Source organism: Halorubrum sp. SS7 (assembly GCF_005435055.1).
GTDB classification, from domain to species: domain Archaea; phylum Halobacteriota; class Halobacteria; order Halobacteriales; family Haloferacaceae; genus Halorubrum; species Halorubrum salinarum.
Genome location: NZ_SGXV01000002.1, coordinates 108245 through 164019, shown reverse-complemented (window position 1 = coordinate 164019; position 55775 = coordinate 108245). Strand labels below are relative to the sequence as shown.

The 55775-nt window shown below is 66.3% G+C and carries 55 protein-coding genes and 1 tRNA gene (2 of these 56 running past the window's edge); 26 read left to right on the top strand and 30 right to left on the bottom strand.

The window, feature by feature from the left end:
- Positions 1-862, top strand: the 3' portion of a protein-coding gene (locus EXE44_RS03260) for a DUF6293 family protein (RefSeq protein ID WP_137706843.1). The gene continues 23 nt to the left of window position 1, outside the view; only the last 862 of its 885 coding nucleotides appear in the window; its start codon lies off the left edge, out of view; the stop codon is at positions 860-862.
- A 26-nt stretch (positions 863-888) separates the two neighbouring features.
- Here EXE44_RS03260 and EXE44_RS03255 read toward each other — a convergent pair whose 3' ends face one another.
- From EXE44_RS03255 to EXE44_RS03235, 5 genes are all read right to left on the bottom strand, one after another.
- Positions 889-1884 carry a hypothetical protein gene (locus EXE44_RS03255; RefSeq protein WP_137715940.1) on the bottom strand — a complete coding sequence of 332 codons (996 nt, stop codon included), beginning with the start codon at positions 1882-1884 and terminating at the stop codon, positions 889-891.
- 89 nt (positions 1885-1973) lie between these two features.
- Positions 1974-5807, bottom strand: a complete 3834-nt coding sequence (locus EXE44_RS03250) for a hypothetical protein (protein WP_137715939.1) — start codon at positions 5805-5807, stop codon at positions 1974-1976.
- The gene (locus tag EXE44_RS03245) at positions 5804-6424 is read right to left on the bottom strand and encodes a BREX protein BrxB domain-containing protein (RefSeq protein WP_137694979.1); all 621 of its coding nucleotides are present in this window, start codon (positions 6422-6424) and stop codon (positions 5804-5806) included. The genes EXE44_RS03250 and EXE44_RS03245 overlap by 4 nt, the downstream gene beginning before the upstream one ends.
- Complete coding sequence (locus EXE44_RS03240; RefSeq protein ID WP_137716102.1) at positions 6421-10167, bottom strand: hypothetical protein; 3747 nt, start codon at positions 10165-10167, stop codon at positions 6421-6423. Before EXE44_RS03240 ends, EXE44_RS03245 begins: the two co-directional genes overlap by 4 nt.
- Positions 10167-11006, bottom strand: a complete 840-nt coding sequence (locus tag EXE44_RS03235) for a BrxA family protein (protein ID WP_137715938.1) — start codon at positions 11004-11006, stop codon at positions 10167-10169. The genes EXE44_RS03240 and EXE44_RS03235 overlap by 1 nt, the downstream gene beginning before the upstream one ends.
- A gap of 33 nt (positions 11007-11039) precedes the next feature.
- Here EXE44_RS03235 and EXE44_RS03230 point away from each other — a divergent pair, with 33 nt between their 5' ends.
- Positions 11040-11258 (top strand): hypothetical protein, encoded by a 219-nt coding sequence (locus EXE44_RS03230; protein ID WP_199233664.1) that lies wholly within the window; start codon positions 11040-11042, stop codon positions 11256-11258.
- A gap of 149 nt (positions 11259-11407) precedes the next feature.
- Here EXE44_RS03230 and EXE44_RS03225 read toward each other — a convergent pair whose 3' ends face one another.
- From EXE44_RS03225 to EXE44_RS03210, 4 genes are all read right to left on the bottom strand, one after another.
- Complete coding sequence (locus tag EXE44_RS03225) at positions 11408-11929, bottom strand: tyrosine-type recombinase/integrase (RefSeq protein WP_137715937.1); 522 nt, start codon at positions 11927-11929, stop codon at positions 11408-11410.
- The gene (locus EXE44_RS03220; RefSeq protein WP_137715936.1) at positions 11922-12266 is read right to left on the bottom strand and encodes a hypothetical protein; all 345 of its coding nucleotides are present in this window, start codon (positions 12264-12266) and stop codon (positions 11922-11924) included. The genes EXE44_RS03225 and EXE44_RS03220 overlap by 8 nt, the downstream gene beginning before the upstream one ends.
- 847 nt (positions 12267-13113) lie before the next feature.
- Positions 13114-14739: a deoxyguanosinetriphosphate triphosphohydrolase family protein gene (locus EXE44_RS03215; protein WP_199241176.1), complete on the bottom strand. Its 1626-nt coding sequence runs from the start codon at positions 14737-14739 to the stop codon at positions 13114-13116.
- Positions 14740-14750: 11 nt separating this feature from the next.
- The gene (locus tag EXE44_RS03210) at positions 14751-14981 is read right to left on the bottom strand and encodes a hypothetical protein (protein WP_121563894.1); all 231 of its coding nucleotides are present in this window, start codon (positions 14979-14981) and stop codon (positions 14751-14753) included.
- A 407-nt stretch (positions 14982-15388) separates the two neighbouring features.
- Here EXE44_RS03210 and EXE44_RS03205 point away from each other — a divergent pair, with 407 nt between their 5' ends.
- Entirely contained in the window at positions 15389-16702 is a 1314-nt protein-coding gene (locus tag EXE44_RS03205) for a hypothetical protein (protein ID WP_241991785.1), read from the top strand.
- 157 nt (positions 16703-16859) lie between these two features.
- Here EXE44_RS03205 and EXE44_RS03200 read toward each other — a convergent pair whose 3' ends face one another.
- Entirely contained in the window at positions 16860-17855 is a 996-nt protein-coding gene (locus EXE44_RS03200; RefSeq protein WP_137715935.1) for a site-specific integrase, read from the bottom strand.
- 247 nt (positions 17856-18102) lie between these two features.
- Here EXE44_RS03200 and EXE44_RS03195 point away from each other — a divergent pair, with 247 nt between their 5' ends.
- A complete protein-coding gene (locus EXE44_RS03195; RefSeq protein ID WP_137715934.1) occupies positions 18103-18666 on the top strand; it encodes a hypothetical protein in 564 nt (187 codons plus the stop codon).
- A gap of 238 nt (positions 18667-18904) precedes the next feature.
- The gene (locus EXE44_RS03190) at positions 18905-19624 is read left to right on the top strand and encodes an SDR family NAD(P)-dependent oxidoreductase (RefSeq protein WP_137715933.1); all 720 of its coding nucleotides are present in this window, start codon (positions 18905-18907) and stop codon (positions 19622-19624) included.
- A gap of 355 nt (positions 19625-19979) precedes the next feature.
- Here the strand turns inward: EXE44_RS03190 and EXE44_RS03185 are convergent, their stop codons facing one another.
- The 4 genes from EXE44_RS03185 to EXE44_RS03170 form a co-directional block, all read right to left on the bottom strand.
- Positions 19980-20474 (bottom strand): cupin domain-containing protein, encoded by a 495-nt coding sequence (locus tag EXE44_RS03185; protein WP_137715932.1) that lies wholly within the window; start codon positions 20472-20474, stop codon positions 19980-19982.
- Between the two features lie 86 nt (positions 20475-20560).
- Positions 20561-20989 (bottom strand): desampylase, encoded by a 429-nt coding sequence (locus tag EXE44_RS03180; RefSeq protein ID WP_137715931.1) that lies wholly within the window; start codon positions 20987-20989, stop codon positions 20561-20563.
- 133 nt (positions 20990-21122) lie between these two features.
- A complete protein-coding gene (locus EXE44_RS03175) occupies positions 21123-21479 on the bottom strand; it encodes a DsrE family protein (RefSeq protein WP_137715930.1) in 357 nt (118 codons plus the stop codon).
- Positions 21480-21584: 105 nt separating this feature from the next.
- Positions 21585-22325, bottom strand: a complete 741-nt coding sequence (locus EXE44_RS03170) for a molybdopterin-binding protein (protein WP_137715929.1) — start codon at positions 22323-22325, stop codon at positions 21585-21587.
- Between the two features lie 89 nt (positions 22326-22414).
- On the opposite strand from EXE44_RS03170, the gene EXE44_RS03165 reads away from it, so the two are divergent.
- Together EXE44_RS03165 and EXE44_RS03160 are read left to right on the top strand one after the other, a co-directional pair.
- Entirely contained in the window at positions 22415-24877 is a 2463-nt protein-coding gene (locus EXE44_RS03165; RefSeq protein WP_137715928.1) for a penicillin acylase family protein, read from the top strand.
- Positions 24874-25212 carry a hypothetical protein gene (locus tag EXE44_RS03160; RefSeq protein WP_137715927.1) on the top strand — a complete coding sequence of 113 codons (339 nt, stop codon included), beginning with the start codon at positions 24874-24876 and terminating at the stop codon, positions 25210-25212. Before EXE44_RS03165 ends, EXE44_RS03160 begins: the two co-directional genes overlap by 4 nt.
- A 20-nt stretch (positions 25213-25232) precedes the next feature.
- Here EXE44_RS03160 and EXE44_RS03155 read toward each other — a convergent pair whose 3' ends face one another.
- Positions 25233-25598: a cupin domain-containing protein gene (locus tag EXE44_RS03155; protein ID WP_137715926.1), complete on the bottom strand. Its 366-nt coding sequence runs from the start codon at positions 25596-25598 to the stop codon at positions 25233-25235.
- A 174-nt stretch (positions 25599-25772) separates the two neighbouring features.
- On the opposite strand from EXE44_RS03155, the gene EXE44_RS03150 reads away from it, so the two are divergent.
- The 6 genes from EXE44_RS03150 to EXE44_RS03125 all read left to right on the top strand — a co-directional run bounded on the left by EXE44_RS03150 (position 25773) and on the right by EXE44_RS03125 (position 31118).
- Positions 25773-26633 carry a hypothetical protein gene (locus EXE44_RS03150; RefSeq protein ID WP_137715925.1) on the top strand — a complete coding sequence of 287 codons (861 nt, stop codon included), beginning with the start codon at positions 25773-25775 and terminating at the stop codon, positions 26631-26633.
- Between the two features lie 80 nt (positions 26634-26713).
- Positions 26714-27733 (top strand): ring-cleaving dioxygenase, encoded by a 1020-nt coding sequence (locus EXE44_RS03145; RefSeq protein ID WP_137715924.1) that lies wholly within the window; start codon positions 26714-26716, stop codon positions 27731-27733.
- A 90-nt stretch (positions 27734-27823) separates the two neighbouring features.
- Positions 27824-28684: a TatD family hydrolase gene (locus tag EXE44_RS03140; RefSeq protein WP_137715923.1), complete on the top strand. Its 861-nt coding sequence runs from the start codon at positions 27824-27826 to the stop codon at positions 28682-28684.
- Positions 28681-29802, top strand: a complete 1122-nt coding sequence (locus EXE44_RS03135) for an SDR family oxidoreductase (RefSeq protein WP_137715922.1) — start codon at positions 28681-28683, stop codon at positions 29800-29802. Before EXE44_RS03140 ends, EXE44_RS03135 begins: the two co-directional genes overlap by 4 nt.
- Before the next feature lie 178 nt (positions 29803-29980).
- Positions 29981-30562 carry a DUF2150 family protein gene (locus tag EXE44_RS03130; protein ID WP_121563866.1) on the top strand — a complete coding sequence of 194 codons (582 nt, stop codon included), beginning with the start codon at positions 29981-29983 and terminating at the stop codon, positions 30560-30562.
- Positions 30563-30635: 73 nt separating this feature from the next.
- Positions 30636-31118 (top strand): DUF456 domain-containing protein, encoded by a 483-nt coding sequence (locus EXE44_RS03125; RefSeq protein ID WP_137715921.1) that lies wholly within the window; start codon positions 30636-30638, stop codon positions 31116-31118.
- A gap of 13 nt (positions 31119-31131) precedes the next feature.
- Here EXE44_RS03125 and EXE44_RS03120 read toward each other — a convergent pair whose 3' ends face one another.
- The 4 genes from EXE44_RS03120 to EXE44_RS03105 form a co-directional block, all read right to left on the bottom strand.
- Positions 31132-31941 carry a DUF63 family protein gene (locus EXE44_RS03120; RefSeq protein ID WP_137715920.1) on the bottom strand — a complete coding sequence of 270 codons (810 nt, stop codon included), beginning with the start codon at positions 31939-31941 and terminating at the stop codon, positions 31132-31134.
- On the bottom strand, positions 31941-32390 hold the full coding sequence (locus EXE44_RS03115; RefSeq protein WP_137715919.1) for a universal stress protein: 450 nt from the start codon (positions 32388-32390) through the stop codon (positions 31941-31943). Before EXE44_RS03115 ends, EXE44_RS03120 begins: the two co-directional genes overlap by 1 nt.
- A gap of 116 nt (positions 32391-32506) precedes the next feature.
- Positions 32507-33427 carry a DNA adenine methylase gene (locus EXE44_RS03110; protein WP_137715918.1) on the bottom strand — a complete coding sequence of 307 codons (921 nt, stop codon included), beginning with the start codon at positions 33425-33427 and terminating at the stop codon, positions 32507-32509.
- A gap of 91 nt (positions 33428-33518) precedes the next feature.
- Positions 33519-33818, bottom strand: a complete 300-nt coding sequence (locus EXE44_RS03105) for a hypothetical protein (RefSeq protein ID WP_121563856.1) — start codon at positions 33816-33818, stop codon at positions 33519-33521.
- Between the two features lie 338 nt (positions 33819-34156).
- Between EXE44_RS03105 and EXE44_RS03100 the strand changes: the two genes are divergently transcribed.
- Positions 34157-34444 (top strand): hypothetical protein, encoded by a 288-nt coding sequence (locus EXE44_RS03100; RefSeq protein ID WP_121563854.1) that lies wholly within the window; start codon positions 34157-34159, stop codon positions 34442-34444.
- Between the two features lie 132 nt (positions 34445-34576).
- Here the strand turns inward: EXE44_RS03100 and EXE44_RS03095 are convergent, their stop codons facing one another.
- Together EXE44_RS03095 and EXE44_RS03090 are read right to left on the bottom strand one after the other, a co-directional pair.
- Positions 34577-35632, bottom strand: coding sequence for an NAD(P)/FAD-dependent oxidoreductase (locus EXE44_RS03095; RefSeq protein ID WP_137715917.1), 1056 nt, complete (start codon positions 35630-35632; stop codon positions 34577-34579).
- 44 nt (positions 35633-35676) lie between these two features.
- The gene (locus tag EXE44_RS03090; RefSeq protein ID WP_137715916.1) at positions 35677-36186 is read right to left on the bottom strand and encodes a universal stress protein; all 510 of its coding nucleotides are present in this window, start codon (positions 36184-36186) and stop codon (positions 35677-35679) included.
- Between the two features lie 366 nt (positions 36187-36552).
- On the opposite strand from EXE44_RS03090, the gene EXE44_RS03085 reads away from it, so the two are divergent.
- Positions 36553-37911, top strand: coding sequence for an OFA family MFS transporter (locus EXE44_RS03085; RefSeq protein ID WP_137715915.1), 1359 nt, complete (start codon positions 36553-36555; stop codon positions 37909-37911).
- Positions 37912-37983: 72 nt separating this feature from the next.
- Here the strand turns inward: EXE44_RS03085 and EXE44_RS03080 are convergent, their stop codons facing one another.
- A complete protein-coding gene (locus EXE44_RS03080; protein ID WP_137715914.1) occupies positions 37984-38388 on the bottom strand; it encodes a hypothetical protein in 405 nt (134 codons plus the stop codon).
- Positions 38385-38993, bottom strand: coding sequence for a class I SAM-dependent methyltransferase (locus EXE44_RS03075; protein WP_137715913.1), 609 nt, complete (start codon positions 38991-38993; stop codon positions 38385-38387). Before EXE44_RS03075 ends, EXE44_RS03080 begins: the two co-directional genes overlap by 4 nt.
- 84 nt (positions 38994-39077) lie before the next feature.
- Here EXE44_RS03075 and EXE44_RS03070 point away from each other — a divergent pair, with 84 nt between their 5' ends.
- Both EXE44_RS03070 and EXE44_RS03065 read left to right on the top strand, forming a co-directional pair.
- Complete coding sequence (locus EXE44_RS03070; RefSeq protein WP_137715912.1) at positions 39078-39845, top strand: pirin family protein; 768 nt, start codon at positions 39078-39080, stop codon at positions 39843-39845.
- Between the two features lie 49 nt (positions 39846-39894).
- Positions 39895-40407, top strand: a complete 513-nt coding sequence (locus tag EXE44_RS03065) for a hypothetical protein (RefSeq protein ID WP_137715911.1) — start codon at positions 39895-39897, stop codon at positions 40405-40407.
- Positions 40408-40493: 86 nt separating this feature from the next.
- Here the strand turns inward: EXE44_RS03065 and EXE44_RS03060 are convergent, their stop codons facing one another.
- Entirely contained in the window at positions 40494-41531 is a 1038-nt protein-coding gene (locus EXE44_RS03060) for a succinylglutamate desuccinylase/aspartoacylase family protein (RefSeq protein WP_137715910.1), read from the bottom strand.
- A 112-nt stretch (positions 41532-41643) separates the two neighbouring features.
- Between EXE44_RS03060 and EXE44_RS03055 the strand changes: the two genes are divergently transcribed.
- Positions 41644-42999 (top strand): RimK/LysX family protein, encoded by a 1356-nt coding sequence (locus tag EXE44_RS03055; protein WP_137715909.1) that lies wholly within the window; start codon positions 41644-41646, stop codon positions 42997-42999.
- 78 nt (positions 43000-43077) lie between these two features.
- Positions 43078-43533, top strand: coding sequence for a hypothetical protein (locus EXE44_RS03050; RefSeq protein WP_241991784.1), 456 nt, complete (start codon positions 43078-43080; stop codon positions 43531-43533).
- A 66-nt stretch (positions 43534-43599) separates the two neighbouring features.
- Here the strand turns inward: EXE44_RS03050 and EXE44_RS03045 are convergent, their stop codons facing one another.
- On the bottom strand, positions 43600-44196 hold the full coding sequence (locus tag EXE44_RS03045; protein WP_137715908.1) for a DNA-3-methyladenine glycosylase: 597 nt from the start codon (positions 44194-44196) through the stop codon (positions 43600-43602).
- 140 nt (positions 44197-44336) lie between these two features.
- On the opposite strand from EXE44_RS03045, the gene EXE44_RS03040 reads away from it, so the two are divergent.
- Positions 44337-46319: a 3-hydroxyacyl-CoA dehydrogenase/enoyl-CoA hydratase family protein gene (locus EXE44_RS03040; RefSeq protein ID WP_137715907.1), complete on the top strand. Its 1983-nt coding sequence runs from the start codon at positions 44337-44339 to the stop codon at positions 46317-46319.
- Positions 46320-46347: 28 nt separating this feature from the next.
- Here the strand turns inward: EXE44_RS03040 and EXE44_RS03035 are convergent, their stop codons facing one another.
- The 3 genes from EXE44_RS03035 to EXE44_RS03025 all read right to left on the bottom strand — a co-directional run bounded on the left by EXE44_RS03035 (position 46348) and on the right by EXE44_RS03025 (position 49275).
- Positions 46348-46554 (bottom strand): hypothetical protein, encoded by a 207-nt coding sequence (locus EXE44_RS03035; RefSeq protein ID WP_137715906.1) that lies wholly within the window; start codon positions 46552-46554, stop codon positions 46348-46350.
- Between the two features lie 52 nt (positions 46555-46606).
- On the bottom strand, positions 46607-47653 hold the full coding sequence (asd, locus tag EXE44_RS03030; protein ID WP_137715905.1) for an aspartate-semialdehyde dehydrogenase: 1047 nt from the start codon (positions 47651-47653) through the stop codon (positions 46607-46609).
- 524 nt (positions 47654-48177) lie between these two features.
- Positions 48178-49275, bottom strand: a complete 1098-nt coding sequence (locus EXE44_RS03025) for a hypothetical protein (RefSeq protein ID WP_137715904.1) — start codon at positions 49273-49275, stop codon at positions 48178-48180.
- Positions 49276-49466: 191 nt separating this feature from the next.
- Between EXE44_RS03025 and EXE44_RS03020 the strand changes: the two genes are divergently transcribed.
- Both EXE44_RS03020 and EXE44_RS03015 read left to right on the top strand, forming a co-directional pair.
- Positions 49467-50201, top strand: a complete 735-nt coding sequence (locus EXE44_RS03020) for an MBL fold metallo-hydrolase (protein ID WP_137715903.1) — start codon at positions 49467-49469, stop codon at positions 50199-50201.
- A gap of 49 nt (positions 50202-50250) precedes the next feature.
- Positions 50251-50811 (top strand): hypothetical protein, encoded by a 561-nt coding sequence (locus tag EXE44_RS03015; protein WP_137715902.1) that lies wholly within the window; start codon positions 50251-50253, stop codon positions 50809-50811.
- Positions 50812-50859: 48 nt separating this feature from the next.
- Here the strand turns inward: EXE44_RS03015 and EXE44_RS03010 are convergent.
- Positions 50860-50932 (bottom strand) — tRNA-His (locus tag EXE44_RS03010).
- A 158-nt stretch (positions 50933-51090) separates the two neighbouring features.
- Between EXE44_RS03010 and EXE44_RS03005 the strand changes: the two genes are divergently transcribed.
- Positions 51091-51546, top strand: coding sequence for a DUF5814 domain-containing protein (locus tag EXE44_RS03005; protein ID WP_053772773.1), 456 nt, complete (start codon positions 51091-51093; stop codon positions 51544-51546).
- Positions 51547-51611: 65 nt separating this feature from the next.
- On the opposite strand, the gene EXE44_RS03000 is transcribed toward EXE44_RS03005, so the two are convergent.
- The gene (locus tag EXE44_RS03000) at positions 51612-53114 is read right to left on the bottom strand and encodes an MATE family efflux transporter (RefSeq protein WP_137715901.1); all 1503 of its coding nucleotides are present in this window, start codon (positions 53112-53114) and stop codon (positions 51612-51614) included.
- Between the two features lie 217 nt (positions 53115-53331).
- Between EXE44_RS03000 and EXE44_RS02995 the strand changes: the two genes are divergently transcribed.
- The 3 genes from EXE44_RS02995 to EXE44_RS02985 form a co-directional block, all read left to right on the top strand.
- The gene (locus EXE44_RS02995; protein ID WP_137715900.1) at positions 53332-54228 is read left to right on the top strand and encodes a COX15/CtaA family protein; all 897 of its coding nucleotides are present in this window, start codon (positions 53332-53334) and stop codon (positions 54226-54228) included.
- A gap of 120 nt (positions 54229-54348) precedes the next feature.
- Positions 54349-55152 (top strand): basic amino acid ABC transporter substrate-binding protein, encoded by an 804-nt coding sequence (locus EXE44_RS02990; protein WP_137715899.1) that lies wholly within the window; start codon positions 54349-54351, stop codon positions 55150-55152.
- Position 55153: 1 nt separating this feature from the next.
- Positions 55154-55775, top strand: the 5' portion of a protein-coding gene (locus EXE44_RS02985; protein WP_137715898.1) for an amino acid ABC transporter permease. Its footprint extends 194 nt past the window's final position; the window shows 622 of its 816 coding nt (coding positions 1-622); the start codon lies at positions 55154-55156; its stop codon lies beyond the right edge, outside the window.

Genomic DNA, 55775 nt, shown 5'->3' with positions numbered 1-55775 from the left:
TCCAGTTGGTTTCGACTTCCAGCGACTTGTTCAACCGATCAGCCAGGGAACGCTCGAAGCAGACGAGGTTTATTTGTTATACTCGTCTCGAAAGTCAAGCGATGAGGAAGCCCAGAAGCTCGCTGAGCGGATGGTTGAACGGCTGGAAGAGACGTTCGGAACGATACTCGGAAAGAAGGTAGAACGGCTCTCAGTCGGGAATATCTTCGAATTTGAAGAAGCGTATCCGCTGGCGTATGAGATGATACAAGATCAAGTAGAACAAGGCAACGAGGTCTGGGTCAATATTTCATCAATGCCGCGTACTATTGCCTTTGCTTTCGCCAGTGCTGCGAATTCTCTTATTATTGAAGAACCGGAACTACGCGACAGCGTCCACACCTATTACGTGTCTCCTGAGGAGTACCTCGTCACTCAAATGATTAAGGAGCTACGAACTGAACGTGAGTTCCTCCAAAACTTGGACGTCAGCGATTCTGAAGTGAAGGAACGCCAGCAGCGTATTAGTGATTTAATTGATGAGATTGACCAAAACGGGGTCACGAAAGGCGCCAAGAAGATGAACGGGGGCATACACGTGGAGTTCCCCACAGTTCCCGCCGCTGATTTACACGATTTTGAGAAGACTGTCCTCCGCTTCCTGTACGACGCCGGTGCTGTAGAATCTACATCCGAACTAGCCAGAGAACTTGCTGCCGAGTTAGACGAAGAGGTAGATGGCGGTTCTTTCAAGAGTAAAGTACAGTACAACGTTCAGAAACTCGAAGAAAAGGGGTTCGTCAACCGACATCAGGTCGGGAATCGAACAGAAACAGCGCTTGGAACTATGGGCGAACTCTGGGTAGAAACCCATCCCAAGTGAAGACCACCTAAAGGAAGGCGCAGTCACTAATCCTCTAACTCAGTTGTATTCCTTGGGTTTTCTCGAAGCGTTGACAACGAAACGTACCGGTGTCCTTGTACGAACGCGACTGTTCGGTTCGAGTCACTGGCTGTCTTGTCATTCTGAACGGCCCGGTTCAGTTTGAGGTCAGGTTTGAGGAACAGGACCTTCTGCGTGTCTCCATACCGCTCTGACCCGTTCTGTCGCATCCTCTTGACCGACTCGAGCAACGACTGCTCCTGGCGGTGGGAGAGTTCGGGATGGTCCTCAACCGTATCCTCGTCCAAGGTGATGCTCTCGATACTTCCAGTTACCCGCGGGACTTTGGCCTTGATCTCGCCGTCCTTGTAGAACGCGAGGTGCGACACCGGTTTGAACGAACGGTTGGGCTGACAGAAGTAGTGGTCGTAGGTGTGGTATTCGTCCCATGCCCGTCGTGCAGCCACGACTAAGACACGATCTTCTTTCCCGCTCACGAGTTCCTCGTCGTAAATAAACCGCATAAGCTCACGCAGCAGAAACGCCTCGCGCTCGGTCGGTACGTACATGCTTGCCTCGGCATTCCCGACATCGCGTTCGAGCACCGATTCGAGGGTGCCGACCAGCGTATCGAAACTCGCCCATACGAGGCGGTCATCGTCGATTGCCTGGACTTCATTGGGAACGCGCTCGTCGGGTGTGAGCACGATCAAGCGCTGAAGGTCTGATGGGTCCTGATCGAGAGCCTTGAGATGGTCCTCGAGCTGGCTTTGCCGGACGGCGTTTGGGCTCGTCTTTGTTTCGAACCAAAGGGCCGTCGACCCACGAATAGCCGCGTCTGGGACAGATTCCACGCCGGTCACCTGGTTGTCGAATGCGACGAGTGAGAGGTCAGATTCATCGACTAGTGCCTCGAGGATGTCCTCGCCCAGACGACTGTTGACGTGTTCGAGCACCGCAAGTAATGTCGACGTCACGCGGTTCTCTCCCTGCGTATACGTCGAGAAGAGCGGGTTCGTCATGCTGGCTGATTATTCATACCCAGCACTAAGTCGTTTCCTGCGAATCCCTGTCCCGAATCTATAGACACTTACACGAGCGAGGAGGAAAGTTACCCGGGATGGTCCTCGATTATTACGATGCTATCTTCGTCGAGGGAGTCCAACCGTTCGTTCACTGAACGGAGACGGTCAAGCAAGTCGTTCGCTTCCCGTAGCAGTTCTTCCGCTCGCTCTTCACCCGGCCGATCGTCAGCATCGACAATTCTCGTCACTGTCTGTGTGATGTCGGCGTTCGGGAGCTCTTCCCGCAGTTCATCCGCCGCGTACTTGAGGCGCTCCCACGTGTCTGTACCGGAAATCGGGTCTTTGGCCTCCTCGATCAGGTCATCGACGCGAGTCGGCGTCGGCGGCGTCGACGATGTCAACACCGCGTCGACAGATTCCCGTGTCAGCGTTTCTGGATGCTCAGAGCGGAGTTCTCTGGCAGCGTCCTCAAGCTGTGACCAGAGACTTTCGCCGTCCGAATCGTCGAACAATTCACGAACGGTCGCATAGGCCTCGGCCTGCTGGACAACTGCGGTATCGACGACAGTGCGCTCCGATAGTGGCTCGCCGTCCCACGCGGTCTCGAATAGTGTTGTGAGGTCGTCGAGGTCAACGTCGGAAAACTCGGCCGTAGCTGCGTCGACGGTTCCTCGAACGTCCTCCTCGTTCGACCGAAGCCACACCTTCAGATCGTCGCAGATGGCGTCAGGGGCAGACTCAGTGGTGGAGTTACCCGTAATCCGACGATACTGCGCCGACGTTTCATCGACGCGGTGGCCCTTTGCGTCCCGAAGCCGTGACTCGACCGTCGTAACACTGGGGACAGTATTGCTTTCTGCTGTCGCTCGCATGCTGGTGGTGACCGACGCGTTCGGATAGAGCGATGTCATTGTGTCCAGTTCGTTGCTAAAGCGTTCCCAGAGCGACTTCCCACCCTCTTCGACGCCGAAGAGCTCGCGAGTGTCCGCGAAGGTCTCTGCCTCCTCAAGTACCGCGTCAAGATCGTCTTCACTTCCCAAGTCGGACGTGGACAGTTTGCCACCACCGAGAGCCGGCTCAATTGTCGCCTCGAACGAATCGAGCGTTACGTCGAACTCTCTGTTCGCTCCCTTCAGCGTGCGTTTGACGGTCACGCTGTTCTCATCGACCCACTGTCCGAGTTCACTCAGCCATTCGTCCGGTCCGTCGCCCTCCGGCTCCTCCCCGAGTACCGTAGTGACGAATTCCTTCACCGTCTTCGGGTCGATAATCTCGACGCCGAACCGAACCTGAAGTGACGTCAGTCCACCCTTGGTCCGCACCTGCCGACCGACTGCGGCAGGGTCAGTCACGTACTCGGTGTCCTGCTTGAGTGCGACAGACTCGTTAGAGGTTGCGAGCGAAATGAGGAGCGCTGCGATCGACTCCTGGGGTGTCCCACGGTAATCGCCGTTCGCAGTCTGAGTTTGCTGGAGCAGTGTCTCGACATCGACCGACTTCTGTGACTCGTACCTGTCGATGAACTCGCGACACCAGCCGGTGTCTGCGATTTCGGCAGTGGTGGTGTCGACGCCAAGCATGGCGGCGTCCGCGCCCGAGAGCGGCCATTCTCCGCTGCCGCGGAAGAACTTCGCCATCTCCTTCGCGTCGTCGACCTCGACGAGCGGCCGTGAGAGCGTCTTCCGAGAGGACCCGAACACGGCGTCGACCTGGTCTTGGACGACATCGTCGAGCACGCTGGAGCGTGCGCCACGGTGTTCCTGGACTGTGTACACCGATGCGTCCTCGAGGATTTCGGTAACCGATGTTTCGAGGCGGCGCTTGTCAGTTCGGTGTTCGCGCTCAAGATCCTCGTGAGACTCGGTCTCCTCGTCCAACACCTGCCCCATCCCGATGACGTTGCGAATCCGCTCGAGCATGGTCTCGGGCACGTCGATGGTGATCAGGACGTGTTCGCCACCATCCGGGCCGTCGTTCACATCCTGCCATGTCTCGACCTGTTCAGAGACGGTGTCGTGTTCGTCAGCCAGCACACGAACGCGTAGCGCATCGTACTCCGGGGACGGCGCTCGGTCGACCGGTTCGAGGATCGAGTAGTCGTACCGCAGTGGGACGAGGCGTTCGTCGCCGACGTCGGCCTCGTGACGGCTCCCGTCGCTGCGGAAGAAGTCGTCGCTCTCGCGCAGTCGGGTCTCTAACCACGCCGACAGCTGGTGCGGTGAAATCTTCGCGGCCTTGTCCTGCGCGCGGCTGAGGATGCTCTCCTGCTCCTCAGAAACGAGTGTGTACACTTCGTCGCCCTGGTCGTTCGTCTCGGTGAGGGCCTTCTGCTTGTCGACAAGCGTCTCTAGCCCTGACTCGGTTCGCTCGACGACTTCGTCGACGGACGCGGTGACGTCGTCGATCATCAATCGACCGAGGTTTTCTGGCGTAGAGGGGACAGCAGGCGTCTGGTTCAGGAGATAGAGTCCTTTCGCGAGGCGCACTTCCCAGGCGGCTTCGTCGCCGTCGAACGTCGGGACGAGCGTGTTGTCGATCATCTCTTGGACCCACAGCGGAAGGTACGTAGTCTCCTCGACCAGCAGGTCGAAGAGGACGTCCCACGTGACGAGCGACCCCGCCTCCTTCGACGCCCACCCGAACTTGGTGAACAGCGACCTGACCAGAACGAGCAACGCTCGCCCTTGGATATAGTCTCGGTCGGTTGACCGTCCCTGCGTAATGAGTTCCTGCATTACCGTTCGCAGGAGTGACAGGTCGTACTCGCGGAACGGATAGGACTCGATCGGGTCCGGGTCCGCACTCGTCACCGAGGAGTACGAATGAAGTGAGAGGTCGGGCATCGACGCCACCATCGACTCGACACGCTCTCTGCCCTCGGGATCGGATTTCTGGAGCCACCGTTTTCGAACGATGATCTCCGTGTCTGCCCCTTCGAGCGGAACCTGTTGGTGTGTCCAGTGGTCCTCGGGCGGCTCACCGATGAGGCTCTCACGCGTATCCGGGAGTGAATACTGACCGGTGGTGACGACCACCGGGTTCGGGCCACGCTGGAGCGCTTCCATCGTCTCTTCGAACTCCCGGTAGCGATGACGGCTGTCCCCGACGAAAAGCGCAACCTCGTCGAGACCCAGCAGCAACTCGGTCTGCTTGCGCCCGCCGTTTAGGGCGTCAATCGCAGTCTCGACCCGCGCGACGAGATCCTCGGGGTCGAACGCTTCGGGCTCGACGTCCTCTTCCGCAGTTTCGATTGAGGACTTCACGCCCGAAGGAGTGTTGAGCTCTGTACCGGACGTCTCTGGCATCGCCGGCAACGCGTCGTAGAGCCAACTGCGTAGCGAGGCCCGTTCGGAGAGTACATCCTCGAACGTCTTTCCGTCGTGCTCGAAGTTCTGAAGCGACTCCCAGACATCGTCGTACTCCATGTCAAGCGTCCATGCCCACTCGAGCAGCCAGTTCGGATCAGTTGGATACCCGAGTTCACGGCCGATCGCCTCAAATATGAGGAACGGCAGCGGGGGCTCTTTCGATGCGTCGCGGTCGAGCAGGTTGAGGAAGACCGGCTTGAGGCGGTCGACGTGCGAGTCGGTGATAGACCGCTGAAGCTCATCGAACCCGGGCCACTGCTCGGCCAGCCTGTCACCCAGGTAGGCGAATTCCGATTCGTCGTCAGCAAGGAGGCCGACTAGCTTCAGGAGGTGAGTCTTCCCTGAGCCGAACGTCGCGTGGATGTAGAGAAACCGTGCGGCCTCACCGGGATGTGTCTTGATAGTCTCGCCGAGTTCCGTGAGAACCCGCTCGGCACTATCCGTTTCGTAGAACTCTCGGACGTCGGTTTCGGCCCGTTCTCGGGCGTTGACTTTCTGTACTTCTTCGAGTTGTCGAGTCGGATCGCTGTGGAAGAGCTCGTCGATAGTCATTGGAGATGCACCCCTTGGATCTGCCCGTCAATCTGGTGGGCTGGGTAGTAGTGCCGCGATTCGCCACCGAAGAAACTCAATTTTCCACCGACGACGTCCCCAGGGAACGGGATGCCGATCGTGGACTTGACGTTCCGCCGGTCGAGTTCGTCGAGCAGTTCCGACGCGCGAGTGAATGGATACAGACTGCCGAGGTTAAGCAGGAGCACCACGTGGCTCTGGGTCTCCAGTTGTTCTTCGCTAAGCTCGTGCTCGACCATCTGTTGAACGAGTTCCTCGGCGAGCTGATCTTGCATTGTCCCCTCGATACGCTCGCCTGGCGACGTATCGTCGTCGAGGTCGGCTAATGGATCGCCCAGATCGACGAGGAGTTTGTACACGTCAGTCTGGGGAAGGAGTTCGTCGAGCCAGATTGGCTGAACAGTAACTGCGTCTGGGATCTCTGGTGATTCCATCTGACCATCCGACCAGGTTTCCAGACGGTCTGCTACCCGATGTTCGACCGCTGGCTCGACGGCAGCGATAACGAACGGATTGCGAATACCGTGCTGCCCCTGGGCGAACGTACGCAGTTTCTCTTTAAATTCGCGGTACGGCGACGAACTGCCTTGGCTCATCGAATAATCACCCCTTCGTCTGTCTCCTCGATCTCAAGGTCTTGCTGTTCAACAAGACGCTCTATACGACGATTCAGTTTCTGCCGATCGTCAGGTACGATTCCGATCTGGTCGACCTTGTCGGGCGTTCGATTACCAACAATCGACGACAGTTCGTCGAGCCGGGAACCCAACTCAGTCGGAGTATATCCGACGGCGTCGGCGAGGGGTTCTAACTGCGCCACGTCGTCCGTTACTCCGATCACCTCGTCTGAATCTGCATCACTCAACAGCGTCGCGATGGCGTCCTCGATCGTTTCGTACCACTGCTGGAGATGGCGCATTGGCGTGATGTATTCGCCCTCGAAGGCGATATGGACGCCTGCTGGGAGATCGGTAGCCGGGAGTACCCAGGGATGCTCTTCGATACGGTTGACCAGTTCACCTAAGCCACGTTCGTCAACGAACGTGTTCCATGACCGGTCAAGTTCGGGAACAAGATCAGGAACTAATTTTCCGGACAGCGTACTCCACCCGTCGGTCGTCCACCACTCACCGTCGAACGACGATACCGCGGACGAGCGAGATTCGATGGCAGATTGAGCGTCCTCGTCAACCCAGTTGAACCGATGGTTCCCGATTGTTAGTACCGCGTCAAGCTGTTGTAGCGTCGAAAGACGCCGGTTCCAGACATCTATCACCTCTTCGACCCACTCCTGTGTATCGTTCGTCCGGTCGATAACGCCCTCGATACCGTCGTCTTGTGATTTAACGGTTGAGATGCGGTCATCGGTCGCCTCGATTCGCTCGGTCAGCTCGTCAGCAAACGTAGTGAGTAGTTCGGCGACTTCGTCGGTTCGAACGTCCGTGTCGACGACCAGTGCGACGTCTTCACGAAGGCCGGTAAGCTTCGAGCGAATTTGCTGGTTGGCTTCTTGGAGGTGGATGAGGCCGTCTGCGACCGTTTCGATCGTCTTTTTGAAACCACCCTCTTCCAGAACATCTGCGGGTGACTTCCATTTGAGTAATTTGAGCCGCGTCGTCGAGAGACTGTCGAGGTCAAGAACAGCGTTGTCTTCCAGCGTATTTCCGTCTTCGTTAACCGGGAGTAGTCGTCCTTTACGACAGAATCCCCAGATGATCGCACAGAGAGCAGGCCGTGCCTCGTCGTAGAACGGCTTCTGGTCGACGATCCCGTCGAGGACGGTGTTCATGTTGAGTCCCTCATCACGGTCTTTGAGTTGTCGACCGGTGAGAGACATGACGTTTCGCTGGATAGTCTGTTTACTTTGGTCCCCATTCTGATTCAACGAGGGGACCTGAATCGTTCGGGCCCACGTGGGTAGTGGTGTATCGCTGTCGAGTTCGCTTAGCTCGCGCAGTCGACTCTCATCGACTTGGAGCATCATTGGATGGAAGTCGTCAGGGAAGGCGACATCGACCGTGGCCTGAACTGCTTTCGAAAGGCCGCCGATGTCCGTCCGATCTTTCACATTGTACGAGCCGCTCATCATCGCGCTGGTCAGCTTACTGCGGACTGCATCTGCGCGCTGTTCGAGGTCACGCTCAACCGCCTTTGGTGCGTCTCGAGTCGCAATTGCGTCACGAAGCGCCCACCACTCGATCAGTCGTTTTCGTAGGTCTTGGAGACCATCAGTGTCTATCTCCCAGTACAGCGTGTCCTTATCGGTTTGTTCGGAATCTGTGTCAGGCCGAACGCCCTGAATAGCGATCTCAATATCTAGACCGCCCTCAGACAACCTGCTTGTCTCGAACGTCGTTCCGTCGAGTTCGAAATGATACGAAACGGGGTACTCGTCGCCAGACTCACCGTACGGAACTGACTCAGGAAGAGGTAGGTCTTGGGTGATACGCTCCCAGAGGTGCTCGTCTAGCGTTTCGACGACATCGTCCCAGTCTGGGTCTGACTCGTTCTCCTCGGTATCGTCGTAGATGAGGCGCTCTTCTTGCGTTGCGAACCGATAGCGGGGTCCGCTCTCGTCTTGCGTCGGTCGGATGAACTTCTGAAGCCGGTCTAGTGATTCTTCAACGCGATTGGTTGTACTGATCCAGGATTGGCCATTCAGGTCGTCCATGACGGCGACTGCGATGTTCCCCTCGTTGAGTGGGACAATTTCGTGAACGTGCTGAAGCAGGAGTACCGCCTTCGCAACATCAAGGTCGAACGGTTGGAGCTCACTCTCTTCGTCGTCTACCTCGTCTGCGATACCAGTCGTCTCGTCAGGACCCTCGACGACCCGCATATCCTGTGAAAGAATTTCGCGCAACTCTGGCTTGATCAACTCGAAAAAGTCGACTAAGGAGACGATGTGGTCTTCTTCGCCTTCATTGACCCAGTCTTTCAGTAGCCCGTGCATGAGCGCAAGGATGGCCCGTGCTGTTCCCGAGAAGATGGACTTCGCTGGGTCGTTCGCCTCTCGACGAAGATTGAATAGAATTTCGAGAAACAGGGGCGCGTGATACGGGAGGAACGGGTAGAATTCGACAAGTTCCTCACTGTCGATCGCGTCAAGCGGCGGCTTCGTGTTCTGCTTGATCTCGTTATAAACGAGGGACTCAGGCGGTTTCACACTGGCATCGTCGAGGACTCGGCGAACTGCGTCTTCACCTGTTTCTGACTTCTGGAAAAGTCTTCGTTTGGCGATGTCACCGACGTGCTTGCTCGGAAGCTGATACCGATGTGGGAACCGGTCTTTGACGATACTGAAGTCAGCGCCGTGCGCCGCGAATTTCGGCTGAACGTCTTCGATTTTCGCCTGTGCGGTTGCGACGAGCTGAATGTCACCATTCCCGATGTCGTCGACGTTCTCCGCAAGCGTCTGAAGCTCAGTCAGACGTTCGAAGTCGGTTCCGATGAAGAGGCTCACTTCGTCGAGAAGAAGAACGAGCTTGACCTGCTCGCCGAGCTCCTCTTCACGGTCTTGCCGGAGAGATTCGAGGCGACTAACGACCTCTTCAGGATCAATATCTGAGGGCTGGAGGTCAGTGTAGCCGTCTCGCGTGCCCGTTACTTCCTCGAACAGGCCTGGAAGCACTACGTCGGAGAGCGCGCTGTATTGCTGGATGTCGGTCCAGATTTCTGACTCCTCCCATTCGTACTGCGGTGATCTCGGGGTCACTCCCTCAACGACTGATGCCGCTCGATCTTGCCGCTCAGACCACGCTTCAGTCGTTTGGTACCAGTCTTCGAAGTACGCGACGTCGAGTTGAGAAGACAATCCGGTGGAGACTCCATCGTCAACCCCTGTGAGGATCGGATTCTGGTGAGCATGCCGAAGAACGATCTCACTGAAACTCCGCTGCTTCTGCCCCTGGTACTTCAGCAGGTTTACCGAGACGGGGATGACGTGGTATTCGGAATGAACGCGTTCCCAACGGCTGCGCAATTCGTTGAGATTGCTCCCTGTCGACGTATCAGGAACAAGATCAGCCCAGACCTCGTCGTAGCGACTCCGGAGCCACTGGGTATCCATCAGTCCGTCGAGGACTGTCAGCAGGTGACTCTTTCCGCTGCCGTAGTAGCCGTAGAGCCAGTAGTTCGACCCCGTGCGCATGTCCTCTGCCTCGTCGAGCAGGCGATTGACGAAGTCTTCAAAGAAGCGTTGAGAATCTTCCGTGACGTGGTATGACTCTATAGCTTGTCGCCTGTGCCGGTTTTCCTCAGCTGACTGCTCTTCGCGGTCGATGCGTACTGATTCTTCGAAATCCTCAGGCAGGTCTTCGAACCAAGTTGGGCCAACCATCATTCAGCACCCCTTTCAGAGATCCATGCGTACGGTTCGTCAGTAGGCCGCAGTTGGAGGCTTCCGTGGAGTTCGACGTACTCCCAGGCGTCCGTTCTAGCCACTCTATCGTAGAGCTCTTCCCACCGATCGCTCGGTTGGAACAGGTACTGGAGGCCGACCGGCGACTCAAACCACTCGTCACCACCCTCCTCGTACGAGTAATCCATCGCAACGAGGAGTGGTACATCTCCAAGGGATGGTGGATCACCGACGACAGTTTGCTGATCTTCAAGGACACCGATCTCACGCATGACTGATCGGACGCCTTCACACCAACGTTCCGTGGTGGAGTCAGCGTAGTCGAAAGCGGACCCATCAGAGTATTCAAATTGGTCAAGCACAGTAGTGAGTGCCTCGTTCGAGAAGTCAAGGGCGTCTGTAGAATTTACAAAAAGTCGCTGTACGTACTCGTGGATGACATAGCGGACAAGCACATCGTCCCCGACGAGATACGGGTAGAGAACTTGCGCTTTGTCCTGTGGCGTTGAGCAGGTATCCAATACTGTAGGTAGGTCACGCGGGTTGGGAAGGCTGGCAGGAGCGTTTTTGAATCGCGATGCGAGAACCCGGTAGATTTTCTGTGAACTGCCTCGTGTACTGCGGTTGGCACGGCGTTCGTCGAACCAGATTTCCTTAACCTGGTTCCAATTCCCGTGTTTATTATAGATTTGAGCGATTTCTTCGGCTCGCTCAACGAGAAGACCACACATGGTCAAGTCCATGTTGACCTCATCGTGAGAGAATCGGTTAGAGAGCGACGGCGGTTGTGTTCTCCCGCCGTCAGGAATAGTGTTCATACAATTTTGAAATCAGTCAACCTACTTTACTATTTGTCATCCGTTGATCCGGGAGACCGAATTGAAAAAGCGGACACTGCGCTCGCAGCCGTGGCGACAGAGTACATTGACGCCGGTGACGTCGAGTTTGCGTATATTGTGGCGACTGACATGGACGCCGGCGAAGGTATTGTTTCGGCGCTCTCACGGAAAGGGTTCGATGGGCGCGTTCAGCTCAAAAATGGGTTCGAGTTGATCGAAGAGATTATTTGACCCGTCACAGGTCGTCGAAGCAGACTCCCTGCTGTCCCCTTAGTTCTGAGGACCGAAACCGATGCTGTCCAGCGATTCACAAGAACACAAATTTCCTACTGTCGTACTTTATACGCCAAAATACTGAGGAACACCAGCAGCGAGGCGGGCTAATATAACCCGCTGCGGATCTTCTCTTCAGCGACCCCGTAACCGTCCACGGGTACTAGATCCAACTTTGAAGGGGTATGCCCCAGAAGTTGGCGAATCTCAGACTGTGGAACCCCGAGCTGAAGCAGGCGCGTTGTGAATGTCGATCGAAGTGCTTGAGGGGTGATGTTCTCGGAAAGACAGTCTTCACTGACTGATTTGACTCGGTTCGTCACCGTCGAGCGGGTGATCCCAACCTCACTTCGCGTTGCGAAGAACTCCTCGAACCGTTCGACCCCTTCTTCGGACAGCGGAATCGATCTCACCCGGGACCTAATGCCTTTAACTGCATCTTCCGGGACTTGGAGCATTCGCTCTCCGCTGTCGAGCCATTCACAACTCAAGCGACTGAACTCACTGCCGCGCAGTCCAGTGTGGCCGAGGGCGTATACGGTGAATCCGTGGCGGTTTGATTTCTCTTCTGCGGTGTTAAGCAGTTTGTTGTACTTTGATGCTGACAGCGGTGTGGGTTCTTTATTCATCTTCACTGAACACTAGGTCGTACAAGTTTGTTCCTTGTGGGCCTCGAGCGTATTGCTTGAGGAACTTGAGGCCGTCTTCCGCTGCTACTTGCCCTTCTTGAAAGATAGGAATCTCAAATGGGCTCCCTGTTCCCTGGGACTCGAGGTGTACGATTGCCTGTATCTGGTCTCTTGCGAACTGAACATGCTTTTGAACATCCAGCGAACCCAGGTAAGAGAGGTTAGCGTGATTCTTGATGACGAGTCCACTCTGTTCAAGCAGAAACTCTTTCGCTGCTACAATGCTATGAGCATCTTCTATCTCGCTGAGGCTGCGGACGTAGTCTTCCAACTCCATTCTACCGTGGTTTTGTGACTTTGGTTTTGACATAGATCGCTCTACGCGGGTTCTGCGACTTTCGTCTCAGATGGCTCATTTCGCTATAGATTGGCGAACTCTACTACCTGACTTCGCTGCGAGTGATTTTTAGAGAGTTTAGTAAAACGCTTTTTGGTGGTTAAAATGGGCAAATAATCGCTCCTCTTGACTTTATTTAAAGAACATATATAGATTTTCGATCGTCGGAATAGAATGCCATGAATTATCTCTTTTAGAATTGAATAAATACCTCGTAAACCCTCGCCACAAAATAAAAACCGGATTTACCTATAATAAATCTAATAAACGAAGTGTTCTCTCTTAGAGACTGTAATTCAATTGTCCGTCGTGGACAATTGAACCCAGTAACGCCTCCCTTGGCCAACACTTGGCAAAAATAATACCAATCTACCGACCGGACCTTCTCACGTGTTCCCGCGCGATAAAGAAAAAGATCCAGAATGGTGTCCCAACTGTGAAGAAAAATCAGCTCGAGTTGCATGGTCTGACGACAAAGATTGGTCGCTCACGGCTACCTTTGCTGACCTAGACGATGGGGAGAGTATTTCGATGAGGCGGTACTGTCGACAGTGTGGCTGGGACGAAAAACGCCGTTTCACAACCACTATAGATTCAAATGACAGTCTAGGAAGCGATGAAAGTCAGTAAGATATGCCCACTATTGAGAGCATATTCGACCAGGGGGGAGACGCATAGATCATCTAATTACGATTCGGCGTCACGTAACGACGAGACGCACCTGAAGATGATCGACGTCGATACCTCGCTGGCTAAATTTAGAAATAAATAGCGCTTTGGAAGACCTCTATTGCCGCATAATCGTGTCTTGGAGGGATCCGGGCCGTGCTCCTGACATTCGTTCATACATTTCTATGGCCTGTGTCTCAGTCATGTTTGAGATCATGTCGGCTACGATGCGTGCCCGTGCAGTATCGTCGTCCTCGTCGGTATCATTCAATCGTTCACGATATGGTTCCAGTATTGCTGACGTGTCAACCGATTTTGGTGCCGCTTCGTCGTACAACAGTTCGAACAACTCGTCGATGACCTGAATCTGTCCTTTCTGCTGTCCTCTGAGAGTTGGATTACTGATGACGTAGTAGAAGGTCAGCTGTTTTAGAATCTCAATCTCTTGTCGTAGATCGTTGTCCACGAGCAGTGTCGGATTACCATCTTCGTCATGCTCACCAAGTTCGACGTATTCTCTGTCTCCGGGATCATCTTCAGTCGCCTCCAGATACCAACTGATCATGGACGACGAAAACTCGTTCAGGAGGTTACGTTCCGACTGGGTCCCCTCGTATGGCGTGTAGAACTCTTCGACGACCGTCGCAAAATCGCGAAGTTCAACGAAGAAAGAGAGGACATCCTCAATCGACGCTTCGACATTGGTGTCGTCGTTAATGTACTGGCCGAAATCGTGGAGTTTCATGTCGTACGACTTGGCATAGGATCGGAGCAATTCGGTGTGCTGCCCAATGTCGTCGTCTTCACCAAAGTCGTCTGGGAGCTGATTGCGGAGTTCTCCTGCCTCACGCAGCAATTGGTCGAAGGGGAGCAGCCCACTTCGGTAAAAATCCTCCACGTCATGAATCGCATACGTCAGGTCATCCGCGTAATCCATTATTTCCGCCTCAAGGATCTTGTTCCGGCCGTCGGCGGTCCCAGCTCGCGCGAACTCGAAATACCCCTCTTCCGACGGATAGTATCCCCACTTGTCGTCTGTGTCTTCGTCCGTTTTAGCATCTGCCGCTCTTGACCAAGGATACTTTTGTATGGCGTTGAGAGTCGCCCTAGTCAGGTCAATACCTTCGATACCTGAGCGATGGGATCCCAAGCGAGTCACGGCACGGAACGACTGTGCATTCCCCTCGAACCCCTGAATCTTTGATTCGTCTTGTTCCTCACTATCGTGGTCTCTGTTGGTCTCCCCCTCTTCACCATTTCTTCCGTCACCTTCCGTGTCTTCAAAGTTTTCCTCTACTCCATCCTCTCCCGACTTTTCGCGCACCTTGTCGTCAAGAAGCTCTTCAATCTCGTGACCGAACGGTGGGTGACCGATGTCATGAGCCAGAGACGCTGTCTCGACAACTTCAGGGTCGAGATAATTATCGAGATTCTCGAACTCGGCGTCATAGAATTTCTCAAGCAGTTCAGCGAGCCTACGCCCAACCTGTGCGACCTTCAGTGAGTGAGTCAATCGGTCGTGATACAGATATGACTCGCCTGCGCGAGCGACCTGCGTGACATCCTTGAGCCGACGGAATTCTCGACTGTACAGGATTCGGTCCCTGTCTCGCTCGAATGGACGCCTTTGATCTTCCGTATCGCGATCTACACTCTTTTCTGACTCTTTTTCTGGATCATACCCGGAACTCAAATCTTGATCGAGATCTGAGGGGCGGCGATCACGTGGAAAATCCGCTGTCATCTAAAACGATGCTATGCGGTCGCAGAAACGTCACTTGCAAGCTTATATTTGAAACCAGGAGTGGTCGAGATCATCCCCTCGTCGATCATCGTCCGGAGAACCTGCTTCGCTTCTCTCCGGCTCTCAACGGAAGTTTCGTTGAGTAAATAGTCGATGCTCACAGCCTCGCCTCGATCAGAGAGCTTCTCGATGAATTCCGATCTCAGGCTTTCCTGTGAGGCCGCTCTTTCTCTGGCACTCATCACACACCGACTTTCTGACCGACTACACTTATAATCTGTTGCTATCCGGATCCTCGAGCACGCTGTTACATCGGCTCGTCACGGAATTATTGTCGGCAATTCACGCGCTCATTATATATCACAGAGTCGACAGCGACCGAATTCGCGTCGTTGCTAATCAGGTGTAACGGAGTGTCAGTAATTCTAAATTTGTCGTTTTGTCCATCAAACACTATGAGACAAATGTTGACACGCCTTGGGCTGACCCTTAAGTCAGACTAGCGAAGAAGCATCGAACCCCAAAATGGAACTGAACGAGGATTGGCCCAGCAAAAGGGATCTAACGTCGGTTCAAGGGCTTGTACAAAATCACGCGACGGACAGCCGGTCTCAAATGCGTAATCATCGCTGGACGGAGGACGAATAATATGTCGTCCGATCTCAACCCGATCACGCCAGAGCAAGCGAAGGATCTCTACAACGATGAATACGAGGAGAAAAGGAGCTATGAATCATTGCGCAAGGCTCGCTCTGTCCTCGATACGTTCGTCGAGTGGACGGAACAGGAAGGTCTAGAGAACATGAACGAGATCGACGGTCGCCAGTTACAAGAAATGAAGATGTGGTGGAAGAGAGAATCCGACACCAACAACGTCAGCCTCAACGGGTATCTTGCGGTCGTCCGGAGATTTCTGGTGTTCTGTGAACGCATCGAAGTTGTCTCCGAAAACACACCGGACAGGATGCCTCAGGCGAGCATCGATGAAGACGAAGAAGTCTGTGATCGGAAACCGGACGACGAGGCAGTAGAAGCGATCAGTGCGTACTTTCACAAGTACGACCGCGCATCCCGCCGTCATATCGAATTTGCTCTGCCGAAGGAACTGACGATTCGTCTCGGTGCCCTCGTCAGTATCGACGAGGACGACTACTACCCTGACGAGCAGAAGATCGAACTTCGGCATAGACCTGAGGAAGAATACGGTGGGAAGGGGACACCATTAAAAAACGGGTCCGACGGAGAGAGGAACATCAACGTCCCGAGTCACCTCTGCGAGCTGATCAACGAGTACCTCGAACATCCTGAACGAAACGGCGAGGGGACGGACAAATTTGGTCGAAAACCCTTACTACGGAACAGGAACGGCGGTCGTCCTTCGACAACGACGGTCCGTCGGGATCTGTATAAGATGACTCGACCGTGTGCCTTCTCGAATGAATGTCCTCAGAACCGAGACATCAACGAGTGTGACGCAGCCAAAGACTCGATGGCGTCGGAATGTCCCGTCAATTACAGTCCGCATCCGATCCGCCGTTGGTCTATCGAAGACCATCTGGACGACGGCGTACCGAGGGAAGACCTCGCTGACCGAGCCGATGTCTCCGTTCCTGTGCTCGACAAGCACTACGACCGACGGTCCAAAGAGCGCAAGCGCCAGCGAAGAATGGAGACTTTGGCCGCCACCCGAGAAGGGTACGAAACGTCAGATGGCGACTCACAGATGAGCCTATCACAGTTCGAAAACGGTCCCAATGCGGTAGCACATCCGGTGGCTTTCCCCGTTCAGATCGGTGTCGAGATCGGCGCGTGGATACCAGACCGACTCAGCCGTGAGCTGAACGAACTCAGTCCTAGTGATGGAATCTCGACGCCTGACGCTACCACGGCCGCGAAGGGGATGGTCACGTACAGCATGATGGTCTGTATGGTCGCTCTCAATCTAGCTTTGCTCGCGAGCTGATGGTGAGTACCCTTCACTTGATTCAAGCCTGATTTGAGAATACGAGAGCTGAAGGGGTGACTATCGACACCGATTTTGAATTCGTGATGAGCAAAGAAAGGATAGCTAGGATACAGAAATTGGGGGAGATCCTACGATCTCACGATTCAGATCCAGTTCAGATATTATCGAGGAAACTCCGACGCTGCTCGACTTTGACCTCCTCTGTTCGTTTGTCGTAGTGCTGATCTAGAACCTTCCTGCTGACATTCATCCTATCGGTCACGACTTCCGGAGGTACGTCTTCGGTCAGGTAGTGAGTGATCGACCCCCTCCTGATCGCGTGAGGACTAACTGCCTCGTCGCACTTTTTCTCCCCGTCCTCGCAGCCATCACACGGTTCGTCCCTGAAGCAGGGAGCTGTTATCCGATACACATGGCGTCTGATCGCGGCTCGAGACATGCGGCCCTTTGTTGTCGTCAGTAACGGCTCACGACCGTTGTCGTCAATCTGGTCTTTCCGCCTGTTGGTGATATAATCCTCCAGCAGCTGAGTCAGCTCAGGCGTGATCGCGACCAGTCGCTCCCCGGCTTCGCCGTTCTTCAGGTTCGTTCCCTGGTGTGGGCGGTGTTCCAACCGGAGGTACCGCTCTTCTAGGTTGACGTCGTCGAGATCGAGCGAATGCACACCGCCGATACGCATCCCGGTCTCCCAGAGTAGCGCCATCACGACGTGCTTCTCGCTACCGTAGTGGTATTTTGTGAGATACTCGAGGATTTCTTCAGCAGTGTCCGCATCGAGTGTTTCGTCGCGCTGCCGCTCTTCGGGAGCGACACGTGGGATCATGATCTTGTCGTAGAGATCCGACGGCACGGCCTCGATCGATGCGGCCCACTTCAGGAAGACGCGCAGCGTCGACATTTGTGCCTTGACCGTGAGCGGACAGAGATCGCCGTCTTCCTTGCGCCAGAGACGGTATTCCTGGAGGTGCCGTCCGGTCAGGTCGTTTAGGTTGTCGATCCCTTCGATGTCGCACCAGCGGACGAAGTGGTTCGTCCTGTAGCGGTGGTTACGGACAGTAGCTTCGGTACAATTGGTCGCCTTGTGGTCGAGGAACAACTCTTGCGCGTCAGCCGGACTCATCGGCTGAAGTTCGTTTCGTTGTATGCTCATGGGTGGCATGGAACCCCCAGAGACGCTCCATACCGCCCGACAGCGCGGGGGAAGACTTCGTACGTACTTGTTCAGAGTCCCGCCCCAACCCATTACCTTTCCTGCTGTTTTTGAAGGAGACGCAGAACAGGCCAGCGTTCGAACCCTCTCCCCCGAGTCGCGTCTGATCGCCCGAACCGACGAGCGCCGCTTTCGGCGACCGGGAGGCGGACGCAAGAGGTAATCCGCTGGCTCCGAGTGAGGGCGTATGGACGAGACGCCGTTACACGAGCGGATGGAGACACACGACGCGCTGGCGAGCGAGGCCGCCAAGGCGGCGCGGAAGCGCGACGAGACGGCGTCGGCGATCGCCAGGCGGCTGGCGAACTCGGTCTCGGAAGCCGTCGAGCGGGCCGGGGCGAACGTCGAAGTAACGGGGCGGTCGGCCGACGGGCACCGGTTTCGGTTCGCGGCGCGGCTCGACCGGGCGGCGCTCGTGGCCGCGCTGACGGAGACGCTCCCGGACGGCTTCGTCGTCTCGCACGTCAACACCGACGGCACGCTCTCGATTGAGTGGACCGGAAAGGACCGAACGCCCTCGAAGCGCGAGCGCGGCGCGATCCTCAAGGCCGTCATCGCCGAGGAGCTGGTGGTGGACGACGACGGGCTCATCGAGGACGTTCCCACCCGCGATCGGGTCATCTCGCGGGCGGTCGAACTCGGAGTCGAGGAGGCGGACGCGACCGAGCGGCTGCGCCGGCTGGCGACGCTGGACGTGGTCGACCTCGCGGACGGGCGCGTCTACCCGGACGACAACTTCTCGCGCTACTGACCGGCGGCACCGCCGGATCGGGACGCGTTCGAGGGCGACTCGGCGCCGACCGTACGCGCCGCCGGCACCTGAAGGACTTTGTGGCGACGCGCCGTTCGACGAGGCGAGTCACGAACGGAATCGCTGGCAAGACGGCGCTCGTGACGGGCGCTCGGGTCTGGAGCCCGCGAAAGCCGACGCGGCCGGCGCGGACCGCTGGGAACGTGATGACTTTCACGCGCCGGACCGTATCCCGGCCATGGCTCGCACGGCAGTTATCGCCGGCGTCGGTCCGGGGCTCGGGGAGTCGCTCGCGCGGAAGTTCGCGGCGGAGGGGTGTCGAGTGGCCCTGTTCGCCCGCTCGACGGAGTTCATCGAAGACCTCGCCGCCGACCTCCCCGAACCGGGTGAGGGGCTCGCGGTCGCGACAGATCTCGCCGACGTCGACGCGATTCGGGAGGGGTTCGAGACCGTCCGCGAAGCGTTCGGGCCGGTGGACGTGCTCGTCAACCACGCGAGCGCCGCGTCGTGGACCGGGCTCATGGACACGAGCGTCGAGGCGTTCGAGGAGTCGTGGGCGGTCAACGGCCGCGGCGCGTTCGTCTGCTCGCAGGAAGCCGTCGACGACATGCTCGAAACCGGCGGCGGCACGGTGATATTCACGGGCGCGACGTCGGCGGTGCGGAGCCGCGGCGGAGCGATCGGGTTCACGGCCGCGAAGTTCGCCGCCCGCGGAATGGCGATGGACATCGCCCAGGAGTTCGGCGGCGAGGGCGTCCACGTCGCGCACGTCGTGATCGACGGCCAGATCGACTCGTCGGACGCCCGCGAGCGACAGCCGGACCGCGAGGCCGAGACGTTCCTCAACCCCGACGAGATGGCCGAGACGTACTGGCACCTCGTCGAGCGGGACGACGTCGGCACGCAGCCGTTCGAGGTTCACATCACGAACGGGCCGAACCCGTCGGAGTTCATCTAGCGAAGCGACCACGAGGGACGCGAGGGAGGGGACGGGACAGGACGGGACGGGACAGGACTGAACAGGATGGGACGGCAACGGCCACGGTTCGGCGTCCGAGCGGACCGCCGAAAACGAGACCGTCGACGTCGCGGCCTCAGAGTTCCGCTTCGCTCGCCGACTCGACCTCGAACCGGGTGACTCCGGGCTCGGCCCGAGACTTCTCCGCCAGGTCGGCGATCGGGTCGAGCGCCTCGTCGCGCCTTTCGGGATCGAGAAGGCGGCGTGGAGGACTACCGTCGCGTTTCCTTCATCTCCGCCGACGAATGAGTCCGTGGCGGGAGGGCGACCGACGCGGGCACGAGGTCAGCCGATCTCACGGCACCTCCCCGTCCATCGACCCGCGGTACCAGCGACCCGTCTCGGTTCCGCACTCGGCGCACCGCGCGATCACGGCGTCCTCGTCCGTCGCGGCGCTCAGATCGGCGTCCGTCTCGGCGTCGCACTCCGCGCAGTACCGGCGCGTCTCCTGCTCACCGTACTCCAGCGGGGCGCCGATCGCGAGCGCGCGGACCGGCTCGTCGCCGCGGTTCCATCCCCGCTGGAACTCCCCGCGGTCGAACCGAACGACCTCGTCGGGCCCCACCTCGACGGGACCGTCTTCCGTCTCGAACGTCGCGACCCCCGAGATGACGTAGAAGGCCTCCTCTTGTACCTCGTGGCTGTGGTACGCGAACGCGAAACTGTCGCCCGGTTCGAGCTCGTAGTAGTTGATCGCGACGTCGGTGAGGCCGAGCGCGTCTGTGAGCGGGCGCATCACCGCGGCCGGCTGAAGCGAGTTCTCGACGTCGTCGACGCTGACGCGTTTCATGGTCAGCCCTTCGGAACATCCGACTAAAACGGTAGGGAACGGCCAGTGGCCGGTGCCGCCGCCGGTCGCGGTGCCGACCGGTCCGACTACCGCTCGCTCCGGACCGAGACCGTCTCCTGTTCGAACTCGTCCGCGTCGTCGCGCCAGCGCCACGACCCGACGAACGGGTAGCCGTCGAGCGCGCAGATGACGTACGAGCGGTCCGGCCACGTTGCCCGCGCGGCGTCCGTCTCGCTCGGGTGCGTCGGGCCGGTGGGGTGCGAGTGGTAGAAGCCGACCACGTCGCGGCCCGCCGCCTCGACGGTCTCGATCAGTTCGAGCTGCGTTTCGGGGTCCATCCGGTAGCGGATCTCGGGCGTGTCCGCGACGTTCTCGGCCGGGTGCGTCTCCGTGACGACGCTGGGATCACCGTCCGTCCCGCGGTCGCCGGCGAGGACGCCGCAGACCTCCGCCTCGCCGCCCTCGTAGGCGCGATACACGATGTCGTCGTACGCCGCCCGCGTGAGTTCGATCATACCGGAGGAAGGCCCGACGACGGGATAAGTCCGATCCGACCGGCATGGCTACGACTGGTCGGCGATACCGGCAGTCGCTGGCGAGGTGAGAGCGTCGATGAAAGCGTGAGTGCGGTTCGGCGGACCGAGCCGCTCAGAACGTGATGATCTCGTAGTCGTCGTCGACGAGCGAGCGGATGCTCGGGTGGCCGTCGTACTCCGCGAGGGTGGCGAGCCCGGACTCGGAGACGGCGTCCGCGACGTCGAACGCGCTCGAACAGTAGTCACAGACCGCGGCGTCGTCGCGGACCGCGCGGTAGAGCTCGTGGTAGTCGCTCTCCTCGTCTTCGAGCTCCGGGACCCACTGCGTCCCGGCGCCGTCGAAGATGAGCTTCAGTTCGTCGTCGTCGTTCTCGGCGAACTCCTTGGCCGCCTCCAGGGCGTTCGCGAGGCGACCGTAGTCGGCGTGCGACTCGTTGCCGGCGAGGATCACGATTGCTGCTTTCGCCATCGTGGCTCCCGATACATGGCACGCACACAAAACCCGCCCGCGGCTGTGTGTTCGGATCGCCGGACCGGCGAGAGGGCCCGAACCGGTCCGCGAGCGCACCCGTCCTCACCAGTCCCGGGACACCGGCGTCTCGCTCGCGTCGACGTGCTCCAGCAGCCACGCCGCGGCCGCGTCGAGCGCGTCGTCGTCGGTCCCGGTCACCTTGAGCCGGTTGTGGTCGGCCTCGCGGTCGGGGTAGCAGCCGACGGCGACGTCGAACCGCTCCATCGACTCCTCTAAGGCGTCGATGATGTTCGACTCCGGCTCGACGGTGTAGAGGAACCGCGAGCGCCGGTCGCCCGCGAACTCGTCGGCGACGGTCTCGAACGTCGCCTTCAGCTCGTCCGGGATCCCGGGCATGACGTAGACGTTCTCGACGACGCAGCCCGGCGCGAGCCCGGCCTCGGTCACCAGCGGGCGGCCCCCCTCGGGGACCGACGCCTCGGCCGCGACATCGACGTCGAACTCGCGGTCGGGGACGCGCTCGCGGATCGCGGCCAGCCGGCGCTCGACCGACTCGCGCGTGAGGTCGGTCGGGGCCATCTCGCGGTCGAACGCGTCCGCGACCGCCTCCATGGTCACGTCGTCCGGGGTGCTGCCGATCCCGCCGGTGACGATCACGGCGTCGAAGTCGGCCGCGTACTCGCTGACCCGGTCCGCGATCTCGGCCCTGTCGTCGGGGATCGAGAGGATCCGCGACACGGCCACGCCGCGCTCGCTCAGCTCCGCCGCGAGCCAGTTCGCGTTGGTGTTCACCGTGTCGCCCGAGAGCAGCTCGTCTCCGACCGTGATCAGCGCGACCTCCATCGGACCGTCGTACGACCGGCCGACGGATGTACGTTTCCCGCCGCGGACGGACCCGAATAATAATGAGGGACCGCGGCCTCGGTCGGGGAGTGACACGCGACACCACGCGCCGCGCGGTCCTCGCGAGCGTCCTCGCGGCCGGCAGCGCCGGACTGGCGGCGAGCGACGCGGCCGACCTCCTCGACTCGTTCGCCCCGCTGTCGGGCGAGGCGTGGGACGCGGCCGACCGGTCGCTCCCGGAGACGGTCGAGAGCCCGCACGGGGCGGCGAGCGTCTCTCGCGACGAGTTCGGGGTCCCGCAGGTCGAGGCCGACGCGGAGCCCGCGGCGTACTTCGCGGTGGGGTACTGCCAGGCGTTCGACCGCCTGTTCGCGATGGACCTCCAGCGCCGGGTGATGCGCGGCCGGCTCTCAGAGGTGATCGGCGAGGCGACGCTCGACAGCGACGAGTTCAACGTCGCCATGGGCTTCGCCGACGCCGCCGCGGTCACCTGGGACGCGGTCGCCGACACCCGCGCCGGCCCGCTCGTCGAGGCGTTCGCCGACGGCGTCAACGCCGCGATGGACGACCTCCCGCTCCCGCTGGAGTTCGAGCTGATCGGCTACGAGCCCGAGCCGTGGACCCCGGTCGACTCGATGCTGATGGAGAAGCAGATATCGTGGACGCTCACGGGGAGCTTCTCGGAGCTGCGTCGCGCGCTCGTCGCCGACCGCCTCGGCCCGGAGCGCGCGGCGACCCTGTTCCCGACGCGGTACGACCACGACGACCCGATCCTCGACGGGACCGAGACGCGGCTCGACGGGGCGCGGGAGTCCGCGCTGGCCGACGCGGGCGAGCGCGGGGAGCGGACTTCGAACGGCCGGGAGCGAGCTTCGAACGGTTGGGAGCGCGACTCCGTCGACCCCGTCGACCCCGCCCTGACCGACTGGCTCTCGGGGTTCGAGTCGCCGACCGGCGTCGGCTCGAACAGCTGGGTCGTCTCGGGCGAGCACACCGCGAGCGGGACGCCGACCGTCGCGTACGACCCGCACCTCTCGCTTCAGGCGCCGCCGCTGTGGTACGAACAGTCGGTCGACACCCCCGAGCGCTCGGTGCGGGGCGCGACGTTCTCGGGCGTGCCCTTCGTCATCGCGGGGGCGAACGACCGCGGCGCGTGGTCGTTCACCAATCTTGGGGCCGACGTGCTCGACTGCTACCGGTACGAGATCGACGAGGCGGGCGACCGCTACCGGTACGACGGCGAGTGGCGGCCATTCGAGGTCGACGAGCGCGAGACGATCCCGGTCGCGGGCGGCGAGGACCGCGAGCTCCGCGTGCGCCGCACCGTCCACGGCCCGCTGATCGAGCGCGAGGGGCGGACGGTCGGCGTCGCGTGGACCGGCCACACGGCGACGCGCACCACGACCGCCATCGAGGCGTACGGGCGCAGCGAGGGGATAGACGACCTGCTCGAAGCCACCCGCGACTTCGACCTGCCGACACAGAACCTCGTGTACGCGGACGCCGACGGGCGGACGCTCTACTTCGCGACCGGCCGGCTGCCGATCCGCCGGACCGACGGGGAGGTCGTCGACGGCGACCGGATCTTCGACGGCTCCGCGGGCGAGGGGGAGTGGGAGGGGTTCGAGCCGTTCGGCGAGTCCTCGTGGGAGGGGTTCGTCCCCTTCGAGGAGAAGCCGCACGCGATCGACCCCGACGCGCTCTCGACGGCGAACCAGCGCCCGATCGACGACCCGATCCACTACGTCGGCGTCGACTACGCGACCCCGTACCGCGGCGCGCGGATCGCCGACCGGTTGGCCGAGCGGACGGCCGACGGGGGGACGACCGACCCCGAGTTCCACCGCGGGCTCCAGAGCGACGTGCGCGACGGTCGCGCGCCGGAACTCGTCCCGGAACTGGTCGCGGCCGTGCGCGACCGGTCCGATCCCGACCCGGCGCTCGTCGACGCGGCCGACGCCCTCGACGACTGGGACTACCGGATGGCGCGCGACGCCCGCGGCGCGCTGCTCTTCGCCCGCTACCTGCCGGCGTTCCGCGAGCGCGTCTTCGGCCCCGCGTTCGGCGAGGCCGGCCTCGACGACTCCTACTACCCAAGCGACTGGACGCTCGCGCGGCTCCCCGACGACGACCCGCTGTTCGACGGCCGCTCGCGGGCCGACCTCGCGGTCGCCGCCCTCCGCGACGCGCTCGCCGAGGTCGACGAGGCGGGCTGGGAGGCGTACGGCGACTACAACACCACGCGGGCGATGACCCACCCGGTCGGCGGCGAGGCGCCGTTCCTGAACTACGAGGCGCTGCCCGCCGACGGCTCGCCCGCCACGGTGAAGAACTACCGCGTCGAGTCGTCCGTCGGGTCGAGCTGGCGGATGGTGGTGCGGCCGGGGACCGACGCCACCGCGGTCCTCCCGGGCGGGAACTCGGGCGACTACTTCTCCGAGCACTACGACGACCAGCTCCGGCGCTGGCTCGCCAACGACCAGCGCCCGATGCCGCTCGGCGGGGGCGGCGACCCGGCGGTGCGGTTCGAGCCGACGGAGGGGTCGCGATGAGCGACGCGTCGTCGCCCCTGGAGCGCGTCAGGACGGAGCCGCGGGCGCACGCGGTCACGGTCATCGCCGCCGTGGCGGTCGGCGTCGCGCTCGCGTCGGTCCACTGGCTCGGACTGATCGCGCTCGGTGCGCTCGCGTCGCTCGCCGCGCCGACGGTCCGCCGCGGCGTCGCGTACGCGCTCGGCGCGGGCGTCGTCGCCCTCGCCGCGTTCGCGGTCTCGCTCGGCCCGGCGGCCGCGGCGGTGCCGGGGATGCGGCCGATCACCTACGTCGCGGTCGGGGCGGGGCTGGCGCTCCCGCTGTTCGGGTCGCTCGCGCGGGCCGTCGCGACCTGACGCGGTCCGGCGCCCGACGTTCAGTCCAGCCGCTCTACGTCGGTGACGGTCTCGTCGGTCTCGACGTCGCCCGTGTTGCGCGTCTCGCTCGGCTCGAACAGGAGTATCTCGGCCTCGGGCTCGGCGACGGGCCGGTGCTCGGTCCCGCGCGGGACGACGGTGAAGTCGCCGGCTTCCAGCACCGCGTCGTCTGCATCGCGGAACTCGATCCGAAGCCGGCCGTCGTGGACGAAGAAGAGCTCGTCGGCGTCCGCGTGGCTGTGCCAGACGAACTCCCCGTCCGCCTTCGCGAGCTTGACCGCCTGTCCGTTGAGCTCGGCCGCGAGCCGCGGCGACCACGTCTCGTCGAACGAGCCGAACGCCTCGGCGAGGGACACCGTCTCCATACCGGCTGTCGGGGCCGGAGCGGTAAAGTCGCTGTTCACCCCGGGCGCCGCGGCGCCCGCGACGGCCCGGATCGCGTGCGTGGTATATAGCGCTCCGGAGCGGTGCGGACCGCTCGGGCGCGCGCCGGACCCCTCATATAAGCGTTTACGAGGGGACTCTGCGTGCCGCGACGTATGGCAGCGACCCACGCGGACGAGGGGAGCGATCCGATCCGGGCGGCGCGGGCCGCGCTCCGCGTCGAGCGCCGCCGGACCGTCGACGAGCGGGAGGCCCTCCGCGCGTTCCGCGGCCGCGTCTCGTCGGTCCCGACCGAGGACGGGAACGCGACCGCGGCGGGTCCCGCCGCGATGGATCCGACCCGCGGCGCGGGCGGCGCGATCGGCGGGGCGGCGGGCGGTCCCGACGGCGGCGCCGGCGGGGCGGCGTCGCCCGGGTCGAGCCTCGTCGCGGTCCGAGACGCGTACCGGGCGACGGTGATGTCCGTGCCGCACTACGAGGCGGAGTACGACGACACCTACGAGCGGAGCGTCGCGGCCGAGTTCGGCCCCGAGATCGCGTACGCGCTCACCCGGACGGACAGCTTCCACGAGGCGTACAAGCGCTCGCTCCTGAGCGCCGTCGAGACCGCGGTCCAGGAGCGCGAGGCGTTCCTCGACGCCTTGGAGTCCGAGGTCGAGTCGGTCGAGCGCGCCGGGTCCCGGCTCGACCCCGTCCGCTCGGAGGTCGCGGCCATCGACGACGAGCTCGGCGACGGCGACGCCGCGGCGGCGGCCGCCGGGTTCGGCGCGCTCGACGCCTGTCGGACTCGGACCGAGGCGCTCGTCGAGGACTGCGACCGGATCGCCGCGCGGCGCCAGCGCGTGCTCGCCGACCACGAGCGCCGGCTCGCGATCGGGGACGATATCGACTTCGCGACGTACTGCTATCAGGACCTCGACGCCTCGTATCCGGTCCTCGCCGCGGTCGGGACGGTCGGCGACCGGCTGGAGCGCCTGCGCGACCGGATCGAGCGGGCGATGGCGCGGACGCGGTGAGCCGCCCGTCGGCCGCAGTCGGGACCCGGTAACACCCGTGTCCGCGCCGATTCAAGTCCCTCCGCGACGTAGTGCGGGGCATGACAGACGCCACCGACGACGGCGCCGACCGACCCGCGAGCGACGGCCCGACCCCCACGCCGGGGATCCACCACGTGACCTGCGTGGCGGGCGACCCGCAGCGCAACCTCGACTTCTGGGTCGAGACGCTCGGGCTCCGCCTCGTGAAGCGGTCGATCAACCAGGACGACCCCGGCACGTACCACTTCTTCTACGGCGACGCCGAGGGGACGCCCGGCACGAGCATGACCTTCTTCCCGTGGACGGACCTCCCCGAGGGCGAGGTCGGCTCCGGGCAGGTCTCCCGCACCGCGTTCCGAGTGCCCGAGAGGAGCCTCGACTACTGGGAGGAGCGGTTCGACGAGCGGGGCGTCGACTACGACGCCCGCGAGGAGCGCTTCGGCGAGACGGTGCTCCCCTTCCGCGACCCCGACGGGCTCCCCGTGGAGCTCGTCGCCGTCGAGATTCCGGACGACGACCCGACGACCGCGTGGACCGCGCACGTCCCCGAGTCGGCAGCGATCCGCGGCTTCCACTCGGTGACGCTGTGGATCGACGAGCCCGAGCGCACCGAGCGCCTCCTCCGGACGATGGGGCTGACTGAGGCCGACGCGAGCACGGACGGCGACCGCACCCGGTTCGAGGCCGGCGGCTCCGTCGGGAAGTACGTGGACGTGGTCGAGGTCGACCGCCGCGGGCGCTCCGGGCGCGGCACCGTCCACCACGTCGCGTTCCAGACCCCGACCGACGACGACCAGTCCGGGATGCGCGACGCGGTCGCGTCGATGGGGCTCCGCCCCACCCAACAGATCGACCGGCACTGGTTCCGTTCCGTGTACTTCCGGGAGTTCGCGGGCGTCCTCTTCGAGCTCGCCACCTCGGACCCCGGCTACGCGAGCGACGAGCCGCTGGACGCGCTCGGCGAGCGCCTGGTGCTGCCCGGGCGCTTCGAGGACCGCCGCGACGAGATCGAGTCCGGCCTCGCCGACGTGACCGTGCCGCGGGCCGACGGCGAGTTCGCGGCGAACCGCGCCGACTGAGCGCGGTCGGCACGGAGGTCGGACGAGACGGACGGCGCGGACGACGCCGCGGACCGATCCTTCTAATCCGTCGCCGCCGAATCCACGCCCATGACCGAGGACCTCGGCACGCCCGTGCTAGACGACCACCTCCACCTCGACCCGCGACACGGCCGCGGGATCGAGGCCGTCGAGGAGTTCGCGCGGCTCGGCGGCACCCACCTGCTCGTCGTGAACAAGCCCTCGTGGCTGCTCGGCGTCGAGCCCGACGAGCCCGACGACTTCCGCGCCGTCTTCGAGGAGACGTTAGAGACCGTCGCGGCCGCGACGGAGGCGCTCCCGGGGCGCGCGTGGCCCGTCCTCGGCGTCCACCCCGGACTGATCAGCCGGCTCGTCGACGAACGCGGCTTCTCCCCCGAGGCGGCCCGCGACCTCATGCGCGGCGGCCTGGCGGTGGCGAGCGAGTACGTCGCGGACGGCGACGCGCTCGCGCTGAAGTCCGGCCGTCCCCACTACGACGTGACCGACGCGGTGTGGGACGCGTCGAACGCGGTCACTCGTCGGGCGTTCGAGCTGGGCGCTGAAGTCGACTGCGCGGTCCAGCTCCACACCGAGGCGACCGAGGACCTGACCGACCTCGCCGCGGTCGCCGACGAGGTCGGACTCGACCCCTCGAAGGTCGTGAAACACTACGCCGCGGGCGAGCTGGCGGGCGTCACGCCGAGCGTGATGAGCGACAAGGAGCGGCTGGAGCGCGCCGCCGAGGCGGGCGAGCCGTTCCTGATGGAGACGGACTTCGTGGACGACCCCGACCGCCCGGGGATGGTGCTCGGCCCGAAGACCGTCCCCCGGCGGGTGCGCTGGCTGCTGGAGGAGGGTCACGAGGAGGCGGTCCGCCGGGCGCACGTCGAGACGCCGCGCGACGTGTACGGGATCGACACCGAGGCGACGCTGGAGCGGGGGGAGCCGTGAGCGGGGCGACGGCCTCGCGGCCGCCGGCGGTCCTGTTCACCGGGTTCCCCGGCTTCCTCGGCTCGGCGCTGCTCCGGCGCGTGCTCGCCCGCGGCGACGGCCCGGTCGCCTGCCTCGTCCAGCCCCGGTACCGCGACCTCGCGGCGCGGCGCGCCCGCGACATCGTCGCCGACGTCGGGGACGAGGCCGGCGACGGGGCGGCCGTCCACCTCTACGAGGGCGACATCACGGAGCCGGACCTCGGGCTGGGCGCGGCGCTCGACGACCCCGACCTGCTCGGCGGCGTCGACGAGGTGTACCACCTCGCCGCGGTGTACGACTTGAGCGTCGACGCCGACCTCGCGGAGGCGGTGAACGTCCGCGGCACGGAACACGTCCTCGACGCGGCCGAGCGCGTCGGCGTCGACCGCCTCCACTACGTCAGCACCTGCTACGTCAGCGGCCGGTACGACGGGGTGTTCACCGCCGACGACCTCCGTGAGGGCCAGTCGTTCAACAACCACTACGAGGCGACGAAGTACCGCGCCGAGGTCGCGGTGCGGGAGCGGATGGCCGAGGGGCTCCCGGCGACCGTCTACCGCCCGGCGATCGCCGTCGGCGACAGCGAGACGGGCGAGACCGACAAGCTCGACGGCCCCTACAACCTCCTGCGGCTACTCCTCGCGCAGCCGCGGCGGCTGGCGGTCGCGTTCTCGATCCCCGGCGCGGCGGACACGGAGCTGAACGTCGTGCCCCGGGACTACGTGGTCGACGCGATCGCCGAACTGAGCGGTCGCCCCGAGACCGTCGGCGAGACGTACCAGCTCTGCGACCCCGACCCGCTCACCGTCCCGGCGTTCGTCGCCGCGATGAGCGACGCCGCGGGGCGCCGGACGGTCACGGTCCCGACGCCGAAGCCCGTCGCGAAGGCGGCCGCGCGGCTGCTCTCGGCGCGCGGCGTCGACGTGGAGCCGGCGACGATCGACTACTTCGACCACCCGACCCGCTACCGCTGCCCGAACGCGAGCGACGCGCTGGCGGACACCGACGTCTCCGTCCCGCGGTTCGAGTCGTACGTCGACCGGATCGTCGCGTTCGCGCGGGAGCACCCCGACCTCGGCGACGACCCGATGACGTGAGTCCGGGAGGGCGACGGAGGCGGCCGGCCCCGGGACGGAGGCAATCGACCCCGGGGCGGAGGCGTCCGACAGCGGGACGGGGGCGCCGCCGGGAATCCGGGATTCACGCGGGTGAGACGCGGTCTCGCGCGGCGATCGATAGGAAAGGCATTTGAGTTGGCCGGGCGACGTACGGCACATGACCGACGACGACGCCGTCGAAACGTTCTATACCGACGAACGCTGGCAGAACTGGCTCGACAGGCTGGCCGAAGAGGAGCTCGACCCCGAGAACGAGGACTCGGCGCGCCTCCTCCTCAACCTCCAGGACGACGCGGCGATCGCCGTGGTGAAGGTGCTCGCGGCGTTCGACGACGACCGCATCGGCGAGGAGCGCGCCGTCGAGGAGATCCGCGACATCCGCGAGATCGTCCTCGCCGACGTGGAGTTCGACGACGAGGACAAGGTGATGCTGATCGACGGCGTCCAGACCTCGCTCGTCCCCGTCTTCTACGCGGCCGAGGAGTACGTCGTCGGCGGCGTCGTCGACGGCGACGTGAGCGAGTTCGTGCGCGCGGCCGCCGAGGCCGAGGAGGGCGACGACCTCGACGCCGCGCTCGGCTACGTGGTCCAGGCCGGCACGCGCGTCATCGACGGCGAGGCGCTCGACATCGAGCTCGTCGAGGACCTGGAGTACGGCCTCGTCTCCGAGTGGGTCAACGGGCTCGACTCCCTCCAGTCGGCCATCGAGGACCCGGAAGTCGTCGAGGAAGAGGACTGACGGCGTCGCCGGACCCGCCCCCGCCGGGTCGATCGAGGTGAAGTGTTTTCAGCGCCCGTAGCGTCGGGTCAGCATGGTCTCTCTCGCGGCCGGCCTGGCGATCGCGCTCCTCGTCGTCTGGACGGCCAGTTCGTTCGTCCCGTTCGTGCCGGGCGGCGTCCTCGCGGCGCTGACGGTCGTCGGCTACGCGTACACCACCGGCTTCGCCGAGCCGAGCCTCCCCGCGCTGGTCGCGCTCGTCGCCGTCTCGCTGCTGGCCTCCGCGGCGGACCTCGTGTCCGGAATGGTCTCCGGCCGGCTCGGCGGCGCGTCGACCCAGACCGTCGTCGTCGGGACGCTGATCGGGATCGTGCTCCTGATCCCGCTCGGGCCGATCGGGCTCGTCGTCGGGCTGGGCGGCACCGTCTTCGTCGCCGCCCTCGACGAGCACGACGGCGACACGCGCGAGGCCGCCCGGCAGGCGGCCTACGCGGTGGTCGGCGCCCTCGCCAGCGCGTTCGTCCAGGCCGTCCTGCTCGCGGGCGTCACGGTCGCGTTCGCGCTGGCGGTCGTCTGAGCCCGGCTCGGGCTCACGCCGCCACGGAGAACAGGATGAGGTTGTGCGCCGCCGGGCCGAGCCCCATCGCCGCGACGAACCCGAGGAGGAGGTACCCCTCGGCCGGCGTCTCGCGGACGTACGCCGCGAACAGCCACACGACGGCGCTCGCGACCGCGAGCTTCACCAGCAGGAACAGCCAGCCCTCCCCGATCACCGGGAGCGACGGCAGCCCGCCGACCTCCAGCAGGAGCCGCGAGAGGGGCGTGCGCTCGCCGAAGCCGAGCTGGGTGGTCCCGACCGCGGTCGAGACGCCGTCGAGCGCGTGGCCGAACACCGCGAGGGCGCCGACGGAGCCGGTGACCGCGGCCTCGGGGCGGAGCCGCGTCAGCCCGGCCCAGGCGGCGCCGGCGACCGGGACCGTGAGCGCGAGCGCGACCGTCGACCAGCGCGCGCCGACCGGGGAGACCCCGGTCCCGACCGCGACCGCGACGACGGGGACGAGACAGAGCGCGCCGGCGGCCGCGAGCGTCGCCGCGACGCGGTCCGGCCGCGCGGCGTCGGCGGCGAGCCACGCCGCGCCCGCGAGCGCTCCCACGGTGAGGTAGACGGTCGGCGAACCGGCGAACGGGGCGAGGAGCGGCGGGAGCGCGTCGACGACGTAGAGGACGTGGGCCGCGGAGCCCAGCGCCATCCACGGGGCGAGCGCGAGCACGCGCCGCGCGGTGACCCGCGGGCGGCGGCGGCGGAGCGCGGCGACGACCCCGCCGGTCGCGAGCAGGACGGCGAGGAGGTGCGGCAGGGGCGGCAGCGTCGTGCCCGCGGGGAGGAGGCCGCCGACCATCAGACGGACAGGACGGGCTGGCTCGCGTACAGCAGCACGTACTCGGCGGCCTTCCCCAGCACCTCGCCGGGGTCGCCGGAGACGGGCTCGCGCGGGACGACGATGAAGTCCGACTCGAGTTCCTCCGCCGTGTCGAGGACGACGCTCCCGGGGTGGACCGTCTTCACCGACGTGGAGAAGCCGTAGGCGATGGAGTTGCTGTGGGGCACCTCGGCCGCGTCCGCGCGGCGGGCGACGGAGTCGGTGAACGCCTCGGAGTCGTCGGCCACCTCGCTCTCGTCGACCACCCCGTGGTCGATGGCGCGGACGACCTCCTCGTCGAGGACGTACAGCGCGTGGACGCTCGCGTCGTACTCCGCCGCGAGCGCGATGGCGTAGTCGACCGCCTCGTGTGACTCCTCGCTGCCGTCGACGGGCACGAGGACGAGGTCGATGTCGAGATCGGTCATACCCGACCCGTCGGCGGGGGAGGTCAAAAAGCCCGCCCCAACGCCCCGCGCAGGGGCCCGAAACCGACGGCGGCGACCACGGGCCCGGGGCGACCCGGCGGCGCGCCGCCCTCGGCTCAGTACCCCGACAGCTCGCGCTGGCCCGCCTCCCGGCGCTCGGCGGGCGGGACGTTCGTCGCGACGATCTCGTCGACCGCGTCCCGGTTGTCCGCGTCGCTGTTGATCGCGCGGGTCGCGCCCTCGCGATCGACGCGGAACCCCGCCTCGGCGTAGGCGTCGTACATCACGCCGCTGTTCGAGAGGACGACCCACACCCCGGCGTCGTCGAGCTCGCCGGCGACCTCGAGCAGGCGGCGCTGGTCCTCGCGGTCGAAGCCGTCGGCGCTGTACTCGTTGAAGTTCGCGGTCGCGCTCATCGGCTCGTAGGGGGGATCGAAGTAGACTACGTCGCCGGGCTCGGCCGCGTCGAGGACGTACGCGAAGTCGCCGTTGCGGATCTCCGCGTCGGCGAGCAGGTCGCTCGCCCGGCGGATCCGGTCGCGCTGGACCCAGTCGGGATCTGCGTACCGACCGATCGGGACGTTGAACCCGCCGTCCGCGTTCTCGCGGTAGAGCCCGTTGTAGCAGGTGCGGTTGAGGTACAGGAGGAGTGCGGCCTCTTCCAAGGGATCGAACGAGCCCTCGTAGGGGCGGCGGTTGAACCGCGCGCGCTGCTGGTAGTAGTAAGCGTCCACCTCCCGGCCGCGGGCCGTCTCCTCCGCGTACGGGAGGGCCGGGTCGGGGTCGCTCTCGGGGTCGTCGAACGACGCGAGCCGCGAGATCAGCTCGTCGGGGCGGTCCCGGACCTGCTCGTAGAAGTTCACCAGCCGCGGGTTCGCGTCGTTGACCGTCGCGCGGGGGGGTTCGAGGTCGAAGAAGACCGCGCCGCCGCCGACGAACGGCTCGTGGTACCGGCCGAACTCGGCCGGGAACCGGGCGTACAGCTCGTCGAGCAGCTGTCGCTTCCCGCCGGCCCACTTCAGGATCGGCTCGGCCATCGCTGTCGGGTGTCGCCCGCGCCCGGGCATAAACGTCCCGGGCCGCGTCCGCGGCGGCGGGGTCCCGCACCCGTTCGACCGCCCGCGGCGGTCAGTCGTCGGAGGCCTCGACACCCGGCATCGGGAGGTCGTCGACGTGGCTCGCGGCCTCCTCGAAGTTGGGGCCGGGCTCGATGGTCCCGGCCTCGCGGTCCCACTCGATGTAACCGGCCTCCTCTAAGGCCGGCAGGTGCGTCTCGCGGAGTTCGGCGGCGATCTCGTCGGCCCGTCCGCGAACGCGCAGATCCGCGACCGTCTCGACGGCGCCGTCCGCGAGGGCGGCGACCGCGCGCCTGCGCTCCGGCGCCGAGACGACGGCCGCTGGATCGGTGGTGGGAGTGTCGAGTGTCATTGTGTGGCTCCGTTCGTATCTACGAAAGCGGTCGTAACGAAATAAAAGCACCGCCGAACCCGTTCCCCGCCTCGTCGGCCCGCTCGACGGCGTGTGACGCGACGCCGGCGTCCGCGACCGGTCGCCCCGGCCGGCGAGGGAGGAGAACCCGGGCCGAACGGCCGCTCGGTATCGACACTTCACAGAAATATGAGAAGTATACCAACGAGTACCATGGTACTATTTACACCCCGTTAACAACCGTTTCAGATGTTCTGAATGCGTGACGTGTGGTACCGTTTCTCAAAACTTATTTGTAAAGTGAAAGGTTTTAGTCGGCCGAGCGTGTACGGTGAGATATGTACCAAGGCTCTATCACCTCGGCAGAGACGCACCGGCCGATCGGCGCCGACTCGCCGCCGGGCAGCCGCTCGCCGCTGGGGACGCTCGCGTTCCTCGCGCTCGTCGTCGCACCGTTCGTCGCGTTCGCGTACCCCGTCGCGACCGTCGCGCTGCTGACCGGCACCGTCGCGCTCGCCGTCGTCTCGCGGTCCGTCCTGCGGACCCTGCGCCGCCGCAGCGGCCGCGTCCGGACGCTCACGCTCCCCGGCCTGGGAACCGTCGAGTACCGGATCACGACGAACTAACGCGAACGACCGGCGTGCGGCCGAACCGCCGCCGAACTACCGCAGAACAGCTTTTCGAAGGGACTCGCTCGCCCAGCGGTGACGCCGAGGGCGGCCGCGGACTCGCCGCGGATTTCCTTCTCGTCGATTCCCTCAGATACCGTACGCGACGCGCTCGCCGACGTCGAGCCCGTTCGCGAGCGCGGCGTGGAGCCGCCCCTCGCCGGCGACCCAGTCGCCGAGCAGGTACAGCCCCGCGTCGCGCGCCGAGTCGACCGGACCGCGGTCGACGCCGCCCTCGGGCAGCGCGTAGCGCCACCCTTGGTGGTCGGTCCACGTCGGGTCGGCCAGGCGCTCGTCGCCGACGATGTCGGCGGTGTGCTCCGCGAGCGCGGCGACGTTCTCGGCCGGGTCCTCGTCGTAGCGCGCCGTCGACCAGGCGTCGTTCGCCTGGACGACGAGCAGCGTCTCGCCGTCCGGGACGTGGCCGGGCTTACACTCCTCGCGGGAGATCCAGCCGACGGCGTGCTCCTTGTCGGTGTTGACGAGCGCGTAGTAGGGCACGTCGAGTTCGAACGGGTACCGGAGGACCGCGGTCCAGACGCTGCCGTACTCGACCTCGCCGACGGCCTCGACGAGCGTCTCGCGGAGCGGGTCGTCCCACTCGGCGGTCGCGAGGAGGTCCCTCGTCTGCGGGGCCGGCGGGTTCATGAGGAGGGCGTCGAACGGCCCGCGCGTCTCGCCGTCCGCGTCGACGAGCTCCCAGCGGCCGTCGCCGTCGGCCGCGCCCTCCAGGCGTCGGACCGTCTCGATCCGGGTCCGTCGGTGGACGGTCGCGTCGGTGCGGCCGAACAGGCGCTTCGCGATCTGCGTGAGCCCCCGCCGGTAGCTCCACTTGTGGTCGTCGGCGTCCCGCCCCGGCGACACCGTCTCGTCCGCCTCGAAGGTGTACACCGGCTCCGTCACGTCGACGAGCCCCTCGTCGTCGAGCGTCTCGGTGATCAGTTCGACGACGCGGTCGTCGTCGCTCTTCAGGTAGTTCGCGCCGTAGTCGTACGTGAGCTCCTCGTGGCGCCGGGTGGCCGCGCGCCCGCAGAGCCCGCCGGACTTCTCGAAGACCGTCACGTCCGCGTCCGGGACCGCGCCGTCGATGACGAACGCCGCCGCGGCCGCCCCCGCGCCCGCGCCGACGATGCCTACGTGGGTCACACCGATCGTAGGGACCGCGACCACTTAACCGGTCGCCGCGGGGGTCAGTCGTCGTCCGGGCCGACGACCATGACCGGGACATCGACGCCGCGCCGGACGCGGGCCGGGACCGGGTCAGGGTGGAGCAGGCGGTCGAGCCCGGTCCGGCGGGCGGCGCCGACCACCACGAGGTCCGCGTCGTGCGCGGCGGCGAAGTCGACCGCCTCCCGGTGCGGCGTGCCGTAGCGGAACCACTTCTCCACCTCGACGCCGGCGGCCGCGCCTGCGTCCGCGGCGGCCTCGACGAGCTCCTCGCCGGCCCGCTCGCGGCGCTCGACGACCATGTCCCAGCCCTCGGTCGTGTCGACGACGTACAGCGCGTCGACGGTCGCCCCGTGCGTCGCCGCGAGGTCGACGGCCGCCGAGGCCGCGGCCCGTCCCGCGGGGTCGTCGGTCGTGACGACCAGCACGCGCTCGAAGCGCCCCGTCTCGGGCGACTGGGCGGGGCGGTCGGCGTCGCGGGACGCGGTCGCGGTTCCGTCGCGCGGGTCGGCAGCGTCGGTGTCGGTGGACATGGTGTGGGTTCGGGCGTCGGTCTGTGACGCCCCGTGTTCGAATACGGCTACGAGAGGCGTCCTCTTAACAATTTTCGACAGGATAGACGATTATCATAATTTATTCGCGGCGGCGCGTGACGGGTCGCGACCGCCGTCGGGCGGCGACCAACCGTTGTCGGGCGGCGACCGACCGCCGGCCCACCGCGGGCGGTTCCGGGCCGACGAGCGGCTCTCGGGGACCGACCGCAACGACGAGTTTTAGTCGGCGAGCGCGGTGGGTGGAAACGAGAACACCCCGGACCGGGGGACCGGTGCCGAGACGCGGACCGACAGGGGGTACGCACGTCATGACACAGACCGACACCACGCGGACGACGGACGACGATGGGTGAGGGCGAACCGACGGCGGGAGACGCCGACGGCGAGAGAGAGGGGACGGACGGCGGCGACGGGTCGACGGGCGGCGTCGACTACGCCGCTCGCGCGGCGGACACGCTCGGCTTCTCCCGCTGGTGGCAGATCGCGGCCGCGGCCGGGATGATGGCCGCGGTGAGCCCGTACCAGTACGTCTGGTCGTCCATCTCGCCGGCGCTCTCCGAGGGCCTCGACATCGCGCTGCCGGCGCTGGGCGCGGTGTTCTCGTTTTACGTCGTGTTCCAGTCGCTCTCGCAGTTCCCCGCGGGCAAGTGGCGGGACAGCCGGGGGCCGGGCGCGCTCACCTTCCTCGCGGCGGTGCTCGCCGGCGGCGGGTACATCGGCCTCGCGTACGCGACGAGCCTGTGGCAGCTGTACCTGCTCTACTCGCTGGGCGCGGTCGGCGTCGGCATCGTCTACACCGTCGCGGTCAACACCGCCGTCAAGTGGTTCCCCGACCGCACCGGGCTGACGACCGGGGTCGGGACGATGGCGTTCGCGGCCGGCAGCGCGCTCGTCGTCCCGTACGTGCGGGCGAACGCGACCGTGGCGGCGTACAGCGACGTGCTCCGCAACATCGGGATCGGGATCTTGGTCGTCACGCTCGTCGGCTCGTTCCTCCTCCGGGACCCGCCGACGGACTGGCTGGACCGCGAGGGCGACGACGACGGCGACGGCGGGGACGACGGGCTGGCCGCGTCGATCCGCGGCCGTAACTACTCGACGCGGGAGATGCTCTCGACCTGGCAGTTCTGGCTGCTGTACGCGATGTTCATCGCGATGGCGAGCGCCGACCTCCTCGTCATCGCGAACGTGGTCCGGTTCGCGGAGAACTTCGGGCTGGCGGCGCTCGTCGCGACGCTCTCCGCGACGCTGCTCCCCGTCGCGGCCGGCGTCTCGCGGCTGATCCTCGGCGAGGCGACCGACCGCTTCAGCCGCAAGCGCGTGATGGCGGGCTCGTTCCTCCTCGCCGGGCTCTTCCGGGTCGGACTGGTGGCGGCCGGCGAGGCGGGCAACGGTGCCGTCTTCGTCGCGTTCGTCCTCGGCGCGATGTTCTTCTCCTCGCCGCTGTACGTCTTCTTCCCGTCGCTTTTGGCCGACTACTACGGCTCGGCCAACTCCTCCGGCAACTACGCCGTCCTGTACACCGCGAAGGTCGGCGGCGGGGTCTTCTCCGGGACGGTCGCCGGCTACCTCGTCGCGAGCCTCGGCTGGAACCCGACGTTCCTCCTCGGCGGCGCGCTCGCGCTCGCCGCCGGGGCGGCGGTGTTCGTCCTCCGCCCGCCCAGCGGCTCCGGGCTGGAGTCCGCGCCGTCCACGGCGGACTGACGAGGGGAACGGGCGCGTTCCCCGACCAATTCCTCTACCGCGTTCGCCGGCCACTACCGCGTCCGCCTACCCCTATCGCGCCGCCCGGCGGACCGCGAGCGACCAGAGCCCGACGGCGACGCCGCCGGCAGCGAGCACCGCGTTGACGCCGCCAGGTTCGAGGCCGAACCGCGTGAACGCGGGGGCAATCGACGCGTGAAGCAGGAAGCCGACCGCGACCGCCGCGGCGACGCGTCGGGGGCGCCACACCCGCGAGTCTGCGGTCTCCGCCGCCCGACCGAGGACGCGGTCGCCGGAGGCGACGAGGACGTGGCCGAGGCCGAACACGGCGCCGAGCGCGGCGGAGCCGGCGAGGTCGACGCCGACGCTCGTCTCGAAGAGGCGGTACCAGAGGACGTGCGCCAGCCGCGCGGCCGCGCCGAGCGCCAGGGCGAGCGCGAGGTTGAAGGCCCCGGCCGCGACGCGGCGAGGCGTCACGGGAGCGTCCCCACGAGGGCGTAGAACGGGTCTTCGCCCGGCCGCTCGGCGATCCGATCGGCGACCGCGAACCCGCCCGCGTCGAGGTACCGCTCGACGAGGTCGGCGCGCTCGGTCATCGAGGCGGCGCGCCACGCGCGGACGGCCTTCGTCGGGAACATGCGGTTCGAGAAGCTCACGACGACCGTCCCGCCCGGCGCGAGGACGCGCGCGAACTCCGCGAACACGGGGCCGGGGTACTGGAGGTACTGGACCGACAGCGCGCAGCAGACGGCGTCGAAGGACCCGTCGGCGAACGGGAGCGACGGGTCGGCGTTGAGGTCGCTGACGACGAACTCGTCGAGGCGGTCGTTGGCGGCCATCTCGGCCTCGTTGAGCCCGTGACCGACGACGCGCTCGTAGTCGGTCTCGGGTAGGTGCGACACCCAGCTGCCCATCGCGTCGAGGACTCGGTCGCCGGGCTCGGTGACGGAGTCGTACAGCGCGGTGAGCCGGTCGAGGAACGCGTCGTCCGCATGGGTGACGAACCGCGGCTCGTCGTAGAACGTCCCGTCCGGCCGGTCGTCGCGCTTGCGGCGGTCGAGGTCCGAGAGGACGGTCGTCACGGTACCGGAACGAGGTGCGCGGGATAAAAGAGCGCGTCGCCCCCACCGGACGCCTTTTGCCGGCAGAGATTTTACCATTTGGTAATGGACTCCACTCCCACCGCCGCCGACCGCGGGCTCCACCCGGCCCCGCGCTCCGACGTCTTCCAGAATCAGGGGAAGTTCCGCACCCGGTTCAACTTCCCCGGCCGCAACGTGCCGGACCATGACGACCACGGCTACGGGCCGCTCTCGACCGTCGTCGAGTCGTTCATGGACCCCGGGACGCTGATCCGGATGCACCAGCACCGCGACGAGGAGATCGTCTCGTGGGTGCCCGCGGGCGTGATGCGCCACGACGACCGCGAGGGCAACGAGCTGGTCACGGACCCCGAACACCTCCTCGTGATGAACGCCGGGTCGGGGTTCTGGCACGCCGAGGAGACGCTCGCGGACGACCCGCCGCTCCGGATGCTCCAGATATTCGTCCGGCCGCACGAGCTCGGCCTCGAACCGGGCATCCAGCACGGGCCGCTGCCCGACCCGGAGCCGAACGAGTGGCGCCGCGTGTTCGCGCCCGCGGGCGCCGACCACCCGTTCACCGTGCGCAACGCGGTGGACTGCTACGACGTTCGCCTCGACGCCGACGCGGGCGCGACGCTCCCCGAGATCGAGGGGCGCGACGCCTACGTGTACGTCTTCGAGGGCGCCGTCGACGTCGACGGCGTCGCGCTCGACGAGACGGAGAGCGTCCTCTGGACCGGCGACGGCGCCCCGCCGACCGTGACCGCGGGCGGGGAGGGCGCGACCGCCGTGGCGTTCCTGATGGACCCCGACGCGCCCGTGACGCGGCAGGGGACGATCGGTCGGTAGCGCGGCGGCGACCCCGAACGCTCAACTCTCGGCCCGCCGAACGCGACGTATGCGCACCCCGCTCGCGGCCGCCGGGCTCGTCGCGCTCGGCGTCCTCCTGATGGCGAACCCGCTGTTCCTCCCCGTCTCGGTCGGCGAGCCGACCCCCGCGTACACGCACACCGTCCAGCCGGTGACCGAGGGGTCCGTCGCGGGCTTCGAGTCGCCGGCGAACGGCTCGAACGCCTCGGACGCCGTGGTCGCGTACGCCGACCTCTCGCCCGACGCCCGAGCGGCGTTCGACCGCGCTCGCGACTCGCCGGAGGGGGGCTTCGGCGTCGAGCGCCCGGACGAGCGCGTCGACTCGCTGTCGTACCCGACGGAGCCGACGCTCGGGGACGGAATCTTGATCGTCGAGCGCGACGGCGAGCGGTACGAGTTCTGGACGCGGACCGTCGAGCGCGAGCCGGGCGCCGTCGTCGCGCAGCGCGTCCTCCTCCAGCCGGCGGCGTTCCTGGTCGGGTTCCTCGCGGTCGTCGCCGGCGCGGCGGTCGGACTCCGGGGACGGCTCGACGGGGAGTGACAGGATCGCGACGACTCAGCGGGGACTGACGGGAGTCAGGACGGCGCTGCGGAACATGAGGGGCCGCGACGGCGCGACCGACCGACTCACTCAGACGGCGTCGGCTGGCCGACGGGGCTGGGCGCGTTGCCGGCCTCGATCGCCCGGCGGGTCGACTCACCGATCTCGACGAGGTGACACAGTGGGTTGCCGGGGTAGACGACCGGGTTCTCCAAGAGGCCGATCAGGAGGCCGGTGAACGGGGCCTCGACCGCGACCGCGTCCTCCTTGAACGGGTTGGTGATCGTCGCGATGCGCTCGCCCTCGCGGACGAGCGACCCGCTCTCGAAGTGCGTGTCGACGATGCCGCCGGAGTCGGCACGGAGCCACGTCTTCTCGCCCGCGCCGGCGACGATGGTGCGCCAGCCGGGCCAGCGCACCGCGTCGGTCTCCAGGAGCCCGTACTCCGCGAACACGGAGCGCACCCCGTCGAGCGCGTCGTCGATGAGGGGGCGCTGGAAGCGGTGGGCCTCCCCCATCTCGATCGTGATCGTGGGGATGCCGTCGTCGGTCGCCTCGCCGCGGAGGGTGCCGCTCGGCCCGTCGCTGTCGATGACGACCTTCGAGCCGAACGCCATCGCGAGGCGGTAGACGGCCTCGTCGGTCATGTCCGCGCGGACGTGGAGCATGTTCGTCCGGCCGCGCGTGGAGGTGTGGAAGTCGAGCCCGAAGTCGCACGGCGCGATGAAGTTCTCGTAGATCCGGTGGGCCATGCGCTTCGAACTGGTCGACTCGGGCTTCCCCGGGAACGACCGGTTCAGGTCCCGGTCGTAGACGGGGAGGTACCGCTGCTGCGCGAGGAACCCGGGGACGTTGAGCACGGGGAGACAGACGAGCGTGCCGGCCAGCTCGGAGAGGTCCCACTCGTGGGCGACCTCGCGGACGACCTCGATCCCGTTCAGCTCGTCGCCGTGGGCCGCGGCGGTGAGGAACGCGGTCGGCCCGTCGCGCTCGCCGTTGACGATGGTGACGGGGATCCGAACCGGGTCGCCGAGGTACGTCTCGCTGATGCCGTAGCGGATGTTCTGCGTGTCGCCGGGCGGCACCGCCCCGCCGTTGTACGTGAACGCCCGGTCGTCGCTCATGCCTGAGCGGAGCGGGGGGCGGGCTATATATATGGCGACCCGTCCCTCCCCGGGCGACCGGTCGGCCGAGTCGATCGGTCGAACTTTTAGGCACGCCCGCGCAGGAGTCGCTATGAGTTCGGACCCGGTTCGGGTGGGAGTCCTGTCGCTGCACAACAGCAAGGAGACGAAGGCGATCTGTAACGCGGTCGAGGATCTCGGCCACGAGCCGGTGTGGCTCCGCGAGGAGAACGCCGCCGTCAGCGTCGAGGACGGCGACGTCTCCGTCGAGCCCGCGGTCGACGTGATCGCGAACCGCCTCCTCCTGTCGAACACCGACCAGCCCGCGGAGCTGCTGGGGCTGGCGGCGACGTTCGAGCGCATCCGCCCGATGCTGAACGAGCCGAACGCGGTGCTGGCGTCGATCCACAAGTTCGCCACGGCCGCGACGCTCGCCGACTGGAACATCCGCGTGCCCGACGCGCTGCTGGCGCTGTCGAACGACCGCCTCAACGAGGGCCGCGAGCGGTTCGGCGACGTGGGCGTGTACAAGACCGCGATCGGCACCCACGGCGGCGGGACGTGGAAGGTGGACCTCACGGAGCGGGTGAACCCGAAGGTCGGCAACCGGCAGGCGTTCCTCCAGAAGCTCATCGACCGCGACGACGAGAAGCACCGCGACCTGCGCGTGTACGTCGTCGGCGACGAGATCGTCGGGTCGATGTACCGCTACGCGCCCGAGGGCGACTGGCGCACCAACGTCGCGCTCGGCGGCGCGGTCGAGGACGCCACCGACGACATGCCCGACGAGGCGGCCGACACCGCCCTCTACGCCGCCGAGGTGATGGGCCTCGACTACGCCGGCGTCGACCTCGTCGAGGGGTACGACGGCTGGTACGTGCTGGAGGTGAACCCCACCGCCGGGTTCAAGGGCCTCTTCGAGGCGACCGGGACGAGCCCGGCCCCGTACATCGCGAAGCACGCCATCGAGACGGTCGGCGGCGAGGTGGACGACGAGGCGGTCGAGCGCGTCGCCGCGACGCTCGACGACTCGCGCCCGTCCTGCGCGCCCGCCCCGAAGCCGAGCACGACCGAGCAGCCCGACATCGGCTACATCGAGGAGGTCGTCGTCACCGGCACCTCCGGCTCGACGCAGGCGCTCGCGAAGTCCGACACGGGCGCGACCCGGACGAGCATCGACACCCAGCTGGCCGCCGAGATCGGCGCCGGCCCGATCAAGAGCATGACCCGCGTCAAGTCGGGCAGCGTGAAGGGCGGCAAGGCCCGCCCGGTCGTCGATCTCGTCATCGGGATCGGCGGGAACCAGCACACCGTCACCGCGAGCGTCGAGGACCGCGGGCACATGGAGTACCCGCTGCTGCTCGGCCGCGACATCCTCACCGACTACCGGGTCGACGTGCGCCGGCGCGCCGACACCGACGAGGCCGAGCGCGGCGAGGCGGGCGAAATCCTCGAAGAGGAGGAGTAAACCGCCCTGGCGGCGCCGATTCGGGCGTCGGGCTCGTCTGGCGAAGGTATAAGACCGGGGGTGTCAATGTGACGGCATATGGTGAAGAGCACGGTTCGATTCCCCGAGCCGGTCGTCGAGGAGATCGAGTCGCTCGTCGACGAGGGGCAGTTCGAGAGCAAGTCGGAGTTCTATCGGTTCTCCGCCGACTACGTGCTCTCGCGGACGCTCGACGAGTACGAGCCGTCGACGATCGACTACGACGCGATCGAGGCGGAGGTGATCCCCGAGACGGAGCGGAAGCTCGGCGGCGACGACGGCGAGACGGGGGAGCCGCCGTTCTTCGACTCGGTTGCGTTCGTCCGGAAGCTCGCGCTCCGCGGGCGGTTCAGCGACGCCGAGGACTTCATCGACCACCAGTACGTCCCGGGCGACCGGCACGCCGTCCTCCTCGAAGAGCTGCTCCGACTGTACCGCGAGGACGCCGCCGGCGACGGCCCGGCGCCGGTCGAGGGCGAGGGGCGGCGCCCGCGACAGGGCAGCGAAGCCAACTGACCCGCGCGTCCGCGACCGACGCCCCGCGCTCGACCGCCGCCGGCCCGTCACCGGCCCGTCGCCGGCTCACGACTCGTACTCGGTCCAGACGTACCGCGTACCGTAGCTCCGGTAGGGGCGCCACGCCTCGCCGATCTCGCGCATCTCCGCCCGCGATAGCTCCTCGCCGTCGTTGTAGATCCGCTCTATCCCCTTCCGCACCGCGAGGTCGCCGAGCGGCAGCACGTCCTCGCGGCCGAGCGCGAAGATCAGGTACATCCGCGCCGTCCACTCGCCCACGCCGCGGATCTCTGTGAGTCGGTCGACGACGGCCGCGTCGCTCAGGTCCGCCAGCCCCTCCCGAGTGAGGTCGCGCTCGCCGTCGCGGAAGGCGTCCGCGACGTTCCGCAGGTACTCGACCTTCGTGGCGCTGAGCCCGGCCTCTCGCAGCGCCGCCTCGTCGGCCGCGAGGACGCGGTCCGGGGTGGGGTCGCCGCCGAGGGCGTCCACGAACCGCTCGTGGATGGCCGCCGCGGAGGCGGTCGAGAGCTGCTGGTTCACGATCGAGGTACAGAGCCGCGCGAACTCGTCGTCCGCGGGCGCGACGTCGAGGGGGCCGTGCCGGTCGATCAGCGCGGCCATCGTCGGGTCCTCGCGCAGGGTCGCCGCGACTCGGTCGTCCATGTCGGGAGCCGGGGCCGCACGCGGGAGTACGATTCGGTTCAGACCGGTGCGGCGGGGGCGGCCCGCCCGAATAAACTTACTTCGAGTTTGGCGTTTGGAAGATGGAAACGTTCAACCATGACGGTTCCGACCGTTCGGGTATGCAACTCGAAGACGTCCAGCGCGTGGCAGTGCTCGGCGCCGGGAACATGGGACACGGCATCGCGGAAGTGGCCGCCCTCGCCGGCTACGACGTGTCGCTCCGCGACATCAACGACGACCTGGTCCAGAAGGGGTACGACCAGATCGAGTGGTCGCTCGGCAAGCTCGCCGAGAAGGACCGGATCGGCGACGACGAGGCCGACGCGGCGCTCGACCGCGTCGACGCCTTCGTCGACCTCGGGGACGCGCTCGACGGCGCCGACGTGGTCGTCGAGGTCGTCCCCGAGAAGATGGCGATCAAGAAGGACGTGTACGACGACGTGGTCGAGCACGCCCCCGACGAGGCCGTCTTCGTCACCAACACCTCCAGCCTCTCTATCACCGAGCTGTCGGAGGTCACCGACCGGCCCGAGCGGTTCTGCGGCATGCACTTCTTCAACCCGCCGGTGCGGATGGACCTCGTCGAGGTCATCTCCGGGAAGCACACGAGCGACGACACCCTCGAACTGATCGAGGGGCTCGCGGAGTCGATGGGGAAGACCCCCGTCCGGGTCCGGAAGGACAGCCCGGGCTTCATCGTCAACCGCATCCTCGTCCCGCTGATGAACGAGGCGGCGTGGATCGTCGAGTCCGGCGACGCGACGATGGAGGCCGTCGACTCCACGACGAAGTTCGACATGGGCCTGCCGATGGGCTCGTTCGAGCTGGCCGACCAGGTCGGCATCGACGTGGGCTACCACGTGCTCGAGTACATGCACGAGGTCCTCGGCGACGCCTACCGCCCGTGCCCGCTGCTCGGCGAGAAGGTCGAGGCGGAGGACCTCGGCAAGAAGACCGGCAAGGGGTTCTACGACTACGAGGACGGCGACGGCGCCCAGATCCCGACCGACGCGGTCGACGCGGACGTCCGTCGCCGCCTGCTCGCGGTGATGGCCAACGAGACGGCCGGCCTGATCGGCGACGACGTGGCCGACGCCGACGACATCGACGAGGCGGTGAAGCTCGGCGCCGGCTTCCCCGACGGCCCGGCCAAGCTCGCGGACGAGGAGGGCCTCGACGCCCTCGTCGAGACGCTCGACGCGCTCGCGGCGGAGACCGGCGAGGCGCGCTACGAGGCGACCGACTACCTGCGCGAGGCGGCCGAGGAGGGCGGGTTCCGCGGCGACGGCGGCGGCGACGCCGCCGACGGCCCAGACTACGAGGTGCTGAACGTCGAGGTCGACGCCGAGAGCCGGGTCGGGCACGTCGAGATCGACCGCCCGCACCGGATGAACACGATCAGCGGCGAGGTCCTCAACGAGCTCGCCGACGCGGTCGAGCGGCTGGACGACGACGACGAGGTCCGGGCGATCCTGCTCTCGGGCGCGGGCGACCGCGCCTTCTCCGCGGGCGCCGACGTCCAGAGCATGGCCGCCGGCGGCGCGGACCCGATCCACGCGGTCGAGCTCTCCCGACAGGGCCAGCAGACGTTCGGCAAGCTGGAGTCGTCGGACAAGCCCGTGATCGCCGCCATCGACGGCTACTGCCTCGGCGGTGGGATGGAGCTCGCGACCGCCGCGGACATGCGGATCGCCTCCGAGCGCTCCGAGCTGGGCCAGCCTGAGCTCGACCTCGGCCTGCTGCCGGGCTGGGGCGGCACGCAGCGGCTCGCCCGGATCGTCGGCGAGGGCCGCGCGAAGGAGATCATCCTCACCGCCGACCGCTACGACGCCGAGACGATGGCCGAGTACGACTTCGTCAACGAGGTCGTCCCGGACGACGAGCTCGGCGAGCGCGCGCGGGAGCTGGCCGAGCAGCTGGCCGGCGGCCCGCCGATCGCCCAGAAGTACACGAAGCGCGCGATCCACGCCGGTCGCACCGACAACGAGGCCGGCCTCGAAGTCGAGGCGATGGGCTTCGGCCACGTGATGAACACCGACGACCTCATGGAGGGCATCACGGCGTTCATGGGCGACGGCGAGCCGGAGTTCGAAGGGAAGTAAGCCGGCCGGGAACCGTCGCGCGCGCCGTTCAGAACGGCGTGTCCGCCGCGGCGGCGACCTGCCTCCCGAGGCTGCCGACGAGGTAGGCGACGGCCGCGACGAACAGCGCGACGCCGACGACGTCCGAGACGCCCAGTAGCGCGGACTCGACGAATCCGGGAAGGGAGGCCGCTCCGGAGAGCGGGATCAGGAGGAGGGCGACGCCTCGACGGAGGGTGCGGGTCGGCTCCGACATGACGGGCGGGAGCCTCTCGCCGGAGCGACAAATCGGTGACGGACGGGTGCGCTCAGACGTACCCTTCCTCGACGAGCAGCTCGCCGTTGAGCAGCGAGGCGCCCGCCGCGCCGCGGATCGTGTTGTGCGCGAGGCAGTTGTACTTCGCGCCGGCGTCGGTCGACTGGACGCCGCCGGCGACGATCCCCATCCCGTCGGCGTACGTGCGGTCGAGGCGGGGCTGCGGGCGCTCAGGCTCGTCCTCGCCGAACACCTTGATGAGCTGGTCCGGCGAGCTGGGGAGGTCGCCGACGCCCTCGAACGAGCGCATCGCCTCGCGGAGGTCCGCCGGGGAGGGGTCCTCGGCGAACTCGGCGAAGACGTTCTCCAGGTGGCCGTCGAGCGTCGGGATCCGGTTACACGAGGCGGCCACGTCGGCGTCGTGGAGCGCTACCTCGGCGCCGTCGAACTCGCCGAGGAGCTTGCGCGACTCCGTCTCCATCTTGTTCTCCTCGCCGCCGATGTGCGGGATGGCGTTGTCGATGATCTCCATCGAGGTGACGCCGGAGTAGCCGGCGCCGGAGACGGCCTGGAGCGTGGAGACGCGGACGCTTTCGAGGCCGAACTCGTCGATCGCCGCGAGCGTCGGCACCATCGTGATCGTCGAGCAGTTGGGGTTCTTCACTAGCGCGCCGTCCCAGCCGCGCTCGTCGCGCTGGACCTCGATCAGGTCGAGGTGGTCGGGGTTGATCTCGGGGATGGTGAGCGGCACGTCCGCGGCCATGCGGTCGTTCGAGGAGTTCGAGGAGACGACGTAGCCGGCCTCCAGGAACGCGGGCTCGACCTCCGCGGCGACGCCCGAGGGGAGCGAGGAGAAGAGGAGGTCCACGTCGGCGTCGGCGATCCCCTCCGGGGTCGTCTCCGCGACCTCCATCTCGGCCACGTCCGCCGGGATCGGCGTGTCGACGCGCCACTTGGCCGCCTCGCGGTACGTCTCGCCCGCGCTCTCCGAGCTCGCCGTGACCGCGGCGAGGTCGAAGGTCGGGTGGTCGTCGAGCAGCTGGATGAATCGCTGGCCCACGGCGCCCGTCGCGCCGAGGATACCGACTCGGACTGACATTGCGCGTGGGTCCGTGACAGGGACGTAAGTGCGTTCGGATACGGGTCGATTCCGCCGGTCGCGGGCGGCGGATCGGCGGAACGGCCGATCCGACGACGATGCGTCGGCGATGGCGCCCCGCGCCCGACGGACCGTCACCAAGCGGCGCGATCCGTCCCGGGTCTCCGGATCCGCTCCGACGGCTAACACGTGACAAATAGGAATGCGTGACACTCTCACGCTACGTCCGAGTTCGACGCCGGGCGCCGCGGACGGACGTTTTAACTTCGGTCGGCGGGTACCGGCAGCCGCGCGCCATCAGTCCCCGCCCGAGTACTCCCCGATGGGAGCGATGACAGCGCGGAGAACCCAGGCGCGTGACATCGGTCGCACACGCGACCCGCCCGTCGCCGCGCAGGCGACCGCCCGCCACGAGGGTTTCCCGGTCGACGCGGCACGCCGCCGGAGATGAGACCGGTCGTTAGTGTCGCGGGCGACATCTTCCGCCCCCGAGCGCAGCGTCTCTCCGAGAGCGACCGCACCCGCTACTCGGAGTCGCGCAACACCAGCGGCCCGATGGCGAGCGTGCGCTTCGCGAGCGTGAGCACGCGGAGCAGGTAGGAGACGAAAAGCGAGAACGGGAGGAGCGCGACCGCGAACGCGCCGCCGACGGCGAGCGTCACGTGGGCGACACCGAGCGTGCTCCCCGGGAACGTGCCGGCGTCGACGACCGTGACCATGAGTCCCGCGACGACCAGCGCCGGCACCGCGGCGTAGAGGATGAGCCGCGAGAGGTCGATCAGCGCCCACTGGAAGTACAGCGTCTTGACGTGCTCGCGGGCGGGCCCGAACAGCGACACGGTCGCTTTCAGCTCGTCGAGGAGCCCCCGCTCGTCGTCGGTGAGGGCGTCGTCGTGCTCGGTGGCGATGCGCTCTATCTGTCCGATCTTCGGCCCGTAGTCGAAGTTCAGCGCGGCGAAGACGACGTCGAAGGAGCCGAACTCGGCGCCGTCCAGCTGGCCGCGCACGGCGTCGGCGTTCCCGGTGAGCCCCGTCGCGAGGTCGTCGACCTCCGCTCGGAGCGCGTCTCGGCTCGATCCGTCGCCGTCGTCACCCTGTCCCTCCACCGAGTCGCGGAGGTCCCGAGCGTGCTCCGCCGCGGCGCCGAGGATCGCGTCGAGGAACGCGGCCGGGTCGGTGGGCGTCGGCCCGCCGGTCAGGTCCGCGATGTCGTCCCGGACGGCGAGCGTGTCGTCCATGCGGTCCCGCTGGTCGCCGAGCGGGCCGTTCTCCTGAGTGAGCACGAGCTGTCCGATCGTGACGACGAGCGTCGCCCCCGTGACGATCGCCGTGATCATCGACGCGAACAGCGTCTCGACGGGGTCGCTCGACCCGACCTTCGTCGCGAGCGACGGCGATATCGCGACCGCGGCGGCGACGAACGCGACGAAGACGGCGAGCGTCAGCACCGCCGCGACGACGAGCCGGTCCGCGCGCAACAGCAGCCAGAGCTTCACCCGGTTCTCGCCGGCGCGCTCGCGCATCGTGTCGGCGGTGTCCGTGCCGCCCGCGTCGGCGCTGCCCGCGTCGGCGGCGTCCGCGTCGCCGCTCGCGCTCGACGATCCCTCGGACGATCCGCTCATCGCGGTTCGACGCGCACCGAGAGGTCGTCGCCGGTCCCGTCGCTCGTTGAGCGCAGACCGCGCGAGCTCACGTCGACTCACGTCCGTTCATGACGCACGGGTTGACCCGCGGCCGACAAATAACTCGCGGCCGCCGGGGTCGGCGGGGGTCCCGCCGCAAGCCACAACACCGCGCTCGCCGAAGGAGCGGTATGTCGACCGACGCCGCCCTCGACGTCACTCTCGCCCGCAACGCCACGGTCCTCGCGACCGTGGACGAGACGACATTCCTCGTCGATCCCCTGTTCGCCGAGGAGGGCGCGCTGCCGCCGATCGACGACACGCCGAACGACCGGAACAACCCGCTCGTGCCGATGCCGGACGTCGACCTGTCGCACGACGCGGTGGTGGTCACCCACCGCCACCCGGACCACTTCGACGAGGCGGCGGTCGAAGCGCTCGACCCGGACGTGCCGCTGTTCTGTCAGCCGGCCGAAGCGGACGCGTTAGTCGAGGACGGGTTCACCGACGTGCGGCCGGTCGAGGAGACGGCGTCGTTCGACGGCGTCACGCTCCACCGGACGCACGGTCGCCACGGACACGGGGAACTGGCCGAGGCGATGGGACCCGTCTCCGGGTTCGTCTTCGAGGGCGCGGAGACGCTGTACCTCGCCGGCGACACGGTCTGGTACGAGCCCGTCGCCGAGACGCTCGCCCGGTTCGATCCCGACGCGGTCGTCCTCAACGGGGGCGCGGCGCGGTTCAACGAGGGCGAGCCGATCACGATGGGCGTCGACGACGTGCGGGCCGTGCGCGAGGCGACCGACGCCGCGGTCGCCGTGGTCCACATGGAGGCGATCAACCACTGCCTGCTCTCGCGAGAGGAACTCCGGGCGGAGACCGAGGACGTGCTGGTTCCCGAGGACGGGGAGCGGATCGACCTGTGAGCGCACCCAGTAGCCGCGTTCGGTGCCCCGCCCGCAGGGGTGATCGTCGATGACGCAGCCGCAGCCGGGCGAGCAGCTGGTCGGGGCGTACCTCCGCGTCGTCGAGGAGTGCGACCTCGTCACGTACAACCAGCGCTCCGCGGAACGAGGCGATCAGACGGAGCTCGACGTGTTGGGAGTCAAATCGACGCCGGAGGGACAGCGGATCCTCGCCTGCGAGGTCGTCACGCACCTCGACGGGCAACTGTACTCCGGAACGCCCTCGACGGACGAGTGGACCGCGTACGGTAACGCCAGCTATCAGTACAGCTTAGAGCGGATCTCCGAGAAGTTCGAGCGCGTCGTCGACTACCTCGACGTCGTGTTTGACGACCTCTCGCTCGCCGAGCTACAGCTGTGGTCGCCGTACGTCAGTGAGGGACACCAGACCGAGGGGCTCGCCGCGGTCGTCGAACGCGCCGAGGCCCGACACGAGCCGTCCGTCCGGCTGGTGATAAACGACGACTACACGGAGCGGATCGAGGCGCTCCGCGACGCCGCGGCCGCGTCGTCGAAGGATTACGGCGAGACCGGGTTCCGCTTCCTACAGATCCTCGAAGGGATGCGGTAACAACCTCTCGACGGCCCTACGACTCGGGGTGTTGCTCGCCGCGAGAAGGTCCGGGTGCGAGAATTGAACCCGCGTCTCAGCCTCCACAAGGCTGAAGGATAGTCCACTACCCTAACCCGGACACGCGTCGAAACGTACCCCGCTTCGGTAAATAACGGTTACGACTCCCGGACGGGCGTGGCATCGAGTGGCGCCCCGAGCGGAACGGCCGAGCGGGCCGCCGTCGGTCCCCGCTCACCGCGTCGCTTTTGGGGCGCGCCGGCGTATCGGTCGATAACCGTGGCCTTTACCGACAAGATCTACGTGAAAAACCACCGGCAGCTCGCCTCGCAACTGGAGGCGAACATCCCGAAGGGGGCGTTCGCCGGCGCCACCCTCGACCTGCTGTTCACCGGCGACGGGCTCTCGAAGCTCGACGAGACGACCCGCGACCGCGTGCTCGACTTCGCGGAGGACTTCCTCGACTGCGACTGCGATTCGAACCCCTACTGCGGCTGTCCCGAGGAGAAGTTCATGCGCTACGTCCTCGAACTGCGCGCCGAGGGGCTCGGGCCGCAGGCCATCGTCGACGTGATGACCGACGACTACATGGTGTACGCGTACACCGGCGACGTGCTCTCCTTCCTCGACGACTCCGTCCGCAAGCTGGAGGCGATCGAGACGCTCGCGGACGTTGACGGCAACGGCGAGATGTCCGAGCGGGCCCGGAAGGCGAAGCGGGAGCTGTCCGGATAGCGACAGAAACGAGGCCAATCCGCCGACACGGCGCCCGCCCGCCGACGCCCTGAACGATTCGGGCGTCAGTCGTCGTCCGGCGACGCCACGTCGGAGCCGATCTCGTTGACGGCCGCGTCGTCCTCCGTGAGGTTCCCGTCGCGCCACGTGTCGCGTTTGAACCAGAGGTACGCGACGACGCCGCCGACGACGTTCGAGACCGGGAACGCGATCCAGAGGCCCATCGCCCCGAGCGAGCCGGCCGCGACCCACGCGACCGGGAGCCGGACGAAGCCGAGCGTGATCAGCGAGATGACGGCCGCGATCATCGTGTGACCGGCGCCGCGGAAGCCGCCCGTGTACGCGCGCATGGCGCCGATGAACCCGAACGAGAGGCCGCTCACGCGGAGGAACGTCGTCGCGTGGTCGACGACCGCCGGGTCCGGGGAGAAGACGCCCGCGATCGGCCGCGCGGCGAGGACGATGACCCCGCCGCCGACCGTGAGCAGCCCGAGCATGGCGCGGGCGCCGAAGTGGTTCGTCTCGGCGGCGCGGTCCAGTTCCCCGGCGCCGATGTTCTGGCCCGTCATCGTCTCGATCCCCTGCGAGACGGCGAGCGCCGGCAGGAAGATGACCGAGAAGATCCGCGTCCCGATGCCGTACGCCCCGCTGACCGCGTTGGGGAAGTTGGCGACGACGAGGAGGAGCGCGGTGATCGAGACCGAGCGGGCGGCGCCCTCCGCGGAGGCCGGCAGCCCGATGCCGAGGATCGTCTTCCCGAACTCCGGGTCGGGGAGCATCTCCGAGAGCCGGATCTGGACCCCGCGGTCCCCGCGGAACATGATCCGGAGTCCGACGAGGAGCGCGAGCGCCCGGGACCCGACCGTCGCGATCGCGGCGCCGCCGATCCCCCACCCGGTGAACCCGGTCGCGTCGAGGGCGGCGGCCTCGACGCCGCCGAGGCCGAGCGCGCCGAAGAGCGGATTCGCGTCGAACCCGAAGATGAAGATCGGGTCCAGGAGGATGTTGAGGACGACCGAGCCGGCCATGACGTACATCGGCGTCACGGTGTCGCCGTAGCCGCGCATCAGCGACATGAACACCGCGAAGCCGAAGACGGCGAAGAGGCCCACGGCGTACACGCGCATGTACTCGACGACGAGCGGCGCGACGGTCTCGTTCACGCCGAGGAGCGCCGTGATGTCGTCGACGAGGACGTAGCCCAGCACGCCGAAGACGACGGAGATGACGGCGGCGTACGCCATCGTCTGCGAGGCGGCGTAGGCGGCGCGCTCCTCGTTGCCGGCGCCGGTGTGTTGGGCGACGAGGACGCTCCCGGCGACGGAGACGCCGAGCGCCAGCGAGATCATCAGGAAGACGATCGGGAACGCGAACGTGATCGCGGACAGCGCCTCGGTGCTGTAGCGCCCGAGCCAGAAGGTGTCGGCCAGGTTGTACAGCACCTGAAAGAGGTTCTGGACGACGATCGGGAGGGAGAGGAAGAACAGCGGCCACCCGATGTCGCCGGAGGTGAGGTCGAGCTCGTCGGCGCCCTTGAACAGCGAGCCGACGGCGTCGCGGAGGCCCATCAGGCGATCGCCTCCGGGGGAGTCGAGCCGTCGCGTTCGGGGAGGGGACTGTGCGGGGGATCGGGGCTCCGGCGGTCCGTGTCTGCCATTCGGTGTACACCAATACTGACTGACTGGTCAGTCAAAAGGGTTCGGAAGCCGGCGGCCCGCGGCGAGCGCTTCCCGGCGACGAGGAGCGGCCGAACGGTCTAAGTGCGCGCACGCCCGAAATCCGCCAATGAGTCTTCGGCCCGCGTGGCTAACGTTCAGGCGATACGCGGCGGCGACGACGGGGATGACGCTCGTCCTCTTCTCGCTCGGCGTCTACACCGCGGCGACCGGTTCCGGGCTCGCGTGTCAGGCCCAGTGGCCGCTGTGCTCCGACCAGCTCATCCCGGCGCTGACGATTAACCCCGACTTCATCGAGTGGTTCCACCGCGCGTGGGCGATGGTGACCGGCTTCCTCATCATCGGGGTCGCCGGATGGACGTGGCTCGGGGGCGGGTTCGACCGGCGGACCAGGCTGGCTGCGACGCTCGCGGTCGCAATCTTACCCCTCCAGATCACCGTCGGCGCGATCACGGTCACCCTCAGCGGGCTCGTCCCCGGCGGGTACACGGTGTCGACGCACGCCGCGCACCTGGTCGTCGCGCTGACCATCTTCACGCTGCTCGGACTGGCGACCATCTGGGGCGGCGGGCGCGGGACCGCGCGGCTCCTCCGGGCGGCGGCCGGGATCGCGGTCGCCGGCGTCGTCGCCAGCGCGGTCTTCTCGCGCGCGGTGCCGTTCCTCACCTACGCGCCGCCCGCGCAGGCGGCGTTCTACATCACGGGCCTCGCCGGCCACCTCGGGCTCGTCGCGACGGTCGCGTACGCCACGGAGGCCGTCCGCGGCGGGTACGACGGGCTCGACGCCGGCACCGCCGGGACCATCCGCGCGCTCGCCGTCGGCTCGATGGGCGCGCTCGTCGGCACGCTGCTGCTCGGCCGCGACCTGGTCCTGTACACCGCCGTCTGGCAGCAGGTCAACCTCGTCGCGCTCGGCGTCGCGATCGCGCTCGCCGCGGGCGCGGCGTGGACCCTCCGCGGGGCCGACGAGACGCGCGACGGCGCCGCGCCGATCGGCGGCGACTGAACGGCGCCCCGGCGTCGGACGCCCTCGGACGACCCGAACGGGCGGCGTCGGACCGGCAGATGCGCGTCTGGGCCGCCCGAGGGAGGAAAGGTTGAAATCGCTCCCCGTACTCGCACAGGTATGACACGCCGCACCCACACCGACGTGAGCCGTCGGACGTACCTGAAGCTGACCGGCGGATCGGCCGCCGTCGGACTGACCGGCGTCGCCGGCTGCCTCGGCGACGGCGGGAGCGCCACGACGATCACCCCCGGGACCGCCCCCGGGTTCCCGCCCTTCGAGATGCGGCAGGACGGCGAGCTGGTCGGGTACGACATCGACCTGCTCGAAGCGGTCGTCGCCGAGACCGACTACGAGATCGGCGAGTGGGCGACCTTCGAGTTCGAGGGGCTCATCCCGGCGCTCACCCAGAACGAGGAGATCGACGTCATCGCCGCCGCGATGACGATCAACGAGGAGCGCCGGCAGACGATCGCCTTCTCGGACCCCTACTGGGAGTCCGACCAGGCGATCCTCGTGCGCGAGGGCGGCGACTTCCAGCCGTCCGGGTGGAGCGACTTCGAGGGTACCCGGGTCGGCGCGCAGTCCGGCACCACCGGCGCGAACCAGGTCGAGACGAACCTCGTCGACGAGGGGATCATCTCGTCGGACAGCTTCTCGACGTACGGCAGCTACGTCCTCGCCGTCGAGGACCTCGCGAACGGCAACATCGACGCGGTCGTCGTCGACAACCCCGTCGCCGAGACGTTCGCCGCGAACCGCGACGTGACGATCGCGTTCGTCGAGGAGACCGGCGAGCAGTTCGGCTTCGGCATCCGGCAGAACGAGTCGGAGCTCCAGTCCGCGCTCAACGACGGCCTCCAGACCGTCCGCGACGACGGCACGTACCAGGAGATCACCAACACCTGGTTCGGGCAGGAGTAGGATGTCGGTCTCGGGGTCGCTCGCGCTCGCCGCGGCCGCCAGCCTCGCCAGCCTCGGGGCCCCGGACCCGACGGCGGGCGGCGCCCTCATGTCGGCCGCCGAGTCGGTCGACTGGTGGCTCGTCGGCGACCCCGCGGACTGGTGGTTCGTCGTCCGGAACGCCGACTACCTCGGCGGCGGGCTCCTGTTGACCGTCGGGCTCACGGTCGCGTCGATCCTGCTCGGCTTCCTCGTCGGCTTCCCGGCCGGCGCGGTGGAGGTGTACGGGGACGGGCTCTCGAAGCGGCTCGTGGAGACGGCCGGCGTCGTCCTCCGCGGGACCCCCATCGTGGTCATCCTCCTCGTCATGTACTTCGTCCTCGGCGTCCCGCAGGTGAACCTCGGGGTCGGATCGATCTCGCCGGCGATCTCGGCCGGGATCTTGGGGCTCGGGCTGCGCAGCGCGGCGTACCAGTCGCAGATATTCCGCGCGTCCCTGTCGAGCGTCGACGACGGCCAGTTGGAGGCGGGCCGGGCCGTCGGGCTCTCCCGGTTCGAGGCGATCCGGTACGTCGTCGTTCCGCAGGCGCTCCGCCGGTCGATCCCGGGGTTCCAGAACGAGTTCACCATCGTGTTGAAGGACA

Bases quoted from the DNA above. Each gene is read 5' to 3' on its own strand.
- EXE44_RS03060 (WP_137715910.1), bottom strand. From the start codon at position 41,531: ATGAGCGACGACCGGGCGTTCACGTACAACGGCGGGGCGGTGCCGCCC.
- EXE44_RS03255 (WP_137715940.1), bottom strand. From the start codon at position 1,884: ATGACGAACCCGCTCTTCTCGACGTATACGCAGGGAGAGAACCGCGTG.
- EXE44_RS03180 (WP_137715931.1), bottom strand. From the start codon at position 20,989: ATGATCGAACTCACGCGGGCGGCGTACGACGACATCGTGTATCGCGCC.
- EXE44_RS03055 (WP_137715909.1), top strand. From the start codon at position 41,644: ATGAGTTCGGACCCGGTTCGGGTGGGAGTCCTGTCGCTGCACAACAGC.
- EXE44_RS03070 (WP_137715912.1), top strand. From the start codon at position 39,078: ATGGACTCCACTCCCACCGCCGCCGACCGCGGGCTCCACCCGGCCCCG.
- EXE44_RS03085 (WP_137715915.1), top strand. From the start codon at position 36,553: ATGGGTGAGGGCGAACCGACGGCGGGAGACGCCGACGGCGAGAGAGAG.
- EXE44_RS03040 (WP_137715907.1), top strand. From the start codon at position 44,337: ATGCAACTCGAAGACGTCCAGCGCGTGGCAGTGCTCGGCGCCGGGAAC.
- EXE44_RS03125 (WP_137715921.1), top strand. From the start codon at position 30,636: ATGGTCTCTCTCGCGGCCGGCCTGGCGATCGCGCTCCTCGTCGTCTGG.
- EXE44_RS03185 (WP_137715932.1), bottom strand. From the start codon at position 20,474: ATGAAACGCGTCAGCGTCGACGACGTCGAGAACTCGCTTCAGCCGGCC.
- EXE44_RS03145 (WP_137715924.1), top strand. From the start codon at position 26,714: ATGACAGACGCCACCGACGACGGCGCCGACCGACCCGCGAGCGACGGC.
- EXE44_RS03205 (WP_241991785.1), top strand. From the start codon at position 15,389: ATGTCGTCCGATCTCAACCCGATCACGCCAGAGCAAGCGAAGGATCTC.
- EXE44_RS03200 (WP_137715935.1), bottom strand. From the start codon at position 17,855: ATGAGCATACAACGAAACGAACTTCAGCCGATGAGTCCGGCTGACGCG.
- EXE44_RS03090 (WP_137715916.1), bottom strand. From the start codon at position 36,186: ATGTCCACCGACACCGACGCTGCCGACCCGCGCGACGGAACCGCGACC.
- EXE44_RS03100 (WP_121563854.1), top strand. From the start codon at position 34,157: ATGTACCAAGGCTCTATCACCTCGGCAGAGACGCACCGGCCGATCGGC.
- EXE44_RS03175 (WP_137715930.1), bottom strand. From the start codon at position 21,479: ATGGCGAAAGCAGCAATCGTGATCCTCGCCGGCAACGAGTCGCACGCC.
- EXE44_RS03115 (WP_137715919.1), bottom strand. From the start codon at position 32,390: ATGACCGATCTCGACATCGACCTCGTCCTCGTGCCCGTCGACGGCAGC.
- EXE44_RS03240 (WP_137716102.1), bottom strand. From the start codon at position 10,167: ATGGTTGGCCCAACTTGGTTCGAAGACCTGCCTGAGGATTTCGAAGAA.
- EXE44_RS03065 (WP_137715911.1), top strand. From the start codon at position 39,895: ATGCGCACCCCGCTCGCGGCCGCCGGGCTCGTCGCGCTCGGCGTCCTC.
- EXE44_RS03160 (WP_137715927.1), top strand. From the start codon at position 24,874: ATGAGCGACGCGTCGTCGCCCCTGGAGCGCGTCAGGACGGAGCCGCGG.
- EXE44_RS03120 (WP_137715920.1), bottom strand. From the start codon at position 31,941: ATGGTCGGCGGCCTCCTCCCCGCGGGCACGACGCTGCCGCCCCTGCCG.
- EXE44_RS03025 (WP_137715904.1), bottom strand. From the start codon at position 49,275: ATGAGCGGATCGTCCGAGGGATCGTCGAGCGCGAGCGGCGACGCGGAC.
- EXE44_RS03050 (WP_241991784.1), top strand. From the start codon at position 43,078: ATGGTGAAGAGCACGGTTCGATTCCCCGAGCCGGTCGTCGAGGAGATC.
- EXE44_RS03035 (WP_137715906.1), bottom strand. From the start codon at position 46,554: ATGTCGGAGCCGACCCGCACCCTCCGTCGAGGCGTCGCCCTCCTCCTG.
- EXE44_RS02995 (WP_137715900.1), top strand. From the start codon at position 53,332: ATGAGTCTTCGGCCCGCGTGGCTAACGTTCAGGCGATACGCGGCGGCG.
- EXE44_RS03150 (WP_137715925.1), top strand. From the start codon at position 25,773: ATGGCAGCGACCCACGCGGACGAGGGGAGCGATCCGATCCGGGCGGCG.
- EXE44_RS03140 (WP_137715923.1), top strand. From the start codon at position 27,824: ATGACCGAGGACCTCGGCACGCCCGTGCTAGACGACCACCTCCACCTC.
- EXE44_RS03220 (WP_137715936.1), bottom strand. From the start codon at position 12,266: ATGGAGTTGGAAGACTACGTCCGCAGCCTCAGCGAGATAGAAGATGCT.
- asd (WP_137715905.1), bottom strand. From the start codon at position 47,653: ATGTCAGTCCGAGTCGGTATCCTCGGCGCGACGGGCGCCGTGGGCCAG.
- EXE44_RS03190 (WP_137715933.1), top strand. From the start codon at position 18,905: ATGGCTCGCACGGCAGTTATCGCCGGCGTCGGTCCGGGGCTCGGGGAG.
- EXE44_RS02990 (WP_137715899.1), top strand. From the start codon at position 54,349: ATGACACGCCGCACCCACACCGACGTGAGCCGTCGGACGTACCTGAAG.
- EXE44_RS03020 (WP_137715903.1), top strand. From the start codon at position 49,467: ATGTCGACCGACGCCGCCCTCGACGTCACTCTCGCCCGCAACGCCACG.
- EXE44_RS03225 (WP_137715937.1), bottom strand. From the start codon at position 11,929: ATGAATAAAGAACCCACACCGCTGTCAGCATCAAAGTACAACAAACTG.
- EXE44_RS03045 (WP_137715908.1), bottom strand. From the start codon at position 44,196: ATGGACGACCGAGTCGCGGCGACCCTGCGCGAGGACCCGACGATGGCC.
- EXE44_RS03015 (WP_137715902.1), top strand. From the start codon at position 50,251: ATGACGCAGCCGCAGCCGGGCGAGCAGCTGGTCGGGGCGTACCTCCGC.
- EXE44_RS03245 (WP_137694979.1), bottom strand. From the start codon at position 6,424: ATGAGCCAAGGCAGTTCGTCGCCGTACCGCGAATTTAAAGAGAAACTG.
- EXE44_RS03155 (WP_137715926.1), bottom strand. From the start codon at position 25,598: ATGGAGACGGTGTCCCTCGCCGAGGCGTTCGGCTCGTTCGACGAGACG.
- EXE44_RS03000 (WP_137715901.1), bottom strand. From the start codon at position 53,114: ATGGGCCTCCGCGACGCCGTCGGCTCGCTGTTCAAGGGCGCCGACGAG.
- EXE44_RS03235 (WP_137715938.1), bottom strand. From the start codon at position 11,006: ATGAACACTATTCCTGACGGCGGGAGAACACAACCGCCGTCGCTCTCT.
- EXE44_RS03170 (WP_137715929.1), bottom strand. From the start codon at position 22,325: ATGGAGGTCGCGCTGATCACGGTCGGAGACGAGCTGCTCTCGGGCGAC.
- EXE44_RS03215 (WP_199241176.1), bottom strand. From the start codon at position 14,739: ATGACAGCGGATTTTCCACGTGATCGCCGCCCCTCAGATCTCGATCAA.
- EXE44_RS03105 (WP_121563856.1), bottom strand. From the start codon at position 33,818: ATGACACTCGACACTCCCACCACCGATCCAGCGGCCGTCGTCTCGGCG.
- EXE44_RS03210 (WP_121563894.1), bottom strand. From the start codon at position 14,981: ATGAGTGCCAGAGAAAGAGCGGCCTCACAGGAAAGCCTGAGATCGGAA.
- EXE44_RS03130 (WP_121563866.1), top strand. From the start codon at position 29,981: ATGACCGACGACGACGCCGTCGAAACGTTCTATACCGACGAACGCTGG.
- EXE44_RS03110 (WP_137715918.1), bottom strand. From the start codon at position 33,427: ATGGCCGAGCCGATCCTGAAGTGGGCCGGCGGGAAGCGACAGCTGCTC.
- EXE44_RS03250 (WP_137715939.1), bottom strand. From the start codon at position 5,807: ATGACTATCGACGAGCTCTTCCACAGCGATCCGACTCGACAACTCGAA.
- EXE44_RS03195 (WP_137715934.1), top strand. From the start codon at position 18,103: ATGGACGAGACGCCGTTACACGAGCGGATGGAGACACACGACGCGCTG.